Genomic DNA, 57671 nt, shown 5'->3' on the forward strand with positions numbered 1-57671 from the left:
TTTCGCAGGCCGTCGCCGAACTCGAAACCGCCGGCGCCGACGCGCTGGTGTGCCTGCACCTGGCGTACTCGCCTTCGTTGGAATCGGTGGACGCCCTGGCGGCTTCGCCGCTGCCGCTGATCATGCTCGACACGACGCTGGATGAGTCATTCGGGCAAAGCGTCGATCCGCAGCGGCTGCTCTACAATCACGGTATCCACGGCGTGCAGGACCTGGCGTGCATGCTCCGCCGCCGCGGGCGCTCGTACGAAGTTGTGGCTGGGCACTGGGAGAAGTCTGACGTGCTGGCGCGGACCGCCGAGGCCGTGCGAGCCGCCCGGGCGGCTAGGCGCCTTCGCGGCGCCCGCGTGCTGCGCATCGGGGCGGTCTTCGGCGGCATGGGCGACTTCGCCGTCGAGCCGCAGGTGCTCGCCGCGCAACTGGGCATGAGCGTCACGCAGATGCAGGCGGCGGACCTGACCGAGCCCGCCCGCGCGGTCACCGACTCCCAGATCGCCCAGGAAATGCAGCGCGACCGCGACGCGTTCATCTGCGAAGCCCCCGCCGACGTTCACGCGTATTCGACGCGCGTCGGCCTGGCGATGGCCGCAGTGCTCGATCAGGGGCGCTACGACGCTTTCAGCATGAACTTCGCCGCATTCGACTCGCCCGACGAACCCGTCTGCACCGTGCCCTTTCTGGAAATCTCCAAAGCCATGGCGCGGGGCATCGGCTATGCGGGCGAGGGCGACGTGCTGACAGCCGCCATGGTCGGCGCACTGCTGGCCGCCTGGCCGAAAACTACCTTCACCGAAATATTCTGCCCAGACTGGCAGGGCGGGTCCATCTTTCTCTCGCACATGGGGGAGATCAATCCCGCTGTGGCCGCCGGCAAGGCGCTGCTGTGCGAGAAGGACTTCCCCTTCACCCCCGCGCGCAATCCGGCGATGCTGGCGGCCGCCCCCGCGCCGGGCCCGGCGACGTTTGTGAACCTGGCGCCTGGACCCAACGACACGTTCCGCCTGATCGTCGCGCCGGTGGAGGTGCTGGGCGGCGGTACGCACCCGGACATGCGCAAGACCGTGCGTGGATGGATCAAACCCCGCCGCCCACTGGAGCGGTTCCTCGAAGATTTCTCCCGCGCCGGCGGCACGCACCACAGCGCCCTGATCCTGGGCGACCATACGCCGGGGATCAAGATGATGGCGAACTTCGCAAATATCGAGTGTATCGTGATCGAATAAAGAGGGGACGACACAGAGAGACAGAGACGCAGAGACAGGGACCAAGAGGGGACGACACAGAGTGACCGAGACGCAGAGATTGAGCAAAGGGTTTGGCAACAATGAAACATCCAGACAAGACCCCTCTTAATCTTCTTTGCCACCAATGTTTTTCTCTTCTCTCTGTTCCTCTGCGTCTCTGTGTCGAATTTCCCCTCCCCAGGAACCAGGAATGATCGAGATCAAACCAGTTGACCGCAGTTTTTATCAAGACCGCCTGGCCGGGTTTCTCCCGCCCAAGGTGATCGACATCCACACGCACGTCTGGCCGGCGCAGCACGCTCAGGGGGACACCACCGGCCGCACGGCGTCGTGGCCGATGCGCGTCGCGGCGGTCTGCCCCGTCGAGGACCTGCTGGAGATGTACCGGCTGATGTTCCCCGACAAGCAGGTCACGCCGTTGATCTTCGGCAACCCGCTGGTGCAGGGCGCCATCGACGAGATGAATGCGTACGTCGCCGCGGCGGCGGCAGCCCATTCGCTGCCGGCGCTGCTGCTGACGAGGCCCGAGTGGACCGCCGAGGTGGTCGAAGAGAAGATCGCCTGCGGACGGTTTCTCGGGGCCAAGGTCTATCTCAGCTATGCGCCGGCGTCGATCGCGCCGGGGCAGATCCGCATTTTCGACTTCCTGCCGCATCACCAGCTCGAGCTGTTCGACCGCCACGGGTGGATCGTCATGCTGCATATCCCGCGGGTCGACCGCCTGCGCGACCCGCTGAACCTGGCCGACCTGATCGAGATCGAGCGGCGCTACCCGCGCGTGCGGTTGATCGTCGCCCACGTCGGTCGGGCGTACTGCCCCGAAGACGTCGGCAACGCCTTTGACGTGCTCTCGGATACGCAGCACATGTGCTTCGACATCTCGGCCAACACCAACGCCGAGGTGTTCGAGCGGCTGCTGGCGGCGGTCGGGCCGCGGCGCGTGCTGTTCGGCTCCGACATGCCCATCACGCGCATGCGCATGCGGCGCATCTGCCAGGACGGGCGATACGTCAACATCATCCCGCGCGGGCTCTACGGCGACGTGTCGGCCGACAAGCACATGCGCGAGGCCGACGGCGACGAGGCTGCCCGCCTGACGCTGTTTCTGTACGAAGAGATCAACGCCTTCCGCCGCGCCGCCGAGGCGCAGGGGCTCTCGGCTGGCGACGTGCGGGACGTGTTCTACAACAACGCCCGGCGGATGATCGCCGCCGCCGGAGAGGACAGCCAATGAAAACGCTTCGAGTTGGGTTCGTGGGCTTCGGGTTCATCGGCAAAGTCCACGCATACGGGTACATCAACCTGCCGCTGTTCTACAACCTGCCCGTTAAGGCGCAGATCACGCATGTCTGCACCAGCAGCGACAAGAGCGCCCAAGCCGCCGCCGCCCAGATCGGCGCGCGCTACGGAGTGACGGACTTCCGGACCATCACGGAAAACCCCGACGTGGACGTGGTGCATATTTGCACGCCCAACCACCTCCACCGCGAGGCGCTGCTGTCGGCGATGGCCGCCGGCAAGCACATCTACTGCGACAAGCCCCTCACCGCCACGCTGGCCGAAGCGCGCCAGATCGAAGCGGCGCTGCCGGCCTACACGGGCACCGCCCAGATGACGCTGCAGAACCGGTTCTTTCCTGCGACGATGCGGGCCAAGCAGCTCATCGACGAAGGCTTTGTCGGCCGCGCGATCGAGTTCCGCGCCGCGTACCTGCACTCGGGCAGCGTGGACGAAAAAGCCCCGCTGAAGTGGAAGCTCTCCGCCGCCGCCGGCGGGGGGGTGATCGCCGACCTGGGCTCGCACGTGCTGGACCTGGTTCACTGGCTGCTGGGCGACTACGAGCGGGTGCTGGCGGCGACGACGATCGCCTACCCGACGCGGCCGTCAGCCGACGACCCTTCGCGCCAGGTGACGGTCGACGCCGAAGACAGCGTGATGCTGCTGGCGAAGATGGCCGGCGGCGCGCTGGGCACGATCGAAGCGAGCAAGATCGCCACCGGCGCCGAAGACGAAATCCGCTTCGAAATCCACGGCACCCGAGGCGCCCTGCGGTTCAACGGCATGGACCCTCACCACCTGGAAGCCTACGACCTGGGCGCGCCTGACAAACCCACCGGAGGCCTGCGCGGCTGGACGAAGATCGACACCGGCCAACGCTACCCTGCCCCCGCCAGCGGCCTGCCCGGCGCCAAAATGGCCATCGGCTGGACGCGCGCCCACATGGCCTGCCTGGCGAATTTCGTCAGCGACATCCTCGCCGGCCGCCCCGGCGATCCGGGCCTGCGGCAGGGAGTCTACATCCAGAAGTTGATCGACACCGTTGCCCGATCCGCCACCGCGCAGCAGTGGACAAAAGTCTAGCCCCGGTCCGGGTGCCACGCACAACTCCGTTGTGCGTGCCCATGTGCGCTGTACGAGAGAGAGCCGTTGAATGGGAAAGGGATGGCCCTGGCGTTTGAGGGCCTCTCTTCGAAACGTACGGTCGGGGACACGCACAGCGGAGCTGTGCGTGGCACCCCTGCTGATGCGCGATACCCCCGTCCGGGTGCCACGCACAACTCCGTTGTGCGTGCCCATGTGCGCCATGCTGAAGTAACCGTTAAATGGGAAAGGAACAGCCCTGAGGTTTGAGGGTCTCTCTTCGAAACGTGCGGTTCAGGGACACGCACAGCGGAGCTGTGCGTGGCACCCGGCGGAGGGGGAACTTGTGTGGGATGTTCTGATGTGATAAGGTGCCGGCCATGCAGATACGTGGGGAAAAACATCGAAAACTGTGCCAGCGATGGGATGTGCCGTATGGGGTGCATTATCTGACGTTCTCATGTTATCGGCGGCAGCCGTTCTTCGGCAGCGAGAGAACGTGTCGGTGGTTCTTGGAGTGTCTGGATCAGGCGCGGGCGCGGCAGGGATTTCATCTGTGGGCGTGGGTCATCATGCCTGAGCATGTCCACGCCCTGATTTCTATCCCAAATGAGGCACAGATCAGCGCCATTCTCAGGTCGATCAAGTATCCCTTGGCGCGGCGGGCGATTTTGTGGGCCAAAGAAAACCGCCCGGACCGGATGGGTTCGATGGAAGTGATCGGACCGGACGGGATCGTCTCGTACCGGTTCTGGCAGCGCGGCGGGGGGTACGACCGGAACATGCGATCGACTCGCGATGTGCATGAGAAGATACGGTATATCCACAACAATCCGGTGCGGCGGGAGTTGGTCCGGCGGCCGGAGGATTGGCCCTGGTCAAGCTGGCGCGCCAATCAAACGAGAGAAGACATACCTCTGCGAATCGACCGCGAGACGATTCCAATCCTTGTTGAATAGCCGAGCGTCAGGGACACGCACAGCGGAGCTGTGTGTGGCACCCTGCTGGTGCGCGATACCCCCGATCCGGGTGCCACGCACAACTCCGTTGTGCGTGCCCATGTGCGCTGTGCGCGAGAAGTTGTTGAATGGAAGAGGCGCGGCCCTGATCGGTTGAGGGTCTTTCGTCGAAACGTGCGGTCGGAGACACGCACAGCGGAGCTGTGCGTGGCACCCCTGCGGTGCGTGATGCCCCCGGTCCGGGTGCCACGCACAACTCCGTTGTGCGTGCCCATGTGCGCTGTGCGCGAGAAGTTGTTGAATGGAAAAGACGCGGCCCTGATCGGTCGAGGGTCTTTCGTCGAAACATACGGTCGGGGACACGCACAGCGGAGCTGTGCGTGGCACCCCGGTTGGGCGGAGTGCGATGTGGCGTCAGTTACTTCTTAGCGCCCTTGGCGGCTTTGCTCTTTTTGGGCTTCTTGACGTTCTTGCGCGGGGCGTTGCTGCCTTTTGCCATGGTCGGGTTTCCTTACGGTATCAACTGTTTGGTGAATGACTCGACGGGGAACGCCAGACCGGGGGCGTCGCTGCCGTCAAGTTCGCAGCGGAGGTAGACGTGGCTGTGATTGATGTTCAGCGGCGCACCCTGCAGCAGTTGGGTCAGGGCGACCAGGGCCTTGTACTGCTCGGGACCGGGGGCGACTTTCGAGAAGTCGCCGATCAGGCAGACGCTGATGGTTTCGGCGTTGAACGAGGCAGGCTGACCCGCGACGCCCAATCCGGCGGCCTGGCGTTTCCACAACGCCGAGGCATGGACGGCCGTTCCGTTGGAAGATTCAACGACGACGAAGTGGCATCGGCGGGCGATGTCGCTCTCGACGGAGGGGGAGGAATGGATGACGATGTGGCGCCATCGCGAGGGGAGCATGGGGGCGTCGGTGTCCAGCAGTTTCGCATCGAGCACGGGCGGCTGAGGCGCTACGACGACGGCGGCAATCTCTCCCGGCGGGAGCGGGTCGCCGCTCATCATCCAAAGCAACAACGCGCCGCTTGTCATGGAGATCAGCAGCGCCAGCAGCGTTTTGACTGTACGTGGTTCTACCATGTGCCGTCCGGCCTTCACGTTTTGCCCCAGGCGAGCATCCGGCTGTCTGGGGATTCTATGGCTGCTATCGGTCAGTGGCAATCTTATTCGCGAGAAAAAATTCGGGCAAAAGCGGAGAAATGGGTCCAAAAGAGGCCGCCGGGTAAAGCCGGCCCGCCAACGGCGGATAGGGGAACCCATGAAGGGGCGTTAGTGCGTCATTCCACGCCCAACACGCTGCCGTCGTTGCGGGCGACGAGGCGCCGCCCGGGAGGCACGATGGTAAAATCGTCGTCCCACCGCCCGGCAAAGAGCTTCTCCAGCAGCGTCCAGTCGCCCCGGAGCAGCTCGAAGTCCCACTGGCGCTGGGCCGCCTCGGCGCGGGTCTTGGCGATGGCGGCCGATTCGTCGCACGCGTCCATCTGCAGATAGCAGAAGCGGCTGTAGTTCTTCGTCCAGTCGCCCAGGCTTTCGAGGATGAAGTCGGCGTTTTCCTTGCCGTACTTGGCGACCATGCCCTCGTAGTCGTCGGCCAGCCCGAGCTTGCCCATCACGCCCTGGCGATCGTACGCCGGGCGGTCGTAGCCTTCCCCCGGGGTGACGTTTCGCTCCGACCACCCCGTGGTCATGTAATACGTGCCGGGGTGCTTGTCGAAGTACGCCTGGTACGCCCCGCGCGAACCAAAGAAGAACGTCACGCAGTCGTGGGCGCGGGGGATCACCAGCGGCCGCGTGCGGGCGGTCAGGCCGACCAGCCCGTCGTTGCAGCGGGCGTAGCCCAGCAGGATGGCCTCGTAGCGCCCTTCGGCGTCGGCGGCGTCGACCGCCGCCTGCACGCGGGCGATCATGTCGGCCCGCTCCAGGTCGTGCAGACCCTTGCGCAGGAACTCGACGTCGACCTGGTGAACGCTCCGCGCCGCCAGCAGGCACGCCTCGCGATAAATAATCTCACAGCCGATGAATTTGTACACGCTCATGGCACCACTATACGGCGCAGAATCGCTACAAAGAAATGAATGCTTTGCCAAAAGCGCTCCTCTATCATGCAGGCATGCGAAACCTCCTGATCCTGACAAGCGTCCTGCTTCTTGCAGCCGCGGCGTTATGCACCGCTTCGCCACCGGCGACGACGACGGCGCCGGCGGCCGGCGGCGAGTTCTCGCTGGTCGTGCTGCCCGACACGCAGATCTATGCGATGAAGCATCCGGACATCTTCCACGCCCAGACGAAGTGGATCGCCGACAACGCGGCTGCGCTCAATATCAAGTACGTGCTGCACGTGGGCGACATCACCAACGACAACGTGCCTGCGCAGTGGACGGTCGCGCGGGCGGCGATGGGGCGGCTGGACGCCAAGGTGCCCTACGCCCTGTGCGTGGGCAATCACGACATCGGCGCCGGCGGCACCAGCCGCGACCGCAGCACGCTCATGGGCCGGTACTTCACGCTCGACCAGCTCAAGGCCGCCCCGACCTTCGGCGGCGTGTACGACAAGGAGCCCGCCGGCGTCTCGAACAGTTTTCACACCTTCGAAGCGGCGGGCAAGAAGTGGCTCGTGCTGGCGCTGGAGTTTGCCCCGCGCGACGACGTGCTGCGCTGGGCAGCCGAGGTCGCGGCCGCCCACAAGGACCACCGCGCCATCGTCATCACGCACGGGTACATGTATCCCGACGGGCTGCGCTACGACCAACCCCTGCGCCAACCGTACCACACCAGCCGCTATCGCGTCGGGCGCGACGGCAACGACGGCCAGCAGATATGGGAAAAGCTCGTGTATCCCAGCGAGAATATCCGCCTGGTCGCGTGCGGGCACGTGTGGACGGTTGGCCGCCGCAGCGACGCCAACGCCGCGGGCAAGACCGTTCACCAGATGGTGGTCGACTACCAGACCGCTCCGCGCGGCGGCGAAGGATATCTGCGCGTGATCAAGTTCTCGCGCGACGGCGAGTCGGCCGACGTGTACGACTACTCGCCCGTGCTGGACAAGATCAACCCCGCCCCCGGGGCGAGCTTTCATTTGGACTTCACCGCAGCGCCGCAGTCGAAACCCCAGGCCACGAGCCGACCGGCGATATCTACTACTACCAGGCAAACGACGGGAAAACATTGATGATTCGCCAACCGCTGTCGCGAGATGAAGTGATCAAGGCCATCGAGCACCGCCGCCCCAGCCGCGTGCCCATGATGATTCACCAGTGGAACTGGGCCGGGGCCTTCGGCGAGCGCACGGCCGAGGTCGAGGCCATCCAGGCCGAGTACCCGCAGGACTTCTTCCAGATCATCCCGCGCATGCCCAACCACTGGGACGATCTGGCCAACGGCGGCCACATCCCCGGGTATTCGTGGATGCACACGCCGCCGCCGGCGGCCTCCGGGCCGGCCAAAGGGCACGACGCCAACGTCGCGATCACCGACTGGGCGATGCTGGATGACATGCTGGCGGCCTGGCCGGACCCCAACCTGCCGCAGATGTACGAAGGCGCCGCCGAGCACCTGGCCGCCAACGCCGGCGGGCGGTACACGGGCATTCACTGGTGGTTCTGCCTGTACGAGCGGCTGTGGTCGCTGCGCGGGATGGAGAACATCCTCTGCGATTTCTATCTCAATCCTGAGCCGGTGCATCGGCTGATGGACGCCCTGACGGACTTCTACTGCGGCGTGATCCGCCGCGGGGGTGAGCTGGGCGTCGACTGCGTCTACACCACCGACGACATCGGCATGCAGACCGGGCCGATGTTCGGCATCGACGTCTTCCGCGAGTTCTTCAAGCCGCGCTACCAGCGCATGATCAAGACCGCCCACGACTGCGGGATGCACTTCTGGCTGCACACCTGCGGCGACGTGCGGCTGTTCATGGAAGACTTCATCGAGATCGGCCTGGACGTGATCCACCCGATCCAGAAGTACACGATGAACGAGCGCGAGGTCGCCGAGCGCTTCGGCGGGCGCATCTGTTTCTGGACGGGCATGGACGTGCAGCAGATTCTCCCGCGCGGAACGCCCGAGGACGTGCGCCGCGAGGTGCGGTTCATGATCGACACCTACGACCGCCCCGAAGGCGGCTGCATGGTTACCGCCGGCAACGGCATCACCGCCGACGTGCCGGTGGAGAATCTGCGGGCCTTCTATGATGAAACGTACAACTATGGCCTGACGCACCGGCAAAGGTAGATCTTTCCCCATTCGCGCAATTCGTGACATTCGTGGACGTAACATCCCCGCCCCCGAACTTGCAGAAACTCAAAGCTCTGCGAAATCTTCTTCGAGTTGCTTGAGCGCTTTGCGATGGGCGAGCCTGGCGACCGAGCCCATGCGGTCGATGATCATGCGGCCGTCGATGTGATCGCATTCATGCTGGAAGCAGCGGGCCATGAGGCCCTGGGCGGTCTGCTGGAAGCGGCGGCCTTCCAGGTCGATCGCTTCGAGCACGACCGTGTTGTATCGCTTGATGCGGGTGTAGATCGAGGGGAAGCTCAGGCAGCCTTCTTCGTCATCGGCGGGATCGCTCTGCTCGACGATGCGCGGGTTGATGTAGGCCATGACGCCTTCGCCGGTCTCGTCGGGCACGCCGGCCAGGAATAACCGCACCGTCACGCCGACCTGGCAGCCGGCCAGTCCCACGCCGGAGGCCCTGCTCAGGATGGCGGCCATGCGCTGGGCCAAGGCTCGCACGGCGTCGTCGACGGCGTCAATGGGGGTGGACACTTCGCGCAGGCGCGGGTCGGGATAGTGAATGAGTTTCAGCGCCGGCAGGTCCGCGGAACGAATTTTCTCAGCAGAAGTCACGTCACCCCATCCTATCAGGCGGCGGGCGGTCAAATCAACCCGAAGACCCTCGTTTGCACCACTGGTCCATGACGATGGCGATGTCGGGCAGGGCCTGGATGAACGCCTTGCCGTAGGGCTTGCTGACGATGCGATGGTCCAGGCAGACGACGAAACCGGTGTCGACGCTGGAGCGGATCAGTCGGCCGAAGCCTTGCTTGAAGCGGATGACGGCCTCGGGAAGCTGATAGGAATTGAACGGGTTTCCGCCGCTGAGGCGGATGGTCTCGATGCGGGCCTCGATGATCGGCTCATTGGGCACGGCGAAGGGGAGCTTGGCGATGATGACGTTCTGCAGCGCGTCGCCGGCGACGTCGACGCCCTGCCAGAAGCTCGTGGTTCCCAGCAGCACCGAGCGGGCCTCGCCGCGGAAGCGGCGCAGCATCGCCTGCTGCGACAGCGCGCCGCCCTGGGTCAGGAGCTGGTACTCGTGTTCGTGGCAGAACGGTTCGATCTCGGCCGCGATGGCGTTGAGCATCTGGTAGCTCGTCAGCAGCACGAAGCAGCGGCCCTGCGAGAGGTCGACGTAATGCTCGATGGCTCGGGCGGCGGCGGGCACGAAGGCCGGATCGTTGACATCGCCCAGGCCCGTTTCGATGTAGAGCTTGGCCTGGCGACGGAAGTCGAAGGGGCTGGCCAGAAGCAGCTCGCGCCCCTCTTCGAGACCCAGGCGGCTTCGGATGTAGTCGAACCCGTGCTTGCCCGCGCGGGCGGTGGCCAGGGTGGCGCTGGTGAGGATGGCGGACTTGACCTCGTGGAAGACCAGGTCGCGCACGATCGGCGCGACGTTGACCGGGGCCGAGGCCAGCGTGACGGCGCGGCGGCGCGTGCGGCCTCGCGTTTCGCGCAGCGTCACCCAGTAGACATGATCTCCCTGGGCCTGGTCGATGATATCGGCGATGTCGCCGGCCAGTTCAACGGCCCGGTCGCGGGCGCCGGCGATCTCGAAGGCGGTTTCGTCTTTGCGAGAGCCCGTGGCGCGTTTGAGCGCCTCGGCCAGTTCCTTCAGCGCCGGCGTGAGGGGGTTGGTGATGAACCCGGCGTCCCGGATGCGTCCGCTGGAGGCCACCGCCGGTCCGCGGTAATTGGCCAGGGCGTCGAAGAACTCCGTCGCCGCGGCGTCGGCGGCCACTACGGCGTTGATCGTAGCCTGATCGTTCGCCAGGGCCAGCAGGCCGCGTCCGGTGCGTTCGTCGAAGAGGTCCCGCAGCAGGAACTGGACGGCCCCGGAGGTGACGGACTGTCCGAAGTGGTCGCTGACGACGGTCTCGACGGTATGGGCTTCGTCGAGGATGACCACGTCGTAGTCGCCCAGCAGGGCGCCGCCGGCTTTGCGCAGGGCCAGGTCGGCGAAGAACATCGCGTGATTGACCACGACGATGTCCGCCGCCTGCACGCGGCGGCGCGCGGCGGCCAGGAAGCACTTGCTGTTGTACGAGCACTTGGCGCCGCGGCAGACGCTGCGGTCGGAGCAGACGCGGCTCCACAGCGAGCGGTCGAGATCGAAGTCGATCTCCTGCAGCGTCCCGGTGTCGGTGCCCATCGCCCACTGCGTCAGGGCCTCGAGCTGCTCGTGCTCGTCGGCGGTCAGCAGCTTGTCGCGTCCGTCGACAACCGTCGCCAGGCGGCGGAAGCACAGGTAGTTGCCGCGCCCCTTGGCCAGCTCGGCGGTGAACGTCACCGGCAGCACCTCGCGCAGGAAGGGCAGGTCCTTGGTGATGAGCTGGTCCTGAAGGGCGATGGTGTACGTCGAGACGATGACGCGCAGCTTGTCGTCGCCGTCCTGGCCGGCGCAGGCCGATAGGATCGCCGGGACGAGATAGGCGAAGCTTTTGCCCACGCCCGTGCCGGCCTCGACGATCAGGTGCTGGCGGGCCTCCAGCGCCGCCGCGACGCCCTGGGCCATCTCGAGCTGCTCGCGGCGGTGTTCGTAGCCGCCCAGGCGCTGGGCGATCAGACCCTCAGGACCGAGAACCTGCTCGACGGTCAAAGCCATGCCGCAACGTGGCACAGGCTTTCCAGCCTGTGTCCCAGAGCTGAACCCACAATTGCCCCACAGCCTGGAAAGGCTGTGCCACAGGCGAGCGCGCGAGTCGTTGCCGGGAACGGGTCGGGCCGTGACAGCAGATCGATAAACTGCCCGATGAACACCACCGTCGCCAGAATCACTGCCAGCACGATGATCGTCGCCAGGATGGTGATGAACGTGCGCCCGCGGACGATCGTCGAGTGCATCGCCGAGACGATGCGGTCTTTCGCCAAAGCCAGCATCGCCAGCATCACCATGCCCACTGTGGGCCAGATGCTGATCGAGTGGACGGCCGAGTAGATGAACACGCCTCGCGAGCGTTCGGGCATGATGTCGGCGCCGTCGGGGCCGCCCGAGACGGCGCTCTTGAGGTAGTAGTGGACGCGTCCCTCGGCGTCGCTGCGGACGCGGCCGTTGATCGCCTCGCCGCCGACGATCACGTACCCGATGGTGAACAGCAGGAAGTTGGCCAGGCCCAGAAAGATTACCAGTACGGCGATGCGCGTCTTGCGGTCGGCGCCCTGGGGGAGCTGGTCCTCTTCCGGCAACGTGTCAAACCTTTGCACCGATGACCCCTTCCAGCGGCGAAGACGCCGTCGCGTAAAGTTTCCGCGGGATCCGCCCCGCGCGGGCGGCAAGGTAACCGCTCTCGACGGCCAGCCGCATCGCCCGCGCCATCGCCAGCGGGTCTTTCGCCCCGGCGATGCCGGTGTTGAGCAGCACGCCGTCGGCGCCAAGCTCCATCGCCACCGTCACGTCGCTGGCCGTGCCCACGCCGGCGTCGACGATGATCGGGTAGCTCTCGTCGCCGGCCTTGAGCTGCTCGAGAATGATCCGGATGCTCCAGGGGTTCAGCACGCCCTGCCCCGAGCCGATGGGGCTGCCGGCCGGCATGACCGCCGCGGCCCCGGCGTCTTTGAGGCGCTGCGCCATGATCGGGTCGTCGCTGGTGTAGCAGAGCACGACAAAACCGTCGGCCTTGAGCTCCTTGAGTGCCTCGAGCGTTCCGACGGGGTCGGGCAGCAGCGTCTTCTTGTCGCCCAGGACCTCGAGCTTGACCCACGCCGAGCCGCGATTGCCCAGGCCCTCGAGCAGCTCGCGTCCGAGGCGCGCCGTGCGGACAGCGTCGTCGGCGCTGAAGCACCCTGCCGTGTTGGGCAGCAGCGTGTATTGCACGGGGTCGATGAAGTCCAGGATGTTGCGCCCCTTGGCGTCGCTCATACGCTCGCGGCGCACCGCCACGGTGACGACCTGGCAGCCGCTTTCGGACAGCGCCTCGGCCATCTGTTCGTACGTGGTATACTTGCCCGTGCCGACCAGCAGGCGGCTGGCAAACTCGATGGGGCCGATTTTCAGACTCGGGACTGTGATGCTCATAGTGTTATCCACCGCCGACGAGGGTGACGATTTCGAGCTGGTCGTCGGCCGCCAAAAGGGTTTGTGCAAACTCCGCCCGCCGGACAAGGCGGCGGTTGCGCTCGACCGCCACGCGCAGCGGTTCAAGGTCCAGCCGCTCCAGCAGCGCCGCCATCGTCAGCCCCTCGGGCTGCTCCGTCCATTCGCCGTTGACCATGATCCGCATGGCGTCAATTATAAGACAATCGCGGGAGAGTGAAAGGGTGAATGGATGATTGGATGGATGGATGATTGGATGATTGGATGGATGGATGGATGGATGGGTTGCGTGATTGGCGTGAATCCGATATTTGCGGCGGGGCTCTGGTCACGCAGTAGCCATGGCGAAGGCGGATGCCCCGCGCGGTTGTTGGATTGGGGATTTTCCTCCCGCGAAGATTGGGTTGCCCCGATGATCTGGCGCAGGCCCGCCCGCGCGCCGGTACGGTTCCACTTCCTTGCACTTTGTTGCCTGCCCGCCGTAGCCTTGGCGAAGGCGGGTACTTTTCACAGCGGTTTCGAGGGAACCTGCCCCATCCGCTCCCCTACAGCCAGAAGCCAGGGAATTATGCGACACAGAGGCGCAGAGAAAGACGAGAAAAGCAACTGTGTTAAAGAGGAAGACTTAAGAAGCGTTTCCCGCCACTGTTTTCTCTGCGCCTCTGTGTCGCAAGGTCTTTGCCACCCCTGAAAGCGGTATGGCCTATACCACAATTCCACTTCCTTGCACTTTGTTGCCTGCCCGCCGTAGCCTTGGCGAAGGCGGGTACTTTTCACAGCACTTTCGCTTGCCCTCCATTCCCATTGTGGTATTCGCGGACCCGGGTAGTAGACATTCTGCTCCACGTACGCCGCCAGCGACCCGAGCAACAATCCGGGCTTCGAGGTGATGTCCCGGCCAGACTCCGGACCCCTTTGCAGTCCGATGAAACCGTTACAAAATGTAACGGTGCCCGCTTGGAACTGGAAAGCAAGACGGGCAGGAAAGTCGTCAGCGGCCAGAACTTTCTGCCCCCCGGCCCCCGCCCGGCCAGGCGATTGAAAGGCAGCGGCGATGAGCCCTGACTTTCGCATGCCCCTCCATCCAGTTCCCCCGTCGCCGAAGGCGACCCTGGAGTGCGGCGGCAGCGACGCCGCTTTGGATCGGACAAAGCACGGTCCCCAGCCCCTTCTTTGACAAAAAACACGGAGCCAAAATCACGTGGGCAAAATGCGCCCACAGAAGGTACATTTCCATCGCCGGCCGGTAACCATAACCACCACAGCTAAAGCGCACACCACAAGCCCCAGAGGCCAGTATGTCCCGAGAAGATACAATCCTATCAAAAGCAATATCGTCGTGACAACCATCTGCAAGGTTGTACTTTCGCGCTCCATGCGTGATCCGCAATCAGGGCAAGGCTGAACCGCAGGTCCAGCCGCCACAGGCTTAGGCGACGGATACTTCAAGACGTTTTTGCACCTTGGGCAGGGACCGTTGGTTCCGGCTAAAGACAGAGGGACTTTCAGTTTCTTGCGACAACAGGGGCAATGGCAGAGAATCACTTTCGCTACTCCCGTTAATGGCAGATGTCTGATCACATGGTAGATCGAAAACTGGGACCACCGCAAGGTATTTCCGTTTCGCATTTTGTAACAAAATCTCTGGTGGCTTGAAGAAGGCAGGGCCGGGGGATACAGTATCGGCGCAATTATGCGCCAAGGAATCAAAGGCGGGTGAAACATGATCGAGTTCCATTGTCCTCATTGCCGCACGCACCTCAAGGTCAACGATGAGCACGCTGGCAAGAGCGGAAAGTGCAAAGGGTGCGGAAAGAAAATCGAAGTACCCCAGATTTCTGAGGAATTGTCCGATCTTCCCCCGGAAGCATTCGACACCGCCGTGGGGCAACAAGCCGTGCCTTCTTCAAGCCCTCCCGCTCCGTCAGAACTGGAAGCAGAACTGGAACGAACCGAACCTTTCGCTACTGCGTACCGGCAACCTTTCAGCAATGAGTCTTCCTCGCGGCGAGATTGCAAGGAGAGACACTTTGTTATCTGTCCCAATCCCAATTGTGGGTATCGCGGTCCGGCCCGAAGAGAACCCCGAGGACATATGGCTGTAGGTTGCTTGCTCATTCTCTTCTTCTTGTTGCCAGGGCTTCTCTACTTTATTTTTAAGGGTGGGTACAGGTACATGTGCCCTCGTTGTGGGATGCAAATCGCCAACGACAACTAATGATCGGGAGAATGAACGATGAAAATGAAATGCCCCAGATGCAGCACAAAACTAGAGGTCGATGCTGCGGCAGAGAAGGACAAGTGCCCGATTTGCGGACATGAGTTTTCCATCCCGCAAAAGAAACCCCATCCTGCCCCGGTTGCCACAATGGACTCGCAATCGAAGACTGAGCGAAAACCCCAAATCGTGGCGCAACCACCAGCACCAGCTCGCGAAACGCCCCCAGTGGTTGACACACCCGCTACGAGAAAACCAGTAAAGAAGCTTGTTTTCTTGGTCAGCGGGGCGGCTGTTCTTCTGGTAGGCTTGGTGGTTTTCGGTTTCCTCATCCCTTCATCGAAAACGCCTACAATCGCGTCGCCACTCGTGCCAAAAGGCGTAGATGTATCCGGGGCGGCGTATGTTGTTCGGCGAAACGGCCAGTCGGACATCCTCCGGGGATTCCACGTCACCCTGATTCAGGCTTCCGCACCAGCACAGGTCTTGGAACGGGCATTGACGACGGTGGTGCAGAATTGCAAGAGCGAATCTGTTGACTGGCACAAAGAAGCGGCAGAGGGGCGCCGGAAGTATGGGGAAATGGAATCCTCGACTGACGACAACGATCCAGACAGCTACGAGAAGAAATGTGCGAAGGAGGCTGATAGCAAGGCTGAAAAGTATTCGCAGATTCTGGCGAAAGTCGAAGGACCTGTTGACTCTGCCGCTGCTCTGACCCTGATCGAGTCAACCGGCTACGTGAACGTGATCAGAGATTTTGTGGATAACATCAAAATCGCTGCGACGACCACGGATGTCCAAGGCACTTACAAGTTCACCGATGCCCCTACAAGCGCCTACATCTTCGCGATGTTCGATACAAAGGATGGTTTCTTGATGTGGGCCATACCCGTCCAAGGCAGCGGCTCGAAGGATCTCTTTAACGACACGGCTTTACCATCGAGGTAAATCTTGAACATCGGGACGGCCGGGTAGCGGCCACGCGGACCGGGCGAACGGCGAGCAACCACCTGCCGCGCCGCCGCCCGGCCCGACCCGAGCAATGCAGGTGGAACATGGGAAAGAAGTCCAGCGCTCCAAAGAAAACCCAGCGCCAACCACAGCCCAAGACTGGGGCCCCGGCCGCTGATGTTTTCTTGATAGACTTTCCGCTAGACGAAGTGCCAAAGGGCTTGGAACCGCAATGGATTATTAATGTTTCAGAGTGGCTGGCGCACACCTACGCCGGGGCAGTAGAGCGCTTGACCTATGCTGGGTCCGCTTTGAATCGCCTTCGCGAAGAGTATCGCAGGGAGGAATACGCCAAGGAGACGCGGGCCCAAGACCCGGACGAGGCTGCTCGCAACAGGATTTGGAGAACGCCCGAAATGGACGCAGTCCGGGCAGCCAGTAAGGAGGTGGAGAAATGCCGCATTATGAACCTCGACCTTTCGAAGGCGGTGAGGCGTTGGCTTCCGACAGTCTATCCCGATCTTCAACAGGTTGGCGTAAGCGAAATCACAGATAGGCCTGCCGCCGTGCGAGAGTGGCGGAGAATCAGCGCCGCTGCCACTGGCTTGCAGTTGGAAACTGGGCTGTTGGACTTTGAGGGAGAGGCCCGCCAGGCGGAGGCCGTGCCAGGTACAGGGATATCTGTCACTACGGCAGCAAAGATATCAGGTATCAATAAGGGCACAATTTGGCGGGCTGCTAAAGCCGCAAAGATTGATAGCAACGGGAAGAAAGGGCGTTCCCTCAGACTGGACGACGCCTCGTTTAACCGCTGGCAGCTAGACTACGTCAAACGGGGTGAGAAGCAGGAAACAGATGAGGCCGTTCAACAGAAGTTTGACAAAATCAAAGGTGAATAACCTCGCAACGGGGGCAGAAACATCGTTGCACTGTCGTTGCGCTTAATCTTTTTTCAGGAAGCACCCCCCAATCTCCCAAGGCTTTCTGCCGCATTTTCGTTGCGCCAACGTTAGTCTCCGCTTGGCTCTGGTCTACTCGACGTGTCGGACGCGCAATCGGGCCGCCCGGCAGCGTGATTCCACTATGGAGTAAAGACCATGCAGACCACAGACAACGCAACCGACGGGCGCACCGTCAGCGGGATCAGGGACGCCCGTGAACAGTCCCTACTGCCATTGAAAATGACTGTCATTTTGCCCTTGGGTCGGTATGCTGAAGATCCGTTACGCAGGGAAGCCGCAATGGAATTCGAATTGACCGATCATGCAAAGACTGTGCTGCAGCAGCGAAACATCTCCCTTGATTGGGTTGAGCGGGTACTGAACGCTCCGCAGCAAACCGAGCCTGATTCGGAAGATGCCGCCCTTGAACATTGCTTGGGTAGAATTGAAGAGCACGGCAATCGCGTCCTGCGTGTTATAATCAATGTAGAAGCTCACCCCCAGCGGGTGGTCACGGCCTATTTTGATCGGGCGATGAGGAACAGATTATGAAGCTGATTGTGGACGAGAAGGCCGACGCGTTGTACTTGCGGCTGGACGATTCGGAGATTGTCGATTCGCGGGAAGCGGCGCCCGGGGTGGTGTTGGACTATGACGACAAGGACCAGGTCGTCGGGGTGGAGATTCTGCGAGTTTCAAAGAGGGCGCCCGGCCTGAATCTTCGGGAGTTGAACTTTCAGACGAGTTGAGGGCCCCGGGGACTTCGATTCAAAAATGTTTGGCATCGGGCGTCTGTGGCGGTAAATGCGGTACCGGTTTTGAGCGTTTGCAAAAAGGCGCGGTTGTTTGCCGAAAGTCTCCAAACCCCCCGAAAATGCACCGGAAAAGCACCTCAAAAGCACCCAAACGCTGGCCAGCCCGAAAACTGCATGAACCGCGGAGATCTTGGCGCGGCCTCGCTTCGCTCGGCCGCAACCAAAGGCGTTCCGGCACAGCAACATGGTGGGGGCTCCGCCCCCACGCCCACGGAGTTTGTCGCTTTATGGCTTCCGGCAGGGGTGGGCCTTTGCAGCCTCTGCCGGAAGCCCAATGCGATAACCTCCGGGGTCTGGGGCAGAGCCCCAGAATGCCGGCTGAAGAAAATCTTCGCGGCAAGAGAAGAAACTGACGGTTAGCATTGCAGAGCACGCAGAGAAGCAAATGGCTTAAAACAAGACCATCTAAGAAATGAAATAGGCGCTTTGCCATATGGACAGACGCTGGACTCCGCTGCGCTGCGTCCAGCCGTGAGAGCTCCTTCCCTTTCTTCTTCCCTCAGCGTCCTCTGCGACCTCTGCGGTGAGATCCCGCAATCGCTTCAGCGCCGCACGCGGGCGTTGCCTTGCCAAATGCTCCAGACCTGCTCTTCGTCGGCGGGCTGGGCGTAGTCGGTCAGCAGGGTCGTCGCCAGGGCGCCGGCGGCCCAGCCGAACTGCACCCACTTGGCGGCGTCCCAGCGGCGCAGGATGCCGTAGAGCATTCCGCCGACGAAGGCGTCGCCGCCGCCGATGCGGTCGAGGACGGTGATCTCGCGCGGCTGGGCGATGTGCCAGGCGTCGCCGGCTAGCAGGATCGCCCCCCACAGGTGGCGCTCGGTGCTGACGACTTCGCGCAGCGTCGTGGCAAACGCCGTCGCGGCGGGGAATCGCTGCTTGACGGCCTGGATCATGCCCTTGAAGCTCTCGATCTTGCCGGCCAGGTCTTTGCCGCCGGCGGCGGGGCCTTCGATGCCCAGGGCGAGCTGGAAGTCTTCCTCGTTGCCGACGAGGATGTCGGCCGCCGCTGCGATCTCGGTGAACACGCTGCGGAGCTCCGCCTCGCGGCCCTTCCAGAACGACGCTCGGTAGTTCAGGTCGAAGCACACGCGCGTGCCGTGCTTCCTGGCGGCGCGGGCCAGGGCCAGGCAGAACTCGCTGGTCTGCTCGGACAGGGCGGCGATGAGCCCCGACAGGTGGACGATCTGCACGCCCTCGGCGCCGAAGATGCGCTCGAGGTCGAAGTCCGCGGCGTTGAGCGTGCGGCCGACTTCGCCGGCGCGGTCGTTGTGGACGCGCGGGCCTCGGGCGCCGCTGCCGCAGTCGGCCAGGTTGAACTGGTGGCGATAGCCCCAGGGCCCGCCCTGCTCGACCTGCTTGCCTTCGTAGTCCATGTGGCGGCCGGCGAGATCGTCCTGGATGAACCGGGCGATGGGGCTGCCCTTGACGAACGTGGTGAGCACCTTGACGGGCAGGCCCAGGTACGAGCAGACGCTGGCGACGTTGGTCTCGGCGCTGGTGGCCTGCATGAAGAACGTGCTGCTGGTGTGCATCGGTTGGCCGTTGGGCGGCGTGAGGCGCACGCCCATGCTCGTGGGCACCAGCAGGGCGTATTTGCAGTTCTCGCGAAGTTCGATAGCCACCGGCGGCTCCTTCAGGTTGATCGTGACGTGCCCATCTAAGTACCGCATCGCCGCGTGCGCTTCAAGAGCGCAGCCGAGCGAGGACTATGGAGTGCGGCAGCCCTAGCTGCCGCTTTGGATGTTGCTGGGACGCTGTTGTGCCCGGCTATGCACAGCGGGACTGAACACCATCGAAAGCGGCGGCTGCTGCCGCCGCACTCCACATAGATTCTTCGTGTGGGCAACGCGGGCTCGTCTTACGATAGATGAAACATGAAAACAACGCACTGCATTCTGTTGCTCCTTGCATTGGCTGCCGTGCCGGCTACGGCTGCGCCGGGGCTGGACATTCCGCGGTTGGATGGCATTGCCATCGACGGCAAGGGCGGCGACTGGGGACAGGGCGGGTACCGGCTGGATGTGCTCGAGTCGATGAGCGGCAATGGCGCGGCCGCGGCTGGGCAGCGCGTCTGGGCACGCCTGGGGTGGGACAGCCGCGGCTTGCTGATGCTGGTACACATCTGGGACGACACGTGGATGGAGAACCCGCGCGGCGACCGCCTGTACGAGGGCGACTCGATCGAGGTGTTCCTGGGCGTTGCCGGCGGCCTGTGCCAGTGGGTCATCTCGCCGGGCATGGACGCTGCCCAGCCGGCGGTGCGGCAGCAGTTTTTCGACAAGCGCTCCGAGCCCGCGCGCGGGCGTCCAGCGCAGGCGCAAGTCGTCCGCACGCGCAGCGGCGGAGAATGCACCGTCGAGATCCTGCTGCCCTGGTCGGCAACAGGCGTCGAGCCGGCCGAGAGCAAGACCACGCTGAGCCTGCACTTCTGGGTCAACGATCGCGACGGGCACGTCGAGGACATCAGGCGAGTCTGGATGCCGGCTACGATCTGCCGCCTGGCGCGGCAGCCGTCGCCGGCGCGGGAGTTCATCCACTGGAGCGGGTTCGACGCCAGAACGATGCTCACGACGTTGGAGCTGCGCGGCGGCGCGGCGGCGGTCGGCAAAGAAGCGCAGCTCGTCCAGGGCGGCAAGGTCGTTTCGCGGGCGACTCTGGCGGCCGACGCTTCCGGATACGCCTGCGCCACGCTGCTGATGCCCGAACGCGGCGCCGGCGCCGAAGCAGCCGAGTTGACCGCGCAGGTGGCGGGCAAAGAAGTCGCCCGCGTCGCTCTGCAGGACAACGCCCGCGCCCGGGCCGAGCAGTTTCTCTTCGCCCCGATGGCCGCGACGCCCGCCGCGGAGTTCGACGGCGAGGCTCTGCCGACGCTGGATTTCGCTGACGCGGCGATGGTCGCCCGCGCGATCGGCTCTTACACGCTCAAGACCACGTACTACGACAGCCGCTATGAGATCGTCACGCGAGCGGCCAAGCCGGGGCGATATGGCGCCGTCGTCGAAGTGATGACGCCGCAGGGGCGGCTTTGCCGGCGGTTCGCCTCGCTCGTTCGCCGAGGCGGACCTGCGACCGAAGATCAGCGCCAGTGGTGGGTCGAGTTCAAGCGGCGGTTCTACGGCTGGGACAAGCGCTGGCCCAAGCCCTTCGTCTGCCCGCGGCCGAATCCCGGTCCGCCCGCGCCGGTGGTGGGGGAGGGCAGCGCCGCCGAGGCGGGCATGACCGCCGGCGCGGCGGCCGCCATCGACGCGGTGCTCACGCAGTGGGCCGCGGACAGCGACGAACCCTTCACGGCCGCCGTCGTGCGCCACGGCGTGATCGTCCTGAGCAAAGCCTACGGCGTGCGAGAGGGCAAGGCGATCAGCCGCGACACGCCGAGCTTCATGGCCTCGATGACCAAGTGCCTTTCGGCGACGCTGATGCTGACGGTTGTCGATCAGGGCCTGGTGGACCTCGACGCCCCGGTGGCGGAGTACCTGCCGCCGTTCCAGGCCGCCCGAATGAACAAGCCCCTGACGCTGCGGCACCTGTACACGCACACCAGCGGGATCAGCGGCTGGCACTGGGGCGCGGGGGAGCACGATCTCGAGGAGCGGCTGGCCGCCTATATGCCCCACGTGCGAGTGGGCGAGGCCTTCCTCTATAACGGCACGGGGTTCGACCTGGGCAGCAAGGTTCTCGAAGCCGCCAGCGGCGAGGCGCTGCCCGCGTTAGCGCAGGGGCACCTGCTGGGTCCGCTGGGCTGTCGCAACACGACGATGCCCGACGGCGGCGGGTCGGCCTTCAGCACCGCCGACGACCTGGTGCGCATCGGGCAGATGCTGCTCAACAAGGGCGCGTACGGCCGCATGCGGTTCATGAGCGAGCGGACGTTCGAGCAGTTGCTGCCGGTGCGGCTGACGAAGGTGCTGGGCCCGGACGCGGGGCAGGTCTACGGCCTGGGGACGATGTGGTTCGATTACGAAGGTTGGGGCAAGGGCGCCTTCGCCCACGGGGCCAAGTCTGAAACCGTGCTGCGGGTCGTTCCCGAGCACGACCTGGTGGTGGCTATCGCCCGCAGCCGCCGCGGGACCAACTTCGAGACCTACTATCCCCGATTCATCCAGGCGGTGCTGTCGGGGATCGATCCGCGATCTGCACGATAGACGGGAGAGTTCACCGCAGAGCACGCGGAGTTCGCAGAGACTGAACAATGACGGGGAGAAGCCGCCGTTCAGACATCTTTCCGTTCGACGCTGGCCCAGTAACCCCGGTAGTAGAAGTATCTGCCGGCGCGCAGGTCGTATCGCGGGGGCACCCAGACCCGGGCGGTGCCGGGCGGGAGCATCCATTGGCCGCGGACCCATTGATAGTCGCTGCCGGTCCAGTCCCAGTAGCCCGGGATCCAGACGTAGTCGTCGTCCGGGACGGTCGGGATCGACTCAGCCAGCGGCACCGGCGGGGGCGGCACTTCCATGCCGGCAGGGTCCGCGGGTATGGCCCAGACCTCGCATCGCATGCGGCCACACGCCCACCAGTTCAGGCACGAATGCCCGCACGATCCGGAGCTGCGGTCCTGGCCGCAACAGGCGCACCCGCCAGCGAGCAAGAGCCCAACCAGAACCGCCACGATCATCAGAGTCTTCATATGATTCTCCTCGCCATCGCATCAAACCCATGGCCGCCGACATGGCGTAATTGTAGCGCGGCCCGATGTTCATCATCTCCTTAGCATATCGCCCGCCGACTTTGGAGGGTATACTGTCGCGCATGTCGCTCAATCCCCAGGAATTGGACAGATGGGTCCGCCGCGCCACAACCCATCGGATCGTTCGGGGCGACGCGCGGAACCTTTCATTTATTGCGGATGAATCCGTGCATCTGGTCGTGACATCGCCGCCGTACTGGACACTGAAGGAGTATGAGCCCCATCCTGACCAGTTGGGGCATGTTGCAGATTACGAAGAGTTCCTTGATGCACTGCGGCAAGTCTGGTCGGAGGTTTACCGCGTATTGGCGCCAGGCGGACGTTTGGTTTGCGTGGTGGGGGACGTGTGCCTTTCTCGCAAGAAGAACGGCCGCCACGTCGTGGTGCCGCTGCACGCGGACATCTGCGTGATTTGCCGGCGGCTGGGGTTCGACAATCTCAATCCGATAATCTGGAACAAGATCGCCAACGCCAATTACGAGGTGAACAACGGCGGCGGGTTTCTGGGCAAACCGTACGAGCCCAACGCGATCATCAAGAACGATATCGAGTTCATCTTGATGCAGCGCAAGAGTGGTGGCTACCGAAGTCCCTCGATGGCGCAGAGAGAGCAGAGCAAGCTGTCCAAAGAGGAATTCCGCCAGTGGTTCCAGCAGATCTGGACCGTTCCGGGCGAATCCACCAGCCGACATCCCGCGCCCTTTCCGCTCGAAGTGGCTTATCGTCTGGTGCGGATGTTTTCATTTGTCGGCGACACCGTGCTGGATCCATTTCTGGGAACCGGGACCACGTCGCTTGCGGCAATGAAATCCGGTCGCAACAGCATCGGGATCGATGTTGAAGAGAAGTATCTTCAGATGACGCGCCGCCGTCTGGAGAAAGAAAGCGGCTCACTGTTTGCTGAGACCGAAATCGTGTTCGAACGCCAGGCGCTGGACAAGATTGCCTGATCGCGAAGGCGTCCGCCCAATAAAGCAGCCCCGGCGGTTGGGAGGCCGGGGCTGTGGCAAGGGCTGGAAGACGTCGGGCAGTTGACTTCGTCCAGCAGGAAGCGGTTGTTTCGTTCAAGGGGACGTTAGGATATAATCTTCGCCTGAGCCAACAGCGGGGCGTTTTTTTTGCGCCCTGGCGGAGACTTGCCATGCGGACTTCGATCATCAGCCTTGCGGTGCTGGCGGCGGTTGCGGCGCTGGGGGGGTGCGGCGACAACTACACGCAGCCGCTCTATATTCCTCGCGAGCTGGCGCCGGCGCCGGAGAGTTTCGACAACTGGTGGCTGGCGTCGGAGTTTGTGCTGCGGAAGTACTACTTCGAGGAAGACTACAGCGACCGCCGCACCGGCGTGATGACCACCGTTCCGCTGACGGGAAAGCACGTCTTCGAGTTCTGGCGAAAAGACGCCGTCACCTGGGACGACGCCTACGAGAGCACCGTCCAGACGATCTACCGCATCGCGACGATCTCCATCGTCAAGAACAAGACCGGCGGATACGAGCCCAAGGTCACCGTGACCGTCGGACGCTCCGACCGCACCCAGCAAAGCGTCACCACGCTGGCGGGGGCGTACGGGCTGGCCAACGAAGGGCGAAGCATCTCGATCCACCGTCGCCGCCTGCGCCCCAACGCCGGGGCGGCCCAGGAAGCCATCCGCGAGTCGCAGCGCACCAATCAGCCCATCCAGGCGGCCTTTCCCGACTGGTTCTGCCTGCTGGGCGAGGACGAACTGCTGGCCGACAGCATCCGGATGGATATCGTCGAGGCCGCCGGCAAGCGGTCGTACATCGCGGGCATCGGCAAAGACACCTCGCCGCAAGAATGACCGCTCGATCCGAAGCGGCGTCGTCTATTTCGCTCCACCGGCGCTGAAGCAGACCACGTGCCCGTCGAGGGTGGCGACGAAGATCCTCTCTGCCCCCACGGCCATGCCGTCGAAGACCGGCGGGCTGTGGAGGTCATATTTGCCCAGCGTGCTGCCGTCGGCGGTGGAGATGGCCCACAGCGAAGCGCCGGCCTTGCCTTGCAGCGCCGCGGTGGCCTGGGGGCTCTGGTCCTTGAGCAGGTCCGGCGCGCCGGCGACGAAGAGCGTCTTGTCGGCCAGCACCATCGCCCTCACCAGCAGCGGCAGGGAAACCTGCCACTGGTACTGGACGGCTGACTTCCACCCTCCGGCCTTGGCCCAGGCTTCGTAGTCCTTCTTCTGGGCCGAGGCGGCGAAGAGGCGGTACTTGCTGTCTTTCTCGACGCCGACGTGGCTGGCCTTGGGGTCGGCCTGGCTGCGTCCGAACCCGTAGGCGGTGTCGTTGCCGATGCAGAACATGCGGGCGAAGGGCACCTGGTTGGAGGCGGCGCCCCAGTCGCGGAACCCCGCTTCCATCTTGGGTCCGATGAGCCAGTAGGATCGGTGGAACCACGAGTCGTCGAGGAAGCCCACCGGGCTGAACAGGTGCGGGACGCGCGATTCGAGCTTGGCGCCCTCGGGGCTGAAGACCGTATGCCGCATGAAGACGTGCTCGTCGTCGCCGGACAGCACGTCATTGAGCGCCCCAGCCATGCCGAACCCTTCGATCGCGTTGGCGGGCTGTCCGCCGGTGCGCGGGTCGCGGCTGTCGATATGCGTCAGCGACACCTGCACGCCCGTGGCGGCATTGACGCGGTAGAGATACAGCCCGCCGTCGAGGTAGGACGTGCGTCCGGCGGTGAACCAGGCGTCGCGCCCTCGCACCAGCACGCTGCCGTGGACCGGCCAGACCGACTCGAGCCGCTCGCGCACCATCATGCGCTGGTCGGCCGGGGCAGCGCGGAACCGCCAGGCCAACGCCCCGTCCGAGGCGCGCAGGCAATAGGTGTAGCCGTCGGCGCATCCGAACAGGACTCGCGGACCGTCGATCGTCGGCGGCGAGTCGACGCGCCCGCCGGCGATGTAGCTCCAGGCCACCGACCCGGTCGTGGCGTCCAGGGCGTAGACGGTGTGGGCGTCGATCGAGGAGACGTACGCCTTGCCGCCGGATACCGTCACCGCGCTGAGCCGCCCGCCGATGGGCGTCTTCCAGGCCGGGATCAGCGCCAGACCCACCCGGTCGCTCGTCGAACCGCTGCGCGCCGGGTCGCCGCGGTAGGTCGGCCAGGCGCCGCTGTCGCCCTCGGGGGCTTTCTCGGCGGCCACGGCGTCATACGCCGGGCCTTTTTCGAGATTGGGCGCGGGATTGGCCGGTAGCTTCCGCACGGGGGTGAAGGCGGCAAATCCGCGGATCATCGCCTCGAAGTAGCACGCGCAGGCGTGCGGCGGGGCGTAGATGAGGCCGTTGGCGGGCACCGGTCCGTGCTGGCACGTGCCGCGCACCCAGTGGTTGAGCTCCATCGTTCCGGTTTTCGTGTCGAGCAGTTCGATGCCCGCGCGGCTGAGCACGAGGAACCGGTTGGTCGCGCGGAATCGGTGGCAGCGGTGATGGCTGACGACGAAGTGGTCGGGGTTGTCCGGTTCGCGGCGGCGGATAATCTTTCCGGTCTTGACCTCGCGGGCGTTGGTCACGCCGGGGTTCACGACGCTCCAGAGCTGCCCCATCCACAGCACCCCGTCGGCCACGATCACGTCCACCGGGGCCATGAAGTTCGGATAGCACCGCGCCTTCCAGAGGAACTTGCCGTCCTCCGCCGACAGGGCGACCAGCTCGCCGGCGTTCTCGGCGACCTGGTTGCGCGGCGAGGGCTTGACGGCGTCGGGGTCTTCCGGCGGGGCCGGGGCGGTCGGGTCGGCCGAGAGCACCACGCCGTCATAGACCACCAGCGTCGCCGATGACTGCGAAAGGATCCCGCGCGACGCCCGCGGCGCGCGCCACAGGGCTTTGCCCGTGGCCGCGTCGAGGGCGACGACGGCAGCGGCGTTCTGGAAGAACACCTTGCCGCCGCTGACGGCCATCGTGGTGGGGCGGATGTCGTCGGTGTCGGTGTCCTGCAGCGACCAGATGACCTTGCCGGTTTCGGCGTCGATGGCCCGCAGGCGGTGCGAGGCCGGCGGGGCGGTCACGCCGCGGCGTTTGGCCTGCCCGGCGGCGGTATAGACATCGGTGGGACCCTGGTCGAGGTACAGCACGCCCTTGTCGAGGATGATCTCGCGAGTGGTGTCGGAGTCGTCGTAGGTCTTGAGCACGCCACCGGTCGCGCCGTCGAGCATCTGCAGCGGCTTGCCGTAACCCAGCGTGACATAGACGCGGTCGCCGACGGCTACGAGGCGGCGCCCGATCTCGGCGGGGCCTCCGCGGAACCCGTTCAGATGGCGCTCCCACGGGCTCACGGGCAGGCGCCACAACTCCACGCCGTTAAAGGCGTCGCGGGCGATCAGCACCCACTGGGCCGGCAGGGCCACCGAAAGGACCGGCGCGTCGTCGAGGATCGAGAACAGGCGGCCGTTGGCTGAGACCACCGCACTGACCGAGGCCAGGTGCTCGTGGCTGCGTGCGTGGGGCGGACCGGCCAGCCACTGCAGGTGGCGCGGCGATCCGGCCTCGTCGTCGTTGGCCACAGCGTTGTTGTCCGGGCCGTGCAGGTAGTGGTGCCACTCGTCGATGTCAGCGGGACGCGGCTTGGTGGTTTTGGCCCACTGCCCGTCGCGCAGGGTGTACGCCGTGCCGTTGGGCACCAGCACGCGCTGCACCTCGGCGGCGTCGGCTGAGGCGGTCGCGTCGATCAGCAGGTTCACTGAGTTGTCGACATAGGGCAGCGGCCCGCTTTTCCAGGCATCGGCGCCGACGAGGCCCGAGAGATTCTTTGCTGCCGCGGCCTTGCGAATGCCCTGGACAGCCGCCGCGTCGGCATTGAGGGCATGCACGCGATAGGCCATGCCGGGGTACAGGGCCAGCGCCAGATCGGCGCTGCCGCCGATGGAGACGACCAACCCGCCGGTGTTGCCTGAATCGGACAGGAACCACTGCGCCTCGCCTGGGGCGGCGGCGTGCAAAACGACGGCGGTAGAGAGAATCACGGCGGCGAACGCCAGACGAATCAACCATGAACGCATCGGTGCTCCTTTGGGCCTGCACAGGCGGCCTCAATATGCAGTATTACCCGCAAAATGGGAATGAAAGCAAGGACGATTGAGTCGCGCCAGGTGCCGTGGCGCGCAGGGCCGCAGGCCCGGAGAGCCACGATCCAACGCTCTGAGAAACTTCGAAAGCGGCAGCTGAGGCTGCCGCACTCCATACTACTTCGCCCCAGTGAAGACGCGGACGGTGGTTGAGTCGGCGCCGATGACGGCGTTGTCGACGGCGCCGCCGGAGGGTTGGAACTTGTACCAGCTCGTGTCCCAGTCCGAGACGCCGCCGAGCACCTGGTGGAAGAGCAGCTTGCCGCTGTCGGTCTCGTAGACGTCCAGCCACATCTGGCTGGGCTTGCGGATCTCGCGCCACTTCAGCGAGCGGTGCAGGATCTCGATGCGGATCGACGAGACGATGACGAACGTGTTGCCCTGGCGGCGGAAGTCCAGCACCGTCTGCACGCCCCAGGGTTTGTCGCCGGGCAGATACGTCACGCCGCGGTTGGCCGCGACGATGAAGTGCCGCAGCAGTCCGCGATCGCGGTAGATCGGACCTTCCGCCATGCTGTAAACCTGGTGGGTGTTGGGGTTGGCCCATTGCATGTTGATCTTCTCGCCCCAGTCCGGGCCGGACCCGCCGCGGCGGAGAACGTGTAGAATCGCGCCTTTATCCTGAAAGAAGATCCAGTCTTGTCCCGCCGCGACCAAACTGGGCAAGAACGGTTCGGTGCAAGGCAGCGGCGTGACCTTGGCCACGGCCCCCGAGCGGTTATCGAGCAGCATTTCGCAATACTGCACGTCCTTGTCCTGGGGTTTGGTCAGCAGCATGCCTACCGACGGCGCCCCATCGCCCTGGCGGCGGAAGAAGGGCGAGTGCAGGGCGGTCGTGAAGCCCTCCCTCGTCAGGTCGCGGCTCCACAGCACGCGCCCGCCGGCCGGCTCGATCATGGCCGCCCAGGCCTCGGCGCCGCTGCCGGTGGCGGTGAAGAGGGTCTTGTCGTCGCCGTCGAGCATCTCGGGGCTGAAAGGCAAATCGGTGGACCACGCCGGCTTGCCGTCGGCGCAGCTGAAGGCCGCCACGTTCGAGCCGGTCGTCAGGAGAATGTGCTTGCCGATAATGATGCCCTTGCCCGGCCGCCCCGGCAGCAACCGCTGCCAGACGACCTCGATGGCGGGCTTGGTGCGGATGCACACCAGCAGGCGGTCGGCCAGCACGGCCATGACGTCCGGGGCCGCCGCGTGCGAGGGGGGCACGAAAATTTGCGCCCGGGCCAGGGGCAGGCTCAGCGCCTCTTGCAGCGGCGCCTGGAGCGGCCGCGAGGGCGTCTTGCCCTCCTTGGGCGCCGGCAGCGGCGGCACGTTGACGATCGCCAGGCGCCCGTCGCCCAGAAAGACCGGCTCGGCCATGGCGGCGTCCAAAGGCGTTTCGCCAGCCGGGGCGCCCGTGGCGGCTGCAAACTGCAACAGCTTGTCCTGGCAGAGGACCTGGACGTTGGCGCCGGCGATGCCCGCCTGGCTGGCGATGGCGGCAGGGAGCTTGCGGCACCAGAGCATGCGTCCGGTGGCGGCCTCGATGCCCGCCAGCCAGCGCGTGTTGACCGTCACCAGCACGCCGCCGCAGACGCCGGCGAAGCGGTCGGAAGGCACCATCGGCCGCTCCCAGAGCACGTTTCCGCTGTCGCGGTCGAGGGCGATAACGCCGCTATGGTCGCGCGGGGCCGCCAGCACCGCCTTGCCCACAACGATGGGTCCGGGGCCCTCGCGGCTGTATTGGATCGGCGGTTTGGCCGCCTGGAACGCCTGCGGGTAGGCCTTGATCCACGCGATCATTCCGTCGCGGCAGTCGGCGCGGGCGACGAACCCGGCGTTGGTCGAGCAGTAGATCGCCCCGTCGTAGATGGACAGGCCGCAGCCGCCGCGGATCAACTCGGCTACCGGATCGGTCGCCGAGCCCAGGACGTGCTTGAAGAGGATTCGCCCGTCGGCGGCGTCCAGGCCCACCAGCGCCAGCGGCGAGTCGCCCGCGGCGGCGGCGTTGGCGGGACGTTCATGCACGCGCCAGAAGTGGGGCGGCTCCCGCATCTCGGTAGTCAGGACGAACACGCGGCCGTCAACGGCCAGCGGGCGGCACAGGGGGCGCATCTTCTGCCAGTCGGGTTTATCGCGCGTGGTCCAGAGCACGGCCCCGTCGGCCAGGTCGCAGGCGGTGATGGCTTCGGGGGCCTGCTGGTCTTCGAACTGGCAGAGGACCCAGCGGCTGGCGGAGGTTCCGGCTGCGATCATCGTCACCACCGGCGCGTGGTCGCCCAGGCTGCTGGGGCCCTGACGATCGTAGGCGAGCTGCCAGTCTTGCCGGGGCGGGTCCCAGTCTTTCATCGGCGCCGCCGCCGGGGGCGTTCGCGACCAGAGCGTCTTGGAGCCTTCGCCCAGCAGGGCGATGCTCGAGGCGCATCCGACCAGCAGCCCGCGCGGCGTGTCCTGGACCCAGCCCACCGGCCAGGCCACGTGCAGCGACAACTCGACGCCTTCATCGCTGCGCCGCCCCAGCGAGGTCCATCCTTCCGGCAGCGTGACCGGGACTGGCGGGGTCTTCTGTGAGGGCGCCTGTGCATTCTGCCCCAGCAGCGCCGCCTTGATTTGCGCCGCGCCGGCTGTTCCGCCCCGCCAGGGCAGCGCCGCGCCCTCGGCGGCGCCGGATAGCTCGATCCGCCCCTGGGGGGTCTGGGCCATTGTCAGCCACAGCAGGGTCTGGGCGCGGCCGCGGATTTCGCTGCCGGGTTCGGCGTGGGTGAGCACGTCCTGGCCGGCGGCCGCCGCCCAGTGGAAGCGATGCTGACTAACGGCCAATTCGCCCAGGTCGAGCAGGGCCTCGTGAACGCTGGCGGCCCAGGGATATCGGCGAAAGAGCCTCAGGGCCTGGTCGAACTGTCCGGTCCGGGCCGCCTCGGCGGCGCGGTTCCGGGCCAGGATGTCCTGCTCGGCGCGGATGGCCGCGAGGCGCTGGGCGGGCATGGCGTTGAGCGACTGGTCGCACGCGTACCACGCCGAGGCGTAGTGCGATTCGTTGAGGCGCAGGCAGGAGTGCTTGGTCAGCGTTTGTTCGAGAAGGTCCTGCGCCTCGCGCGGCTTGAGCGCCGACGCCGCCGATTCGGCGCTCAGCGCCCGGATGGCGTCGCAGCGCATCTCCATGTCGGCGTCGCGGGGCACGTCGGTGATCACCCCGCGCCGGCTGGCTGAGTAGTCCAGCGACTTGGCGTCCTTCGCCTTGAGGAACGTTTCGCTGGCGAGGCGGTTGTGGCCGAACCAGGCGTACAATTCGCCCACGGCCGACAGCATCGCGGGCTTGCCCGCGGCGGCTTGCTCGATCTGCTTGATGAACGGCTCGATCTGGTCGTACTGCCCTGCCGCGGCGATCTGCTGCGCCTTGGCGCAAGCCTGTTCCACCGCCGCCTCGCGCGGCGGCGGAGGCGCAACCTCCTGCGCAGCCGCCGCGGCGCAGAAGGATACCAACAACAAAATGCCATGCTTCTTCACGAAGTATCCAACCCTCAAGCCCCTTTGCGGTAGCGGGCTAAAGGACCCCCAGCCATGAAGCGATTTACTCTCCGGAGCGGATGCTAGGGCAGGTCGGCGTTTTCGCGCAGGCCTTCGATGGGTTTGTTGTCGGCGCCGCGGATTCGGGCGCAGGCGGCGAAGTTGCCGTCGGCCTGGGTCACCTTCAGCAGCAGCACGTTCCATCCCTTGTTGAGGGTGACGGTGGCGTGGTCCTGGGCGATGCTGATCCCGCGCCGCGAATTGGCGGCGATTACCTGCTTTCCGTTGATCCAGGCCCGCAGGCCGTCGTCGCTGCCGGTTTCGAGCTTGGCCTGGCGATCATCCGGGCTGTAGATGCTCGTGCGAAGATACGCGGTGCAGTTGTGGAGCCCCTCGACGGCCTTGCTCAGGTCCACCGCCCAGGGGCGCGAGGCGTCGCCGCCGGCGGTGATCGGCCGCCAGACGACGGGGGCGTCGTGGGTCTCGGGCGGGAAGGGGATGTCGAACAGTTCGGTCGGGCCCTTGTCCGGCTGCGTATAGGGGCCGGCGAGCTTCCAGCTCAGGATATGGTCCTGTCCGCCTTCCAGGGCGGTGAGCAGTTCACGCGCGCCGGAGAGCACGAGGCCGTCGCACTTGGTCTTCAGGACCGCCTGCAGGGCCTGCGTGACGTCGTGGCGGTACTGGCGGGCGATGGACCTTGAGATGACCAGGATCGACGCGGCGGCCTGCGACTGCAGGGCCTGGTCGGCAAGGTGATGGCCCGCCAGCATCAGCGTGTCGAGTGAGGGCATGTCGGCGATATCTGACAGGACCAGCCGCTTCTCGTCGTCTCGCTTGGCGAGCATGAGGGCGCGGCGGTACATATCGAGCGCCTGGGCGGGGTTGTCGCGCCGCAGCGCCGCGGCCTGGCGCAGATACGCGCGCAGGGCGGCGGCGTGGTGGTCGAGATTCTCGCTCTTGGTGATGATCTCGATGAGGTCGTCGAGCACCGAAGCGTCGGGCCAATTGATGATGCACTGGGCGGCGGCGTCGCGGATGGCTTCGTTGGGGTCTTTGGCGGCGGCGTGGACGATCTTGAGGGCCTGTCCGCCGCCGATGCCTCCGATGGCCCGCAGCAGGCTGCAGCGGTCGCGGAGGTCTTCGCTGACGCTCAGCGACTTTGCGACGAGGATGACGGCCTTGTCCAGGTCGCCGCTTCGGCGCCCACAGAGGGCGACGGCCGACTCTGCGGCGGGGCGGTCATTGTCGCCGGTGGCGGCGAGCATGCGGCGGACGAGCATGGGCAGGTATCGCACCTCGGCGACGGCGGCGAGGGTTTTGAACGCCTCGCTGCGAACGATCTCGTCGTCATCGGTGCAGGCTTGGAGCAGCTCGGGGACGGCCCAGGCGGTCTTGCGGTCGGCCAGGCAGCGGAAGAGCTCGACTTTGATATTGTTCTTGGCAGGCTTGATCGCCCAGATGATCGCCTGGTCGACGGCGCGGCCTTGCAGGGCCCGCAGCGTCGCTCGGGCGGCGGCGGCAAGGGGTTCCTCTGCGCCGGTCATCTCCGCCAGCATGGGCACGCAGGCGGCGTCGCCAAGTTTGGCCAGGGCCACGACGGCCGCCAGGCGCGCGGAGGCGTGTTCGCCGCCGGCCGCGGTCATGATGGCCGATCGCGCGGCGGGGTCGTTGCGTTCGACCAGCACGCCCAGCAGGGCCACCTGCGCGGCGGCGTCAAGATCCTTCATGTCGCGCCCCATCGCCTCGGTAACCGCCGAGCCGACCATCGAGCGGGCGAGTTCGCGGGCCTTGGCCGCCATCGCCGGATCGGGGTTGATCAACAGCCGCGTCACCACGGGGGCGGCGCGGGTCGGGGCGGTGGCGGCCAGCCCGTGCAGGGCGGACAGTCGCAGCACCACCGGAACATCCTCGCCGGTGAGTTGCTCGCAGATGGTCATCGCCGCGTCGATCTTCCCGGCGGCGACCATCTCGCGCGCCACCCGGAGGCGCGCCTGGGCGATCGACGGGCGGTAGCGCGACGGCGCCTTGCCATAGGCCTTGACCAGCGCCGCGGCGGCGTCCGGCGTGGCGATGCGCGACAGCGCGGCGATAGCCGCGGCCAGGATCGCGTCGTTGTCCGGCGAAACGAACCCCAGCAGCGCGTCGATGGCCTGCTCGTCGCGACGGCGACCGGCCGAGTCGATCAGGCTGATGAGCTGGCGCCCTTTGAACCGCTTCAGGGCGACGCGCAGGGTCTCGCCCGCCTGGGGCAGGGGGATCGCTTCGAGCGACTGGACGGTTGTGGAGAACAGGTCGTCGCTGTTCATCGCCTTGGCGAGGCAGTCGACCGCCTCGGTCGTGCCGATCAGGGCCAGTTGGCGGCAGACGAATATTCTGCAGTCGAGGGTGGATTTGATTTTGTTGTCGAGTACCTTGACGAAGTACTCCACCAGTTGCGTTCGCACTTCGGGCGTGGCGGACTTGACGATCTCAGCGACGGCCTCGATGGCGTCGGCGCTCTTTCCGGACTGGTAGGTCAGCATGTCCTTGAGAGCGGCGGTCATCCCGGGAACTGCTTCGACGGGCGCTGCGGCGGAGGGTTCGGACGCGGCCTGGGTCGAAGGTTGAGCCGGCTGTGAAGCCGCTTCGCCGGCGGTCTGGGCCGCCGCACCGGCCGACAGCGCCGCCAGGACAGCCGTCAGTGCGGCAGAACGCATCCTATCGCGCAAAGACAACACGATACTTCCTTCCTGAGGTTGGGGGTAGTCAGTCTACCCGAAACGCCTCGGATATGACAGAGCCTGGTTGGCCCGCCAGGATGCCTACGCCTGGGCGGGCTTCTTGTAGACGTTCAGGCCGACCTTTTCCTGTCGGTCCGGGATGGTGGCGTTGCCCTCGGTCGAGGCGATGATGACCGTCTTGCCCGATGACGAAGGGCCGAACTCCTTGCTCAGGTCGACCTTGATCGTCAGGATATTGCCTTCAACGCTCATTTCCACGTTCTTCATGGCGCACTCCTTCGGAGGTTATGCACTTAATTGTTATCGTACAAATGGCCGTTGGGGCTGTTGCCTGTCCGCAGGAATTGCGGATTGGGGATTTCGGATTGTGGATTATGGACAGTACGTCGGCGATTGGTTCGCGACGGATATTCACCGCGGAGATCGCAGAGGACGCAGAGAAAAAAGAAGGAGTTTTTAACTTCTTCTTCCTCAGCGTCCTCCGCGACCTCTGCGGTTAAATTGCCCGAGCAAACCTATGAAATCCGAACCTCGCGGCGGGTCTTCTGGGAGTCGTAGACGCCGTTGAGCATTTTCATCAGCGTCACGCCGTGGGCGGCGCAGGGGATCGGCTGGCGGCGGGTCTGGATGCACTGGACGAAGTGCTTGACCTCGTCGGCGAAGGGGTTGTTGGCCGGCGGCTGGGGGGTGATGTCCATCTGCATGCCGTTGCGTTCGACGAAGATGGTCAGCGGGTTGACTTCGGCGCCGCCGAGGGTCCCGGCGATCTGGATGGCGCTGCCGCCACGCTGGTTGAGTGCCCAACTGGCCTCGAGGATCAGCACCGCGTCGTTGGCGAAGCGGATCAGGGCGAACGCCGAGTCGTCGACGTCGTACTTGACCCCGGCGGGCACGGTATGGGCGAAGCGGGTGTAGGCGGCCCCGCAGACGCTGACAGGGCGCGGGCAGCCCATCAGCCACCAGGCGTTATCCAGGGCGTGAACGCCGATGTCGATCAGTGCTCCGCCGCCGGCCCGCGACTTGTCCACGAACCAGCTCTTGGTCCCCAGCGGAATTCCGCGGCGGCGGTGGTAGACCGCCCGGCCGAAGTAGATCTCGCCCAGTTCGCCCGACTCGACATAGCGATGGATGGTGGTCGCGGCGCTGGTGAATCGCTGGCACAGGGCGTACATGAGGACCTTGCGGGCCTTCTTGGCCGCCGCGGCCATCGCCTGCGCCTCGGCGACCTTGCGGGCGGGAGGTTTCTCGCAGATAACGTGCTTTCCCGCCTGCAGGGCGGCGATGGTGATTGGGGCGTGCAGGTCATTGGGGACGGCCACGCTGACGGCGTCGAGATCGGCCTGGGCGAGCATTTTCCTGTAGCTGGCGAAGCCCTGGGGCACGTCGTACTCTTTGCACTTGGCGGCCAGCAGGTCGGTGTTGATGTCGCACAGGGCGACGACTTGTGCAGCCGTGTCGGACTTGTATCCTTTGAGGTGCTCGCAGCCGGGCCAGCCCACGCCGATGACGCCGATCTTGACGACCTTGGACATAATGTGGTTCCTTAATGTCCGGTCATTGTGGCGGGGGGGAAATAAATTGTCAAATTATGGCTGGCATGGCGGGGCGGAACGTGCAAAATAAAGCAGTCGCGTCAGGAGGACGACGCTAGAATTCAGTCAAATTGGTAAAACCCGGCAGATGAGTGCCAAGCCGTCCGGCCGGTAGTCCGGGGCGGTCCATAAAAAAGTTTCAGTACGCGGTCCTGCCTCGCCGAAAGGTGGTTAAGTTCAGCGAGCGAAAGACGGGTGAAGCAATGGACGCCGGAAACATCCGGGGGGAGAAGCCAAGAGCGAGGCTGTGCGAGACGGCCTTGGCGGCGCTTTGCCTATGCGGCAGCCTCTGGGCAGGGGACGGCACGTCGTCCAGCTCCGGCCAGGGCAGCCTCGATTCGCTGATCGCGGAGATTCGCCAGACTCGCGACATCCGCACCGCCGCGGCGCTGTACGCCCAGGCCCGGGCTATCGATCCGCGAAGCGAGGATCTTTACCACGCCTACATGGAGACGGCGCTCAAATGCGGGTTCCCAAGGCTGGCCTACTATGCGGCCGCGGAATTGACCCAACTCGACGCCCAGGATGGTCAGGCCTGGTCAGTGCAGGCATATTACAATGCTGTCCGCCAGGACTACCGCCAGGCGATATCGGCCGGCGCCCAGGCGGCCGAACTGCTACCGGCGAATCCTTCGCTGCTGAACAACATGGGATATCTGCTGGGGTGGTATGAAGGGCTGCCCATCCCGCCCCGGCTCAACAGCAACGTGACGCAGACCCTGGCGGTGCAGAAGCCCAACTGGCTCAAGTCGCCGGTGTTCGCCAAGTGCTATCAGGAGACGGTGACGGCCGCCAAGGCGTACAACGAGCACCTGGCGGTGTGCAAGGAGAAGGCACAGGAGACGCGGCGGCGGCTTGATACGCTGACGGGTCTGGCCAAGAAACTCCAGGCGGCGGTGTCGTCCAACGCGTCTGTGATCGACGCCTGCGACTCGAAGATCGACAGCCTTCAGGTGTCGCTGGACCGGACGCTGAACGATCCGACGATGTCCGAGGCGGCCAGGAATGCCCAGGCGCGCGGCATCGAGAGCCAGATGAACATCCTTCGCGAGCGCCGCAATCGCTGGAACGGCTACATGACCCAGGCCACGCAGCGGATGCAGTCGCTTTCGCAGGAGATCCGGGTGGCCGCCACGGCCAACACCGACGCCGAGAAGCGCCTTAAAGAAGCGGAGGTTCCGACGTTCAAGCCGGTGTGGCGGCCTCCGGATGTTGAGGGCGTGGTCACCGCCGACGCCGAGCCCAGCGGACCGACGGGCGTATCGGCCGCTCCCGCCGTTGCCGCCGCCGCGGCGCCGGCGCAGTCATCGTCGGCCTCGATCGAAACGCTTCTGGACATGGCCAAGCTGCTCATCCGCAACGGGCTGGAAGAGAAGGGCAAGGAATCGCTCAAGGCGATCATTACCAAGCATCCCTCGACGGCCGCGGCCAAGGAGGCCCAGGCCGTTCTGGACAACCCCGTCGCCGCGTACCAGGAGCGTCCTGCCCGCCCCGCCGAACCTGTCGTCGCTCAACCGGCGCCGACTGAGCAGGCCAAACCGCGCTCCCACCGCGCCAAGACTCCGCAAGCGCCGGCTAAGAAAGCCGATGCCGAAGAACTGCTCCAGGCCGCCCGTCTGCTGGTGCGAAACGATCAGTCCCAAGCCGCCCAAAGCCTCCTGCAGACGATCATGAATGACCATGCCGGCACGCCCGCGGCCCGCGAAGCCAAAGTGCTGCTGGCCGGGCTCAAGTAGCCGCTCGACCGGCAGATGCAGGTTCGACGCCGTTGAAAATGGGGCCGCTTTGCCGATAACCTTCTTCAACGCGCCAGGGCGCTAGTTAAGCCGCAGAGGTCGCTGAGGACGCTGAGGATGTTAAAAGATAAAACATCCTCTTCCCTTGTTTTCACCTCAGTGATCTCTGTGACTCTGTGGTGAGTGGTTCTTTTGCAGCAAGGAGAATCGAATGATCCAGCTTTATTGGAAGAACGCTTCCAGCGACGTCGTCACCGATAAGAACGGAATCTCCCGGGGCGACCTGGACACACTGGCCCCGGCCGTCGCGGCTGCGCACCGCGTGGTGCAGGAACAGATTCATGACGGTCACCTGGGATACGCCAAGCTGCCCACGCGGCGCGACTATCGCGACGCGGTGATGGCGCTGGTGAATCGCTACCGGGGCAATACGACGGACCTGGTGGTGCTGGGGATCGGCGGCAGCGCCTTGGGCAACATCGCCCTGCAGGCGGCGCTGAACCCCGCCACGTACAATTTGATGGGCGACAAGGTGCGCCCCGGCCCGCGCCTGTTCGTGCTCGACAACGTCGACCCGGCGATGATCTCCGACACGCTCAAGATCGTCCGCCGCCGCCTCAAGACCACGCTGGTCAACGTGATCTCCAAGAGCGGCGAGACGGCCGAGACCGCCAGCGCGTTCATGATCTTCCGCCAGGAGCTCAAAAAGAAGCTCGGCGACGACTTCGCCCAGCGCATCGTCGCCACCACCGACCTGGCCAAGGGCACGCTGCACGATATCGCCACGGCCGAGGGCTACCCCATGCTGGCGGTGCCCGACGACGTCGGCGGGCGCTTCAGCGTGCTCTCGCCGGTGGGGCTGTTCAGCGCCGCCATGTGCGGGATCGACATCGACGCGCTGTTGGGCGGGGCCGCCGCCATGCGGGCGCGGCTCGAGCAGAGCGACTGGCGGGCGAACATCGGCTGCGTGCTGGCGGCTATCACGTACCTGTCCTTTGCCCGCAAGGGCAAGCCGATGCACGTGATGATGCCTTACTCCAACCGTCTGTACCTTCTGGCCGACTGGTACCGCCAGCTCTGGGCCGAATCGCTGGGCAAGAACGTCGACCGCCAGAACGCCCCGGTCGTCGTCGGGCCCACGCCGATCAAGGCCCTGGGCACCACCGACCAGCACAGCCAGGTGCAGCTCTACCGCGAAGGCCCCAACGACAAGCTGACGATCTTCCTGGAAGTCGAGAAGCATCCGGACAACGTCCGCGTGCCCAAGAGCTTCGACGAGATCGCCGGGCTCTCATACCTGGGCGGCGCCCAGATGGGCAAGCTCCTCAACGCCGAGAAGCTGGCCACCGAGTTCGCCATGGCCAAGTCGCTGCGTCCGACGGTCACGCTGCGACTTCCCGAGATCACCCCCGCCGGCGTCGGCGAGTTCATCTACCTCTTCGAGTACGTCACCAGTTTGATGGGCGAGATGCTCAACATCGACGCCTACAACCAGCCTGCCGTCGAACTGGGCAAAAAAGCCACCTTCGCCCTCATGGGCCGCGGCGGTTATGAAGACGTCGCCAAAGAAATGAAGCCCTTCACGCGATTGGATAAGGACTACCTGCTCTAAGCGCCGGCGGCCGTGCGAAAAAAAGACGGGGACAGCCGCTGGGCTGTCCCCGTCTGATCGTCACAGGCGGTACGGTTACTTCTCGTCCTTGACCTCGTATTCGGCGTCGATGACATCTTCGCCGCCTTTGGGTTCTTTGCCTTCGCCGCCGGCTCCGGGGGGCGGGGTCTGCTCGCCGCCGGGGGCGCCGCCGGCCGCGCCGGCCTTCTTGTACATCTCCTCGGCAACCTTGTGCGAGGCCTGCTCGAGCGCCTCGGTCGCGCGGGTGATGGCGCTCATGTCGTCGCCCTTGAGGGCCTCACGCAGTCGCGAGATGGCCGACTCGATGTCGCCGCGCTCCTGCGCGCCGACCTTGTCGCCCATGTCCTTGAGGGCCTTCTCCGCCGTGTAAGCGAGTTGGTCGCCCTTGTTCTTGGCCTCGATCAGCTCGCGGCGCTTGCGATCGTCCTCGGCGTGGCTCTCGGCGTCCTTGCGCATCTTCTCGATCTCGGCACTGGACAGTCCGCTGGAGCCCTTGATCTCGATCGAGTGCTCCTTGCCCGTGCCCAGGTCCTTGGCGTGAACGTTGAGAATGCCGTTGGCGTCGATCTTGAACGCCACCTCGATCTGCGGCATGCCCCGAGGCGCCGGCGGAAGACCCGTCAGGTTGAAACGCCCCAGCGTGCGGTTGTCTGCGGCGAACTCGCGCTCGCCCTGCAGCACGTGAATAGTCACTTCGGGCTGGTTGTCCGCAGCCGTCGAGAAGGTTTCCTTCTTTTCGGTCGGGATGGTCGTGTTGCGTTCGATGAGCTTGGTCATCACGCCGCCGAGGGTCTCGACGCCCAGCGACAGCGGCGTGACATCCAGCAGCACCATCTGCTCCTCGACCTCGCCGCCCAGGATCGCGCCCTGGATGGCCGCGCCGATGGCCACGACCTCGTCGGGGTTGACCGACTTGTTGGGCTCTTTGGCGAAGAGCTCCTTGACGATCTGCCGCACGCGCGGGATGCGCGTCGAGCCGCCCACCAGCACGGCCTCGTCGACGTCCTTGGGCGAGAGCTTGGCGTCCGACAGCGCCCGCTTGCACGGGCCGACCAGTCGCTGGAACAGCTCCTCGCACAGGCCTTCGAACTTCGCCCGCGTCAGGGTCATCGTCAGGTGCTTGGGTCCCTCGGCCGTGGCGGTGATGAAGGGCAGGTTGATGTTGGCTTCCATCGCCGTCGACAGTTCGCACTTGGCCTTTTCGGCGGCCTCTTTGAGCCGCTGCAGGGCCATCGGGTCGTTGCGCAGGTCGATGCCCTCGTTGCGGCGGAACTCGTCGGCGATGAAGTGGATCAGGACCTCGTCGATGTCGTCGCCGCCGAGGTGCGTGTCGCCGTTGGTGCTGAGCACCTCGAAGACGTTGTCGCCGATATCCAGGATCGAGATGTCGAACGTGCCGCCGCCGAAGTCGAAGACCGCGACCTTCTCGTTCTTCTTCTTGTCCAGCCCGTACGCCAGGGCGGCCGCCGTGGGCTCGTTGATGATGCGCTCGACTTTGAGTCCGGCGATCTCGCCGGCTTCCTTGGTGGCGGTGCGCTGCGAGTCGTTGAAGTACGCCGGCACGGTGATGACGGCGCGTTTGACTTCCTGGCCGAGGTAGTCCTCAGCGGTCTTCTTCAGGTCGCCCAGGATCATCGAGCTGATTTCCTGGGGCGTGTAGAGTTTGCCGGCGACCTTGACCTTGACCAGGTCTTCGGCCCCGCCGACGATCTCGTAGGGCACCATCTTTTCTTCCGACGCCACTTCGTTGTGCCGCCGGCCCATGAAGCGCTTGATCGAGTAGATGGTGTTGGTCGGGTTGGTCACCTGCTGGTGTTTGGCGGGCTGACCTACCAGTCGCTCGCCCTTGTCGGTAAAGGCCACCACCGACGGCGTCAGGCGGCTGCCCTGCTGGTTGATCAGCACCTTGGGCTCTTTGCCCTCGAGGATCGCCACCACGCTGTTGGTCGTGCCCAGGTCGATTCCAATAATCTTGTCAGTCGCTGCCATAATTTTCACCTCATCAGTTATGGGTCCCCGCATCGGCTGCGCAGGCTGTCCCTCAGAAGCTTATGCAATCACGATGCCACAGATTTAAGCTAATCTTGTGCAAGCAGTTACAGAACGACCTCTACCGTCCGGATGTGCCATTTCGACCGCCTCAGCGGTCCGCAGGGCTGGCTTTGGCAGGCTTCTGCAATCCTCGGACATCAGGCCTCAGGCCCGCCCAGTGGAAGCGGCGACAGGGCATCGATCCCGTCGCAGGCGTTCTTGAGAAAGCACGCCAGCAGAATGAAGTAGGCCAGGTGGCACAAGCCCGCCATCAATACGGCTATGCCGCCTGCAGCGGCGGCTTCGGGCGTTTGGTCGGATATCAACGCTACGGCAAGCACCACCAGAAGAAGGCTGGCAGCCCACACGATCACCACACTGTTGCCCAAAGCTCGAGACGCCGGGCGCGACGGGGCTCCGGTCGCCGCCAACCGCCGGTTGTACCACTGGCACCAGCCGCCATGGGTGCGAAAAGCCCAGTACACGTTGAATAGCGGCATCAGCATGAATCCCACAGCCGCTCCGGGCGTGATCTCGGCCGGCTGCACCGCCCGCCACATTCGGTACAGGACGATCAAGTACAGCACCAACGCCGCTGCATATGCAACCGCGAGCAGAATCGTTAACAATCCTGCGGCAAGAAATAGGCCGTCGAACGGCTGCCTGCCGAAGATACTCAACAGCGACGAGATGAAGATTAGTCCAATGATGGCGATGATCAGGCTTCCGCAGAGGAGGTACCCACGATAGCATCCGCGGGCGACCTTGTCGGGCGCGCCGCAAGGGCGCAATGGCTGCCGGACCCCAGGAAGCGGCGGCGGCGATGTGCCGTCCGCCGGCGCTGCCACGATGAAGACCTCGCGACAATCCGGGCATCGGCCCTGCTTGCCTGCAAGCGAATCATCCGAAGTCAACCGCAACCCGCACTTGGGACAGACGATGATCATGTGCTTGCTCCCATGTCTGAAGCTGAACGATCGGAGACACGCACAACGGAGTTGTGCGTGGCACCCTGTTAATGCATGGGCGGGACGCCCATGCCACACAGCAAGAGCATGGGCGGGACGCCCATGCCACAAAGCAAGAGCATGGGCGGGACGCCCATGCCACACAGATTAATGATGCTCGCGGTGGTCGGCCGTGGGCGTGTGGTTGTGGAACTCGCCGTGCTGGTGCATGCGGTTGTGCAGCTTGCGGTGGACGCCCGTCAGCACCAGGCGCATGCGGCGGTGGGCCGTGGCGCTGTGGCGCGGACCCACCGTGTCCAGGTACGCCATCGCGCCTTCGATCTGTTCCAGGATCGTCATGGCGTCGGCCGCGGCGAAGAACTCGCTGCCCTTGACGTCGACAATCACCGGCGAGCTGTGCGCGGCGATCATTTCGGGCTTGTCCTTGTACTTCGCCCGCACCAGCAGCGCCACCCACGAGCTGCGGTCGATCTTGAGCGACCAGTGGCCGATGTCGCCGGAGGGGTCCACGCGGCGGCTGTCGCGAACCTCGCCGTTGACGATCAGCTCGACCTTGGTCATCGGCACGGTCACGCTGGCGACGCGGTATGTCACGTCGACCGTGCCGCCGGTGGCCTTCATGGCGATGCGCGTGCCGCTGGGGCGCCCTTCGACGGCGAAGTCGAGCAGCGGACCGAACGTCACGAACGTGCGGCCGTCGCGGATGGCCTGCTTCCACGCCTCGTACGTGAACGCCTGCCCGCGCCGGATCTGCGCGTACGTGCGCACAGTGCCCACGGCCGTGTTGGCGGACATCTTGTCGGTGCCGCCGACGGCGGCCACGAAGTACCCGCAGTTGAGGTAGCGGTACCAGTCGCACAGCGAGTACGCGTCGATGCCGTAATAGAGGTTGCCCCAGGAGGTCATCTCGACGCCCGAGACGGCGCCGTCGACGATGGCAGCGGCGTGCTCGGCCCGGGGGGCGGGGAAGTGCGGCACGATCACCACGCCGCCCTGGCGTTTGCACATGCGGGCCCACTCGGTCAGCAGGCATTCGACGCCGTCGCCGATGGCGGCCTCGTCGGCCCCGCCGGTGGTCATCGGGGCGATGATCGGCGGGCGGTAGCCCAGCAGCGAGATGTGCCCCAGGATGTGCTGGCGGTTCTCGGTGCCGACGCGCACCAGGTGCTCGCCGTCGCCGCCGGTAGCCTTCTCGCCGAGCGTCTTGCCGTCGAAGTCGCCCACGTTGGTCATCAGCTCGCCCCACTGGCTGGCCAGCAGGTTCACCACGTTGACGCCCTCGCCCGCGCCCTCCAGCAGCGCCGAATGCGGCGAGAGGAAATGCACATGCGTGTCGGCGCTGACCCACCCGGCCTGCCGCCAGGGCAGCACGCGCTCGATGGGGATGACGATCTCCTTCGTCGCGGCCGTCACGGTGACGACCTTGCGCACCGGGCGAATCTCGAAGCCCTTCGACACTTCGACGTACACCTTGCCCAGCGGCAGGTTGAGCGTCGTCTCGCCGGGGATGTACGAGCACAGGTGGCCGCCGTGGACGAAGTCCACGCTCCAGTCCTCGTACCAGCACGCGTTGGGGATGCGGTGGCGGTCCACCGGCGGCAGGTACTCGCCCGCCGCGCCGTGAACGTGCAGCTTGGCCGCGACGGGTTTCTTGCCGCCTTGCTCGACCACGCGCAGCGTCACGCGCTGAGTAGCCGGGGCGATCGCCACAAGTGGCACAGCCTTTCCAGGCTGTGAGGGTAGCACAGCCTTTCCAGGCTGTGAGGACAAAGATAGCTGTGAGGACACAGGCTGGAAAGCCTGTGCCACCGGGATCTTCCTGCCGCCGGCCAGGTGAAACGCCGCGTCAGCGTGGGCGGCGTACTCGACGACGATCTCGCGCGGGTTCACCCCGGGCATCTGATTGTTGTACGTGCGCGTCCAGGCGGCGCCGGATGGATACTCCAGCCGCGGCGCTGCCGAGATCACCTGCCCCATGTCCAGGGCGATCTGCGCGAGCCGCCCGTTGTCGTCCAGCGTGGAATCCCAATTTGCCCCGGCAGGCAAGGTCAGCACGGCCTTCTGCCGCGTGCCCCACACCAGCGGGTTGCTCGCAACGTTGCCGGCCGTCACCGCGCTGATGGCGATCATGCCCGAGACGCTCTCGAATCGCAGGGCGACGATCTTCTTTTCAGGGTGCGGATTCTCCATCGCCCACAGCCAGTTGACCCACCAGCCCATGTCGCCGCTAGCCGCCCGCGTCTGCGTCCAGCCCCAGCCGTGGCTGGGCTTCTCGTGGTTGGCCGGCACCGGGTGGGGCTTGTGCATCGCCACGGCCTGGAAGCAGTTCTCCCCCCAGCCGCGCTGCATGGGCCCGATCTGGTGCCGCCGGCGAATCTCGGCCGAGGCCTCGGTCCCGTCGGCGTACAGCAGCACGTAGTTGGCCACATGCTCGTTGAGATACCCCGGCCCGCGCCGCGGGCTCTCCGGACAGCCGCGCTGGTCGCGCGGCCAATCGCGAATCTCGCTGGTGTGCATAAACACCAGCCACCGAGCCCGCAGCGGTTTGAGCTTCCGCGTCACCGCCCCCTCGCGCAAGACAATTGCCTTCGCCCCGACATTAAACGGCACACCCCACCCGACGCACTTGCCCGAAGGCGCATGCGGGGCCGCATCCACCCAGCACCGAGTAGCCTGCGACTCCTTCAGATCCGTCAAGGCAACATTCCCCGAAAGAGGCAGCGGCGTGAAATGCGAACTGGCCGGACCGTCGATGACTGGTGGCATGGAACTTCTCCGATTGCGGATTTTTGACCTGCCTGCGGCAGGCAGGTTTCGGATTTCGGATTTCGGATTACCGACCCGGGCAAACTCCGCTGGTACGTTACTACAGTCCATGGCAATGTGAAATCAGAAATCGGATCGTGCCGTGAGTGACCGGATTTCCTGGCAGGAAATCCGGTCGCTCACAGAGCGGGAACGAAATGGAGACAGAAAAGGTCCGCGGATATCCGCTGGCCTATTTCGTTTTGTACTGCCTGACGTTCATCGCCTTCCACAGCAACCATGGGTGCGTCGTGATCCGGGTCGCCATGTCAGCGTCGTTCGTCAGCCGCTGCGGTTCGATCTGCCCGTGGTCCAGGATCGCATCCAGGAACGCCATCTCCTCAGCCGTCATCGGCAGTACTGCCCCAAGCCCCTGGCGACATTCGGTGATCATTTGGCGGACCCAGTCGCGCGACATCCCCCCCAGGAACTCGCGGCGAAGTACCGGAGCGAGCTGCTCCTGCAGTTCCTGCTCGTCGTAGCCCACGTCCTCAACCTTCACCGCCCGCCAGTCCTTGCGGTTCATCGCACCATAGAGCACAAAGCCACACCGGAGTTTCTGATGGTCAAGATGGGTCTTTGTGAGCATCTGATGGGCATCGAAGAGATCCCGCCCGGCCTGGCGGGCCAGCAGCGCCGCGAGTTTGCCGGCAGCCAGTTCGTGGATGTCCAGAACCGGGATCTGCCTGGCTGAATAGGAGCCGACCGTTGCATCCCTGATCATGATCGGCCAGAGCGGTACACGGAACATGAAGTTCAAATCGACCTCCAGATTGCCGCCCTCGCCCAGCGCGCTATCGTATCGCAACCGCCACTTCCCCCCGGCATGGTCGTTTGGCGCGCGTGTGATGGCCATGCCTTCGCGGGAACAAACCGCCCGCAGGGCCTCTTCAACCTTGGGACGTTCAGCCATCATCGTCTGGCGATCCATGGCCCCGACGTAGTTGAGGTCGATGTCCACGGATAGCCGAGGCATATCGAACAAGAAGAGGTTCAGGGCCGTGCCGCCCTTGAGCACCCACCGACCCTTGAGGAACGGATGGCTGTTGAACCCCTCCAGCAGGTTCAGCAGGTGGATCACCTTCTCCAGAATCTCGGGCCGGAACCCGGTGGCCTGCGCCTCGCGTGTGAGCTTCTGGCGTGAGATCTTCATGCGATCTCCTCCCACGTCCTCTCGGCCAACGACTTGGGAACTATGAGGCTCCATTCCTTGACCAGCGTCCCACCCTTGCTTCGCTGCAGGTAGTGCGGCTGGCGGGGACGTAGATTCCGCAGCGGGTTCAGATGTCGGTCCTCGACCATCAGTGGCGTGGCATGCTGCTCGAGGTAGAAGCCCACCTTGGCTGCCGTCGTCCGATTGCCCAGAAGCTTGACGTATTCAACCACCAGGTCCAGGTCGAAGTACTCGACTGATTCCAGCGACCGCCAGATATCTTCCCACCCGCCGCCAAGTTCGGGGCGATCCAAAAGGTCCACCAGTGTTCGTTCAAGGCGGGCGACCCGGATCTCGGCGCCGTAGCGTTCGACGCTCTTGGTGGCGAAGTGCTGGCGACCCTTCTCTCGAAGAGCTTTTGGGAAGACGACACATTCGAAGCGGCAGCCTCGAAAGACAAATGGACGAAGCGGCTTGTTGCTCTGGAAGAAATACCGCTCGAACACGGAGTGGGCCTTGCCATGCACCTCCAGTGCGGTGTGGTACGCCACAACGGCATCCTGCGATGACTTGCCGGCTATGAGGTAAGGATCGACAGGATAGTCGGCTGGATCGCTTTCTGGCGGAACCACTCCGTAGAGGCCGCGGCGTATGCGGACAAGATGTCCTTGCCGGAGATGGTAAGACACCAGCGCCTCGCGGGATCGCTTGTTGCGGGAATACTCCTGATCAAGCCATGCCTGAAGTTCCGCCAGCGTGACCACCGGTTCTTCAAAGGCCAGGTTATGGATCTTCATGGCCGACTCCACTTGAACAATCGTGCTGTTACACGGTACTCGATTATGTGTTTCGACACACAGCATCAAGTATCGACGGCCAACTCGTCCAAACTTGATTCTATTTGCCGAAATACGTTAATATATTACGTGTTTCGTCTAGTTAGTTCAAGTCAGATCGATCTGACCCGATCAAGTCAATCGAGTACCCTCCGATTGCGGATTACATCGTGTCGCGGGCGTCTCGCCCGCGCATGCCGAGGGCATCTTGCCCTCGACTGACAGGCTATCTTCCTTTGCATCGAGGCGGGGTGCCCACGGCACCGTTACGTTACTACAACAGTCGGCACTGTGAAATCAGAAATCCCGATAGCAGTCACGGCTCCACTTCCTGCGCCCAGGGTTGGGCCGCGCGGCGGCGCCTTCGGATCAGATATTGCAGGAGCAGCGAAAGCGACCAGATTCCCAACGATACGAGCAGGTAGAGGTGTGCCTTTGATCCTTCCTTAATTTCGAAATTCACCCTGCACAACCAGAACGCGAGCACCACAAACATGGCCCAGGTCGGAATCCATGTCAGACGCATGCTACGGTATCTGGCCACAGGCTCATGGCGTGGCGAAAGATCATCCGTCACCTGTGCCAGAGCGCCTGCGATCAGGGCGAATGTCCAACAGGAGATCAGGACGATCATTCCTTCGTGCCGCCGGTGGGCAAGGGACAGGCCTATGCCCAACACGCTCGCGGCCGGGAGGCTTGAGCAAAGGATGATGAGCAGGCCTCGGATGTTGGTGCCCAGAAATAGCATCGCTGCTGCCTTTGACAGGCACTATAAATGCCGCCGGTCACGCGGTCAACACCTACGGAGCATGAGGGCAAAACGTCTACTATTCGGGGTCCGCGCACACCACAATTGAAGGCGATTCCCGCGAAACCGCTGTGAAAAGTACAACAAAGTGCAAGGAAGTGGAATTGTGGCACGGCCCGTACCACTTTCGGGGGGCGGGCGGTCTTGCACTTCCCGCGAAACCGCTGTGAAAAGTACAACAAAGTGCAAGGAAGTGGAATTGTGGCGCGGCCCGTACTACTTTCGGAAGGGGCGACCTGCGGTACCGGCGCGCTGACGGCGATCAACGGGCGGCTTACAACTTTGCCGCAAAGATCACAAAGACCACGAAGACGCTGTCTCAGAAGTGGCATGGGCGTCCCGCCTGGGCAAAGTGCAGGGACATGGCCGAGTCCTTCGACAGGCTCAGGATGAAGCGGCCATGCGACTCACGGGCGAGACGCCCGTGCTACGAAGATTCTGAGATCGCTGCGAAAACTTTTTCTGTGTCCTTTGTGATCTTTGTGGCCACGCTCTTTACCGATCGCGCAGGCGCACGACGCGGCCATTGCCTAACGCGGGCAAGAGGCTTACTCTGTAGCGGTGCGGACGGACTCACAAAAACATCTGAAGCGCAGGAAGGCACTCGACGGCGGCGCCGTGCTGCTGGAGGAGTCGGCGGCCAAGGGGCCGCTGGACCTGGCGGGGCTGTTTGGCAACGCGCGGCCGGTCGAGGTCGAGATCGGGTGCGGCAAGGGGACGTTCCTGCTGACTCGGGCTAAGGCGCGGCCGGAGGTGAACTTCATCGGCCTGGAGTACGCGCGGGCGTACGCGTTGTACTGCGCCGACCGGTTCCGCCGCGCGGGGCTGGAGAACGTTCGGATGCTGGCTGCAGACGCGGGGGCGTTTTTCAAAACCGCCCTGGGCGAGGCGAGCGTGCAGCGGGTGCATATTTATTTTCCCGACCCGTGGCCCAAGCGCAAGCACCACCGGCGGCGGCTGATTCAGCCGGCCTTTATAGAGCAGGTTCGCCGGGTGCTGACGGCAGGGGGGCTGTTGCAGATCGTGACGGACCACCGCGAGTACTTCGAGCAGATCCGCCGCGTGCTGGCCGAGGCGAGCGGATTTGCGACGATCGACTTCCCGTCGATGACCGACGCGGCCGGCGAGATCACCGGCACGAACTTCGAGCGCAAGTACATCGCCCAGGGTCGGCCGTTCTATTCGATTGCGCGGATGAAGATTTCGTGATCGTGTCGCGGACGTCTCGTCCGCGAGTGCCGCAGGCGTCCCGCCCGCGGAAGAGGAGGATGGACCTGCATCAGGCGAGGGCAAGATGCCCTCGCCACGCGCGGGCGAGACGCCCGCGACACGATGCGGCGATTCGTACTACAGATAGAGCGGATTGGTCCAGGCCATGCGGCCGTTGACGTCGGTCACTCTCGCTCGCACGAAGGGCAGGGGGTTGCCCCACCAGTCTTTCTTGAACTCGGCGGCGAACTCGGTGACGGTCTTGCCCGGTTCGGCTCGCAGCAGCGCGCCGTAGGGGGCGGTGGAGATGAAGTGGATGCTCGCAACGGGGCTGCAGCGGATGACGATCTTGTCGCCGTCGGCGCGGAAGTCGTGGATCTCCGGTCCGCACGTCGAATAGAACGCGCCGGTCTTGACGGCCTCGATCACGCCGGCGGCGGTGAGGCCTTTCATCTTGAGCATGGTCCATCCGCCGAAGGCGTCTTGCAGTTCATGGTGTACGTCGTCGACGGCGGTGGCCGGCAGGTGCATGCCCTGCTCGAGAGCGTAGGCCCATTCGTTCTCGCTGCAGGCGCGCCCCGAGTTGTCGCACGTGCGGTTGTAGACCTCGACGGCCGCGAGACCCTTGAGGTCCTTGAACTGCTCGAACTGATACCCGCACCAGTACGGGTGGGCGAGGACGACCGCGCCGCCGGCGGCGTTGACGCGGCGGATGAACGTGTTGGCCTGGAGGTTCTTGAACTTGAGGGCGGCGTCGACGTTCAGGGCCACCAGGTGATACGTGTTGCGGTGCCCCGGGCACTTGGGGTGAAACTCCATGCCGCTGACGAGGAGCATGCGGCCGTTGGGCAGGGGCTTGAGGTCGTTGACGGCGTTGTGGTCGGTCAGGGCCAGGACGTGGTATCCGGCCTTGCGATACTGCTTGACGCGGTCAGCGGGGGTGAGATGCCCGTCGGACGTCTTGGTGTGCGTGTGGAGATTGGCCTTGAACCATCGGCCGGGGATTTCGAAGGGGTTGACAAAGCGGGCGGGTTTTTTAGCCATCAGCGTGCGGCCTCCAAAGCGCAGTTGCCCCAGTGTATCCCCGGCGTGGGCAAAAGCAAGCGGGCAAGAAAACGGAGTCGCTTGACCGATGATAGCAGAGGCGGTTAGAATATGTTTGCGGAGGCGGGCGATGAGAGGCCGCGCGGCGGCAGTCTCATGTCCCGGCTCATGCAGCGTAACCTTCCGCGGCGGCAGCCTTCCAGGAGTCATTCCAGAACCGGCATTACAGCGACCCACCAGAAGATACCCCTATGGCACGACGACATCGAAAACGGCTCGGCGAGATTCTGACCGAATGGGGCGTCGTCACCGGCGCGGGCATCAACGACGCTCTCGAGCACGCCAAGAACGAAGGGCTTCGCACGGGCGAGGCGCTGATCGCGATGGGCCTGGCCGACGAAGAAGACGTCACCAAGGCCCTGGCCAGCCAGTACGACATGGAGTACATCGACCTCGATAAGAATGTCGTTGTGCCCACCGAGATGCACCTGATCCCCGAGGAGCTCATCCGCAAGCACCAGGTGCTGCCGCTGGCGATGGAAGACGGGAAGCTCAAGGTCATCATCACCGACCCGCTGGACCTGGAAACGCTCGACATGCTGCGTTTCCGCCTCAACTGCGACCTCGACCCCTGCCTGGCCAGCAAGACCCGAACCCGAAACTTCATCGACCAGTACGTCCGCACTGACCTGTCCATCGACAAAGCGGTGGCCGACCTGGGCCTGACCGACGAGCAGTCGGCCGTGGCCAACCAGATGGACGAGGTGTACGACCAGAACTCGGCCCCGATCATCCGCCTGGTGACGATGATCATTACCGAGGCGGTGAAGAACCGCTCGTCGGACATTCACATCGAGCCGATGGCCAACCGCGTGCGGGTGCGCTACCGCCTCGACGGCGTCTGCATCGAGCGCGACAACATTCCCAAGCGCATGCAGGGCTCGGTCATCAACCGATTCAAGATCATGGCGGGGATCGACCTGGCCGAACGCCGCCTGCCCCAGGACGGGCGCATCAAGATGCTGGTGGGCGGGTCGAACATCGACTTCCGCGTCTCGGTGCTTCCGGCGTACCACGGCGAGAGCGTGGTGCTGCGTATTCTGCGCCCCGAGAGCGTCCGGATGGGCGTTCCGGCTCTGGGTTTCGAAGAGGACGACAACACCCGCTTCCGGCGGATCATCAAACGCCCCAACGGCGTGTTCCTGGTCACAGGCCCGACCGGTAGCGGCAAAACCACCACGCTTTATGCCGCTATCAACGAACTGAACCGCCCCGACCGCAAGATCATCACGGCCGAGGATCCGGTCGAGTACAATTTCAGCGGCGTCAACCAGGTTCAGGTCAACGACCAGATCGGTTTGAGCTTTGCCCGGATTTTGCGAGCTATGCTGCGTCAGGCGCCGAACATCATCCTCGTCGGCGAAATCCGCGATATTGAGGTCGCCAACGTGGCAATTCAGGCCGCACTGACTGGACACTTGGTTTTCAGCACACTTCACACCAACGATGCACCCTCGGCAATCACCCGTTTGACCGAGATGGGCGTCAAGCCTTTTCTGGTCGCCAGCAGTATTCAGGCCATTATGGCCCAGCGTCTGGTGCGCGTGATCTGCAAGGAGTGCAAAGAGGAATATCCCAATCCCGATCCGCGAATCATGCGGTTGCTGGGGTTCTCCGACGATGAGATGAAGAACAAAACCTTTTACAGGGGAAGAGGTTGCAACGCGTGCGGCGGCACAGGATACCGCGGCCGCCAGGGCATCTTCGAGTTGATGGAGATGAACAACGCTTTGCGCGAGCTGGCGTTCAACAGCGCGCCGCTAAAGGATTTGCGCATTGCCGCCCGGGCCACCGGAATGCGCAGCCTGCTCGAAGATGGAAAGTTGAAGATATCCTCCGGTATCACCACGCCTGAAGAACTTGTGCGAATTGCACAAATTGAAGAACTCGTCCCAGAATAGTCTGGGGGCGATGTTTTTGGTTTAAGTTACTGCCCGCGAAAAGATTATATCGCCTGAACCGCCCCCTGGGCTCTGAAGAGGTCTTTGCCTTGCCGGGCGGAGCAGCGAATAATCGAATCAGGGAGGGTGAGCACGCCCATGGCAACCGTGAGCATAGACAGGCTGTTGGAGACTTGCATCAAGCGAGGTGCCAGCGACTTGCACCTCCACGTCGGCAGGCCGCCGACGCTGCGTCTCCATGGCCGCCTCAGACCGCTGGAAACGAAAGTCCTCGACCCCGACGATACCGTCAAGCTCATGTCGCAGATCACGCCCGAGCGAGCCCAGCAGGAAGTGCAGGAAAAGGGCGGCACGGACTTCGGTTTCGACTTCGGCGAGGCCGGACGCTTCCGCGTGTCGGTCTTTCACCAGAGGGGCAACATCTCGATGTCGCTGCGTCTGATCCCCTCCAAGCTGTTCAGCTTCGAGGAGATCGGCCTGCCCTCGATCGTCAAGGTGCTCTGCCGGCGGCCTCGAGGGCTGTTCCTGGTGACCGGTCCGACCGGCTCGGGCAAGACGACGACGCTGGCGACGATGGTCAACTACATTAACGAGCATTTCGACAAGCACATCATCACCATCGAAGACCCGATCGAGTATTACCACCCGCACAAGAAGTCGATGGTCAACCAGCGCGAGGTCGGCCAGGACGTTCCGTCGTTCTCCGAGGCCCTTCGCCGCGTGCTGCGCATGGACCCGGACGTGATCCTCGTCGGCGAACTGCGCGACTTGGAGACGATCGAGTCGGCGCTGCGGGCGGCCGAGACCGGCCACCTGGTCTTCGGCACGCTGCACACCACCAGCGCCCAGGGGACGGTGACGCGCATTGTCGACCAGTTTCCCGTCGACCAGCAGGAGCAGATCCGCATCCAGTTGTCCGACGTGCTCATCGGCGTGCTGTGCCAGACGCTCATCCCGCGCAGCGACGTTCGCGGCCGCATCGCGGCGTTCGAGTTCATGGTCGTCTCCAAGGCCATCGCCAACCTGATGCGCGAGAACAAGACTTACCGAATCCCGTCCTCCATCCAGACCGGCGGCAAGCTCGGCATGCGGTTGATGGACGACCACATTTACGAATTGGTCTCGCAGAACAAGGTCTCGCAGGAAGACGCGATGGATTTCTGTCAGAGCCCCGCCGATATGCAGGAAAAGCTCGACGCCCTGCGGGCCGGTCGCCCGTTGCCGCCGCCGCAGGCGGTATCGGACCAGTCCCTCGCCGGGAGCGGAGCCTAGATCATGGCCAAACTGCCTGAACATCCCAAGTACGACGTCAGCCAGCTCCGGGCCCGCCCCATCGGGCGCGTGCTGGTCAAGATGGGCAAGGTCACGCGCGACCAGGTACACGAGGCGCTGGACGTCCAGAAGCAAAAGGGCGGTCCGCTGGGGCAGATCCTGGTGGACCTGGCGTACATCACCGCCGGCGACCTGACGCTGGCGCTGGCGTTCCAGGCGGGCATGGAATACATCGACCTCAAGGACATCACCATTCCCGAGGAGGTCGTCCGCCAGATTCCCGCCCAGATGGCCAACGCCTATAAAGTGGTGCCCCTCGAGCACGACCCGGCCAGCAAACGCCTCGTGGTGGCGATGGCCACCAGCGACAACTTCCGCGCCCAGGACGACCTTCGGACGCTGATGGGTTTCGACGTGGTGGCCAAAATCGCCGACATCGAGCAGCTCAACTCGGCCCTGATGAAGTATTACGAAGTGGCCCCGGAGTCCATCGGCGACCTGATCAACGAGATCGCCGGCGACGAGCAGCTGGCGGTGCTGGAAGACCGCGGCGAGAGCATCGACCTGACGACGCTGAAAGAGATGGCCGAATCCAGCCCGGTCAAGAACCTGGTCAACATGGTGCTCTTCGAGGCCATCCGCAACCGCGCCTCGGACATCCACTTCGAGCCCTTCGAAGACGAGTTCAAGATGCGCTACCGCATCGACGGGGTGCTGTACGAAATGCTCCCGCCGCCCAAGAGCATCGCCATGGCCATCGCCTCGCGCATCAAGGTCATGTCGAACCTCGACATCGCCGAGCGCCGCGTCCCCCAGGACGGGCGCATTGAGCTGGTCGTCCAGGGCGCCCCGGTGGACCTTCGCGTGGCCGTCCTGCCCACCAGCGGCGGCGAGAGCGTCGTCATGCGCGTGCTCGACCGCAGCCAGGTCTCGCTGGACCTGGAGCGCGTGGGCATGCGCGACGACGACCTGCGCATCTTCCGCCAGTTGATCGCCCGCCCCAACGGCATCGTGATCGTCACCGGACCGACCGGCTCGGGCAAGACCACCACGCTGTACTCGGCGTTGAGCGAGCTCAACGAACCGGGGGTGAAGATCCTCACCAGCGAAGACCCGGTGGAATATGATATTGACGGTCTGGTACAGGTGCAGATCAATCCGGATATCGGTCTGACGTTCGCCCGGTGCCTGCGCAGTTTTCTGCGTCAGGACCCCGACGTGATCCTCATCGGCGAGGTGCGCGACCTGGAGACTTCCGAGATCGCCGTGCAGTCGTCGCTGACGGGGCACCTGGTCTTCACGACGCTGCACACCAACGACGCCCCCTCGTCCATCGCCCGACTGCTGGACCTGGGCCTGGAACCCTTCCTGGTCACCGCGACGCTGGAGGGGATCGTGGCCCAGCGCCTCGTGCGGCGCATCTGCCCGCGCTGCAAGGAAGAGTTCGTCCCCACCGAAGAAATGCTCATGGAGCTGGGGCTCAAGCCCGAGAACGTCGCCGGGCGAACGCTCTACCGCGGCGTCGGCTGCGACAGTTGCCGCAACACCGGCTACACCGGCCGCGTGGCGATCTTCGAGATCATGCTCCTCGACGACACCATCCGCGACCTGATCCTGGCCCGTTCGAGCACCAACGTGCTGCGCGAGGCCGCCCGCAAGCGCGGCATGCGAACGCTGCGCGAGAGCGGGCTGCTGGCGATCTATGACGGACTGACGACGATTGAAGAGGTGGTCGCCCAGACCATCAGCGAGGACCGCGAAGTCGAGTAAGGTGCATAGGCTTTCCAGGCTATGACGCCACAGGAAGAGGTTGTGAAGCCACGGGCTGGAAAGCCTGTGCCACCAGAAACGAGGACACCACCATGGCCACCTTCGTGTACGAGGCGATGAACAACGTCGGACAGCCGGAGAAAGGCGAGGTCGATGCCGCCACCAGCGCCGAGGCGATCGGCAAGATCCGGGCCAAGGGCTTTTTCCCCACCACGATCAAGGAAAAGTCCGGCGCCGCCAGGAAGAAAGGCGCCGCCGGCGGCAAGGGCGAGACGAAGGGGCGCGGGCTCAATATCACCATCGGCGGCGGGGCCAACCGCGTCGGGCGCGTCTCGAGCAAGCAGTTGACGCAGATGACCCGCCAGCTCTCGACGCTGATCGAGGCGGGCCTGCCGATCCTGCGGTCGCTGCGCATCCTCGAAGAGCAGCAGAAGCCCGGCTCGCTTCGCGTGGCCCTGCGCATGGTCGGCGACGACGTCGAAAGCGGCACGACCCTCTCGGAATCGATGGCCCGCCACCCCAAGGCCTTCACCGCCCTCTACACCAACATGATCCGCGCCGGCGAACTCGGCGGCGTGCTGGAAGTCGTCCTCAAACGATTGGCCGACTTCATGGAAAAGTCCGAGGCCCTGAAGAAGAAGGTCATCAGCGCGATGATTTATCCCGCTGCCGTCATCACCTTCTCGGTGCTGATCGTCACGATGATCATGATCGTCGTGGTGCCCAAGTTCGAGGACATCTTCACCAAGATGGGCAAGAACCTGCCGATGATCACGCAGATCCTGATCGTCACCAGCAACTTCGTCGTCAAAGGCGGATGGGCGATCATCCTGCTCTCGCCGCTGGCGGTCTGGGGCGCGTTAAAGTTGATCCGCTCCTCGGCCGGCGGCGCGTTTGCACTGGACTCGGCCAAGCTGCGCGTCCCGATCATGGGCACGATCGTCTCCAAGACCAGCGTGGCGCGCTTCGCCCGGACGCTGGGAACGCTGCTGTCGGCGGGCGTTCCGATCCTCGAGGCCCTCAACATCACCCGCAGCACCTGCGGAAACCAGGTCTTTGCCCGCGCTTTGGGCAAGGTGCATGACGGCATCCGCGAGGGCGAAAGCTTCGCCGAACCACTGCGACACACCAAGGTCGTCGAGCCCATGGTCGTCAACATGATCGACGTGGGCGAGGAGACCGGCGAACTGGACAACATGCTCGAGCGCGTGGCCGACAACTACGACGAAGACGTCGACAACATCGTCAGCGGCATGGTCTCGCTGCTCGAACCGATCATGGTCATCACCCTGGGCACGATCGTGGGCTTTATCGTCATCGCCCTGTTCATGCCGATGGTGGCGCTGCTGCAGAACATGGGCAAGTAGCCCTGGAGGGCACGGCAATGCTCGCGAAACGTAATCTTTGTTCGCGGCGGGCGATCCGGCCAAGCGCCGGGGCCTTTACCCTCATCGAATTGCTGGTGGTCATCACCATCATCGTGATTCTGGCCGCCATGATCACCCCGGCCGTCATGTGGGGCATCCGAAAGGCCAGAGATCTCGGCACCCAGACGCGCATCGACCGCCTGGCCAACGGGATCGTCGCTTACAAGCAGGACAAGCTGTTCTTCCCCGGACAGGACATCCTGGCCAAGATCGGAACGGCCGCCAACCCCACGCAGTATACCGGCAGCCAGATTCTCGCCGCCGCCATGCTCGGCTACGACTACAACACCATCACGACCGCGGCCGACGAAGCGGCGCTGTGGCCGACGTCCAACGGCGTTCCGTCCAAGGGGTACATCCTCTATTCCCGCGACGGGACCAATGCCAACGCGCCGGACAATACCTTGATGGCCAGCTACGGCACGGCCGCTGCCGCCCGCCGCTTCGTGCTCTCCGACGGGTTCGGGACCGAGCGGATGCCGATCGCCTATTTCGTCACCAACCCGATCCACGGCGGCGGACCGGCGCAGTTCCAGTTGAGCCAGAACAGCGTCATGACCGACCCGGCCACCACGCCCGCCATTGCCCAGGCGGGTTTTGAAGCCAAGATCACCAACCCCCTGACGCCGGGGCGCCCTTACAAGGATCAGGAGTTTCTCCTGATCGCGCCCGGCATGGATCGGAAGTGGTTCACCGATGATGATCGAAAGAACTGGACAATCAGCGAATAGCCCCCGACGAGGCGGATTCACCATGATCGAGATGATGGCCGTGGTGGCGATCATCATCCTGCTGTTTACCATGCTGATCCCCGCCATTCGCGTCGTTCACAGCCGCGTCCTGGCCACCAATTCCAAGAGCACCGTGGCCATGATCAGCGCCGCCTGCGACAAGTTTTCGCACGACTGGAACCGCCAGTATCCCCCCTCCTCCCCGCCGGCTGGGATGACCTACACCACCACCGGCGGACGCAACTGGTACGGACGCGAACTGCTGGTGCTGTACCTGACCGGCTATGGCGCCGACGCCGGAGTCAAGGGCGCGCCCCTCGACGGCGGGGCCAATTATGCCCTCGACGACGGCAGAGACGGATGGGGCATGCGGCAAGAGCAGGCCGGACGCATCATGGGACCCTATAACGGCACCGAAAACCTCGCCATGCGAAAGGTCACCTCCGGCACGGCCGTGGGGGAACTGTGCTTCGTCGACGCCTTCGGAAACGACATCTACTATTACCGCTACGGCGGAGCCCAGTATAACTCGGACAACGGCGACGGACCCATCGAGCAGTTGGGCCAGGACTACGTCAAGGACCCCGACGACAACGCCCATATTCTGAGCACCCGGTTTATTCTCGCCACGCCCGGTCCCAATGCGACCTGGACGGCGTATTTCGCCGACAAGGCCACCGACGACATCACGAACTTCATTCCGGAGCAGCAATAGCCATGCGGAACTCCGAAGAAAAAACGTTACGTCCACGAATGTCACGAATGATACGAATGGGAAGAAACAAAAACGGAATGTTGGAAGGATGGAAGGATGGGTGCATGCCCCGGGGCACTCCCCAGTCTTCTGATGTTGTTTCTTTCCCCGTCCCTATTCGTGACATTCGTGACATCCGCCTTCGCCAAGGCTACGGCGGACAGGTT

At 64.3% G+C, this 57671-nt stretch carries 45 protein-coding genes (2 of these 45 running past the window's edge); 23 read left to right on the plus strand and 22 right to left on the minus strand.

The window, feature by feature from the left end; genetic code table 11:
* From ABFD92_11465 to ABFD92_11480, 4 genes are all read left to right on the plus strand, one after another.
* Positions 1-1223, plus strand: the 3' portion of a protein-coding gene (locus tag ABFD92_11465; GenBank protein MEN6505152.1) for a hypothetical protein. 166 nt of this gene lie to the left of the window's left edge; the window shows 1223 of its 1389 coding nt (coding positions 167-1389); its start codon lies off the left edge, out of view; the stop codon is at positions 1221-1223.
* Positions 1224-1434: 211 nt separating this feature from the next.
* On the plus strand, positions 1435-2478 hold the full coding sequence (locus tag ABFD92_11470; GenBank protein ID MEN6505153.1) for an amidohydrolase family protein: 1044 nt from the start codon (positions 1435-1437) through the stop codon (positions 2476-2478).
* The gene (locus tag ABFD92_11475) at positions 2475-3605 is read left to right on the plus strand and encodes a Gfo/Idh/MocA family oxidoreductase (protein ID MEN6505154.1); all 1131 of its coding nucleotides are present in this window, start codon (positions 2475-2477) and stop codon (positions 3603-3605) included. The genes ABFD92_11470 and ABFD92_11475 overlap by 4 nt, the downstream gene beginning before the upstream one ends.
* Before the next feature lie 380 nt (positions 3606-3985).
* Positions 3986-4564 carry a transposase gene (locus tag ABFD92_11480; GenBank protein ID MEN6505155.1) on the plus strand — a complete coding sequence of 193 codons (579 nt, stop codon included), beginning with the start codon at positions 3986-3988 and terminating at the stop codon, positions 4562-4564.
* Between the two features lie 511 nt (positions 4565-5075).
* Here the strand turns inward: ABFD92_11480 and ABFD92_11485 are convergent.
* Positions 5076-5651, minus strand: a complete 576-nt coding sequence (locus ABFD92_11485; GenBank protein MEN6505156.1) for a peptidoglycan recognition family protein — start codon at positions 5649-5651, stop codon at positions 5076-5078.
* Positions 5652-5848: 197 nt separating this feature from the next.
* Complete coding sequence (locus tag ABFD92_11490; protein MEN6505157.1) at positions 5849-6607, minus strand: DUF1638 domain-containing protein; 759 nt, start codon at positions 6605-6607, stop codon at positions 5849-5851.
* A 44-nt stretch (positions 6608-6651) separates the two neighbouring features.
* On the opposite strand from ABFD92_11490, the gene ABFD92_11495 reads away from it, so the two are divergent.
* Both ABFD92_11495 and ABFD92_11500 read left to right on the plus strand, forming a co-directional pair.
* Entirely contained in the window at positions 6652-7740 is a 1089-nt protein-coding gene (locus ABFD92_11495) for a metallophosphoesterase (protein MEN6505158.1), read from the plus strand.
* On the plus strand, positions 7740-8801 hold the full coding sequence (locus ABFD92_11500; protein MEN6505159.1) for a uroporphyrinogen decarboxylase family protein: 1062 nt from the start codon (positions 7740-7742) through the stop codon (positions 8799-8801). The genes ABFD92_11495 and ABFD92_11500 overlap by 1 nt, the downstream gene beginning before the upstream one ends.
* A 69-nt stretch (positions 8802-8870) precedes the next feature.
* On the opposite strand, the gene def is transcribed toward ABFD92_11500, so the two are convergent.
* The 6 genes from def to ABFD92_11530 form a co-directional block, all read right to left on the minus strand.
* A complete protein-coding gene (def, locus tag ABFD92_11505; protein MEN6505160.1) occupies positions 8871-9416 on the minus strand; it encodes a peptide deformylase in 546 nt (181 codons plus the stop codon).
* Positions 9417-9450: 34 nt separating this feature from the next.
* Positions 9451-11466: a helicase C-terminal domain-containing protein gene (locus tag ABFD92_11510; GenBank protein MEN6505161.1), complete on the minus strand. Its 2016-nt coding sequence runs from the start codon at positions 11464-11466 to the stop codon at positions 9451-9453.
* Positions 11442-12050: a hypothetical protein gene (locus ABFD92_11515; protein ID MEN6505162.1), complete on the minus strand. Its 609-nt coding sequence runs from the start codon at positions 12048-12050 to the stop codon at positions 11442-11444. Before ABFD92_11515 ends, ABFD92_11510 begins: the two co-directional genes overlap by 25 nt.
* Positions 12037-12861, minus strand: a complete 825-nt coding sequence (locus tag ABFD92_11520) for a thiazole synthase (GenBank protein ID MEN6505163.1) — start codon at positions 12859-12861, stop codon at positions 12037-12039. The genes ABFD92_11515 and ABFD92_11520 overlap by 14 nt, the downstream gene beginning before the upstream one ends.
* A 4-nt stretch (positions 12862-12865) precedes the next feature.
* A complete protein-coding gene (gene thiS, locus ABFD92_11525) occupies positions 12866-13066 on the minus strand; it encodes a sulfur carrier protein ThiS (GenBank protein ID MEN6505164.1) in 201 nt (66 codons plus the stop codon).
* A gap of 1242 nt (positions 13067-14308) precedes the next feature.
* The gene (locus ABFD92_11530; protein ID MEN6505165.1) at positions 14309-14773 is read right to left on the minus strand and encodes a hypothetical protein; all 465 of its coding nucleotides are present in this window, start codon (positions 14771-14773) and stop codon (positions 14309-14311) included.
* Positions 14774-15115: 342 nt separating this feature from the next.
* Between ABFD92_11530 and ABFD92_11535 the strand changes: the two genes are divergently transcribed.
* From ABFD92_11535 to ABFD92_11550, 4 genes are all read left to right on the plus strand, one after another.
* Positions 15116-16048: a hypothetical protein gene (locus tag ABFD92_11535; GenBank protein MEN6505166.1), complete on the plus strand. Its 933-nt coding sequence runs from the start codon at positions 15116-15118 to the stop codon at positions 16046-16048.
* Between the two features lie 107 nt (positions 16049-16155).
* Positions 16156-16950: a hypothetical protein gene (locus tag ABFD92_11540; protein ID MEN6505167.1), complete on the plus strand. Its 795-nt coding sequence runs from the start codon at positions 16156-16158 to the stop codon at positions 16948-16950.
* A 198-nt stretch (positions 16951-17148) separates the two neighbouring features.
* Positions 17149-17544: a DUF4258 domain-containing protein gene (locus tag ABFD92_11545; protein MEN6505168.1), complete on the plus strand. Its 396-nt coding sequence runs from the start codon at positions 17149-17151 to the stop codon at positions 17542-17544.
* Positions 17541-17741 carry a DUF2283 domain-containing protein gene (locus ABFD92_11550; protein MEN6505169.1) on the plus strand — a complete coding sequence of 67 codons (201 nt, stop codon included), beginning with the start codon at positions 17541-17543 and terminating at the stop codon, positions 17739-17741. The genes ABFD92_11545 and ABFD92_11550 overlap by 4 nt, the downstream gene beginning before the upstream one ends.
* A gap of 608 nt (positions 17742-18349) precedes the next feature.
* On the opposite strand, the gene ABFD92_11555 is transcribed toward ABFD92_11550, so the two are convergent.
* Positions 18350-19477 (minus strand): sugar kinase, encoded by a 1128-nt coding sequence (locus ABFD92_11555; protein ID MEN6505170.1) that lies wholly within the window; start codon positions 19475-19477, stop codon positions 18350-18352.
* 204 nt (positions 19478-19681) lie between these two features.
* Between ABFD92_11555 and ABFD92_11560 the strand changes: the two genes are divergently transcribed.
* Positions 19682-21949: a serine hydrolase gene (locus ABFD92_11560; GenBank protein ID MEN6505171.1), complete on the plus strand. Its 2268-nt coding sequence runs from the start codon at positions 19682-19684 to the stop codon at positions 21947-21949.
* A gap of 68 nt (positions 21950-22017) precedes the next feature.
* On the opposite strand, the gene ABFD92_11565 is transcribed toward ABFD92_11560, so the two are convergent.
* Positions 22018-22431, minus strand: coding sequence for a YXWGXW repeat-containing protein (locus ABFD92_11565; protein ID MEN6505172.1), 414 nt, complete (start codon positions 22429-22431; stop codon positions 22018-22020).
* Positions 22432-22496: 65 nt separating this feature from the next.
* Here ABFD92_11565 and ABFD92_11570 point away from each other — a divergent pair, with 65 nt between their 5' ends.
* Both ABFD92_11570 and ABFD92_11575 read left to right on the plus strand, forming a co-directional pair.
* Complete coding sequence (locus ABFD92_11570; protein ID MEN6505173.1) at positions 22497-23441, plus strand: site-specific DNA-methyltransferase; 945 nt, start codon at positions 22497-22499, stop codon at positions 23439-23441.
* A gap of 191 nt (positions 23442-23632) precedes the next feature.
* Positions 23633-24310: a hypothetical protein gene (locus tag ABFD92_11575; protein MEN6505174.1), complete on the plus strand. Its 678-nt coding sequence runs from the start codon at positions 23633-23635 to the stop codon at positions 24308-24310.
* Between the two features lie 24 nt (positions 24311-24334).
* On the opposite strand, the gene ABFD92_11580 is transcribed toward ABFD92_11575, so the two are convergent.
* The 5 genes from ABFD92_11580 to ABFD92_11600 all read right to left on the minus strand — a co-directional run bounded on the left by ABFD92_11580 (position 24335) and on the right by ABFD92_11600 (position 35306).
* The gene (locus tag ABFD92_11580; protein MEN6505175.1) at positions 24335-27505 is read right to left on the minus strand and encodes a PQQ-binding-like beta-propeller repeat protein; all 3171 of its coding nucleotides are present in this window, start codon (positions 27503-27505) and stop codon (positions 24335-24337) included.
* A 183-nt stretch (positions 27506-27688) separates the two neighbouring features.
* Entirely contained in the window at positions 27689-31054 is a 3366-nt protein-coding gene (locus tag ABFD92_11585; GenBank protein ID MEN6505176.1) for a PQQ-binding-like beta-propeller repeat protein, read from the minus strand.
* A gap of 83 nt (positions 31055-31137) precedes the next feature.
* Entirely contained in the window at positions 31138-33750 is a 2613-nt protein-coding gene (locus tag ABFD92_11590; protein MEN6505177.1) for a HEAT repeat domain-containing protein, read from the minus strand.
* Between the two features lie 105 nt (positions 33751-33855).
* Positions 33856-34041 carry a hypothetical protein gene (locus tag ABFD92_11595; protein MEN6505178.1) on the minus strand — a complete coding sequence of 62 codons (186 nt, stop codon included), beginning with the start codon at positions 34039-34041 and terminating at the stop codon, positions 33856-33858.
* A gap of 248 nt (positions 34042-34289) precedes the next feature.
* Positions 34290-35306, minus strand: a complete 1017-nt coding sequence (locus ABFD92_11600) for a Gfo/Idh/MocA family oxidoreductase (protein ID MEN6505179.1) — start codon at positions 35304-35306, stop codon at positions 34290-34292.
* 263 nt (positions 35307-35569) lie between these two features.
* Between ABFD92_11600 and ABFD92_11605 the strand changes: the two genes are divergently transcribed.
* Positions 35570-37102 (plus strand): hypothetical protein, encoded by a 1533-nt coding sequence (locus ABFD92_11605; GenBank protein MEN6505180.1) that lies wholly within the window; start codon positions 35570-35572, stop codon positions 37100-37102.
* Positions 37103-37313: 211 nt separating this feature from the next.
* A complete protein-coding gene (locus tag ABFD92_11610; GenBank protein MEN6505181.1) occupies positions 37314-38714 on the plus strand; it encodes a glucose-6-phosphate isomerase in 1401 nt (466 codons plus the stop codon).
* Between the two features lie 75 nt (positions 38715-38789).
* Here ABFD92_11610 and dnaK read toward each other — a convergent pair whose 3' ends face one another.
* The 6 genes from dnaK to ABFD92_11640 form a co-directional block, all read right to left on the minus strand.
* Positions 38790-40724 (minus strand): molecular chaperone DnaK, encoded by a 1935-nt coding sequence (gene dnaK / locus ABFD92_11615; protein MEN6505182.1) that lies wholly within the window; start codon positions 40722-40724, stop codon positions 38790-38792.
* A gap of 200 nt (positions 40725-40924) precedes the next feature.
* Positions 40925-41713, minus strand: a complete 789-nt coding sequence (locus ABFD92_11620) for a DUF4328 domain-containing protein (GenBank protein MEN6505183.1) — start codon at positions 41711-41713, stop codon at positions 40925-40927.
* 168 nt (positions 41714-41881) lie between these two features.
* The gene (locus ABFD92_11625; protein ID MEN6505184.1) at positions 41882-44500 is read right to left on the minus strand and encodes a CehA/McbA family metallohydrolase; all 2619 of its coding nucleotides are present in this window, start codon (positions 44498-44500) and stop codon (positions 41882-41884) included.
* 232 nt (positions 44501-44732) lie between these two features.
* On the minus strand, positions 44733-45692 hold the full coding sequence (locus tag ABFD92_11630) for a nucleotidyl transferase AbiEii/AbiGii toxin family protein (GenBank protein MEN6505185.1): 960 nt from the start codon (positions 45690-45692) through the stop codon (positions 44733-44735).
* Positions 45689-46489, minus strand: coding sequence for a transcriptional regulator (locus ABFD92_11635; protein ID MEN6505186.1), 801 nt, complete (start codon positions 46487-46489; stop codon positions 45689-45691). The genes ABFD92_11630 and ABFD92_11635 overlap by 4 nt, the downstream gene beginning before the upstream one ends.
* Positions 46490-46844: 355 nt before the next feature.
* Positions 46845-47276 carry a hypothetical protein gene (locus ABFD92_11640; GenBank protein ID MEN6505187.1) on the minus strand — a complete coding sequence of 144 codons (432 nt, stop codon included), beginning with the start codon at positions 47274-47276 and terminating at the stop codon, positions 46845-46847.
* 621 nt (positions 47277-47897) lie between these two features.
* Between ABFD92_11640 and trmB the strand changes: the two genes are divergently transcribed.
* Positions 47898-48545, plus strand: a complete 648-nt coding sequence (gene trmB / locus ABFD92_11645) for a tRNA (guanosine(46)-N7)-methyltransferase TrmB (GenBank protein ID MEN6505188.1) — start codon at positions 47898-47900, stop codon at positions 48543-48545.
* 138 nt (positions 48546-48683) lie between these two features.
* Here trmB and ABFD92_11650 read toward each other — a convergent pair whose 3' ends face one another.
* Positions 48684-49589, minus strand: a complete 906-nt coding sequence (locus tag ABFD92_11650) for a CehA/McbA family metallohydrolase (protein ID MEN6505189.1) — start codon at positions 49587-49589, stop codon at positions 48684-48686.
* A gap of 251 nt (positions 49590-49840) precedes the next feature.
* On the opposite strand from ABFD92_11650, the gene ABFD92_11655 reads away from it, so the two are divergent.
* The 7 genes from ABFD92_11655 to ABFD92_11685 form a co-directional block, all read left to right on the plus strand.
* Positions 49841-51550, plus strand: a complete 1710-nt coding sequence (locus ABFD92_11655; protein ID MEN6505190.1) for an ATPase, T2SS/T4P/T4SS family — start codon at positions 49841-49843, stop codon at positions 51548-51550.
* A gap of 138 nt (positions 51551-51688) precedes the next feature.
* Positions 51689-52822: a type IV pilus twitching motility protein PilT gene (locus tag ABFD92_11660; GenBank protein MEN6505191.1), complete on the plus strand. Its 1134-nt coding sequence runs from the start codon at positions 51689-51691 to the stop codon at positions 52820-52822.
* Positions 52823-52825: 3 nt separating this feature from the next.
* Positions 52826-54592 carry an ATPase, T2SS/T4P/T4SS family gene (locus tag ABFD92_11665; GenBank protein ID MEN6505192.1) on the plus strand — a complete coding sequence of 589 codons (1767 nt, stop codon included), beginning with the start codon at positions 52826-52828 and terminating at the stop codon, positions 54590-54592.
* Positions 54593-54684: 92 nt separating this feature from the next.
* Positions 54685-55959 (plus strand): type II secretion system F family protein, encoded by a 1275-nt coding sequence (locus tag ABFD92_11670; protein ID MEN6505193.1) that lies wholly within the window; start codon positions 54685-54687, stop codon positions 55957-55959.
* Positions 55960-55976: 17 nt separating this feature from the next.
* The gene (locus ABFD92_11675; protein MEN6505194.1) at positions 55977-56750 is read left to right on the plus strand and encodes a prepilin-type N-terminal cleavage/methylation domain-containing protein; all 774 of its coding nucleotides are present in this window, start codon (positions 55977-55979) and stop codon (positions 56748-56750) included.
* Complete coding sequence (locus tag ABFD92_11680) at positions 56719-57465, plus strand: type II secretion system protein (protein ID MEN6505195.1); 747 nt, start codon at positions 56719-56721, stop codon at positions 57463-57465. The genes ABFD92_11675 and ABFD92_11680 overlap by 32 nt, the downstream gene beginning before the upstream one ends.
* 104 nt (positions 57466-57569) lie before the next feature.
* On the plus strand, positions 57570-57671 hold the 5' end (the start) of the coding sequence (locus ABFD92_11685; protein MEN6505196.1) for a type II secretion system protein GspG. 453 nt of this gene lie beyond the right edge of the window; only the first 102 of its 555 coding nucleotides appear in the window; it begins with the start codon at positions 57570-57572; the stop codon falls past the right edge of the window.

The organism is Planctomycetaceae bacterium, assembly GCA_039680605.1.
Taxonomy (GTDB): Bacteria; Planctomycetota; Phycisphaerae; order SM23-33; family SM23-33; genus JAJFUU01.

What these genes read in the sequence shown, in the direction of transcription:
- ABFD92_11470 (MEN6505153.1), top strand. Translation starts at nt 1,435, where the DNA reads ATGATCGAGATCAAACCAGTTGACCGCAGTTTTTATCAAGACCGCCTG.
- ABFD92_11475 (MEN6505154.1), top strand. Translation starts at nt 2,475, where the DNA reads ATGAAAACGCTTCGAGTTGGGTTCGTGGGCTTCGGGTTCATCGGCAAA.
- ABFD92_11480 (MEN6505155.1), top strand. Translation starts at nt 3,986, where the DNA reads ATGCAGATACGTGGGGAAAAACATCGAAAACTGTGCCAGCGATGGGAT.
- ABFD92_11485 (MEN6505156.1), bottom strand. Translation starts at nt 5,651, where the DNA reads ATGGTAGAACCACGTACAGTCAAAACGCTGCTGGCGCTGCTGATCTCC.
- ABFD92_11490 (MEN6505157.1), bottom strand. Translation starts at nt 6,607, where the DNA reads ATGAGCGTGTACAAATTCATCGGCTGTGAGATTATTTATCGCGAGGCG.
- ABFD92_11500 (MEN6505159.1), top strand. Translation starts at nt 7,740, where the DNA reads ATGATTCGCCAACCGCTGTCGCGAGATGAAGTGATCAAGGCCATCGAG.
- ABFD92_11520 (MEN6505163.1), bottom strand. Translation starts at nt 12,861, where the DNA reads ATGAGCATCACAGTCCCGAGTCTGAAAATCGGCCCCATCGAGTTTGCC.
- thiS (MEN6505164.1), bottom strand. Translation starts at nt 13,066, where the DNA reads ATGCGGATCATGGTCAACGGCGAATGGACGGAGCAGCCCGAGGGGCTG.
- ABFD92_11535 (MEN6505166.1), top strand. Translation starts at nt 15,116, where the DNA reads ATGAAAATGAAATGCCCCAGATGCAGCACAAAACTAGAGGTCGATGCT.
- ABFD92_11540 (MEN6505167.1), top strand. Translation starts at nt 16,156, where the DNA reads ATGGGAAAGAAGTCCAGCGCTCCAAAGAAAACCCAGCGCCAACCACAG.
- ABFD92_11545 (MEN6505168.1), top strand. Translation starts at nt 17,149, where the DNA reads ATGCAGACCACAGACAACGCAACCGACGGGCGCACCGTCAGCGGGATC.
- ABFD92_11550 (MEN6505169.1), top strand. Translation starts at nt 17,541, where the DNA reads ATGAAGCTGATTGTGGACGAGAAGGCCGACGCGTTGTACTTGCGGCTG.
- ABFD92_11555 (MEN6505170.1), bottom strand. Translation starts at nt 19,477, where the DNA reads ATGCGGTACTTAGATGGGCACGTCACGATCAACCTGAAGGAGCCGCCG.
- ABFD92_11560 (MEN6505171.1), top strand. Translation starts at nt 19,682, where the DNA reads ATGAAAACAACGCACTGCATTCTGTTGCTCCTTGCATTGGCTGCCGTG.
- ABFD92_11565 (MEN6505172.1), bottom strand. Translation starts at nt 22,431, where the DNA reads ATGAAGACTCTGATGATCGTGGCGGTTCTGGTTGGGCTCTTGCTCGCT.
- ABFD92_11570 (MEN6505173.1), top strand. Translation starts at nt 22,497, where the DNA reads ATGTTCATCATCTCCTTAGCATATCGCCCGCCGACTTTGGAGGGTATA.
- ABFD92_11575 (MEN6505174.1), top strand. Translation starts at nt 23,633, where the DNA reads ATGCGGACTTCGATCATCAGCCTTGCGGTGCTGGCGGCGGTTGCGGCG.
- ABFD92_11580 (MEN6505175.1), bottom strand. Translation starts at nt 27,505, where the DNA reads ATGCGTTCATGGTTGATTCGTCTGGCGTTCGCCGCCGTGATTCTCTCT.
- ABFD92_11590 (MEN6505177.1), bottom strand. Translation starts at nt 33,750, where the DNA reads ATGCGTTCTGCCGCACTGACGGCTGTCCTGGCGGCGCTGTCGGCCGGT.
- ABFD92_11595 (MEN6505178.1), bottom strand. Translation starts at nt 34,041, where the DNA reads ATGAAGAACGTGGAAATGAGCGTTGAAGGCAATATCCTGACGATCAAG.
- ABFD92_11600 (MEN6505179.1), bottom strand. Translation starts at nt 35,306, where the DNA reads ATGTCCAAGGTCGTCAAGATCGGCGTCATCGGCGTGGGCTGGCCCGGC.
- ABFD92_11605 (MEN6505180.1), top strand. Translation starts at nt 35,570, where the DNA reads ATGGACGCCGGAAACATCCGGGGGGAGAAGCCAAGAGCGAGGCTGTGC.
- ABFD92_11610 (MEN6505181.1), top strand. Translation starts at nt 37,314, where the DNA reads ATGATCCAGCTTTATTGGAAGAACGCTTCCAGCGACGTCGTCACCGAT.
- dnaK (MEN6505182.1), bottom strand. Translation starts at nt 40,724, where the DNA reads ATGGCAGCGACTGACAAGATTATTGGAATCGACCTGGGCACGACCAAC.
- ABFD92_11620 (MEN6505183.1), bottom strand. Translation starts at nt 41,713, where the DNA reads ATGATCATCGTCTGTCCCAAGTGCGGGTTGCGGTTGACTTCGGATGAT.
- ABFD92_11625 (MEN6505184.1), bottom strand. Translation starts at nt 44,500, where the DNA reads ATGCCACCAGTCATCGACGGTCCGGCCAGTTCGCATTTCACGCCGCTG.
- ABFD92_11630 (MEN6505185.1), bottom strand. Translation starts at nt 45,692, where the DNA reads ATGAAGATCTCACGCCAGAAGCTCACACGCGAGGCGCAGGCCACCGGG.
- ABFD92_11635 (MEN6505186.1), bottom strand. Translation starts at nt 46,489, where the DNA reads ATGAAGATCCATAACCTGGCCTTTGAAGAACCGGTGGTCACGCTGGCG.
- ABFD92_11640 (MEN6505187.1), bottom strand. Translation starts at nt 47,276, where the DNA reads ATGCTATTTCTGGGCACCAACATCCGAGGCCTGCTCATCATCCTTTGC.
- ABFD92_11650 (MEN6505189.1), bottom strand. Translation starts at nt 49,589, where the DNA reads ATGGCTAAAAAACCCGCCCGCTTTGTCAACCCCTTCGAAATCCCCGGC.
- ABFD92_11655 (MEN6505190.1), top strand. Translation starts at nt 49,841, where the DNA reads ATGGCACGACGACATCGAAAACGGCTCGGCGAGATTCTGACCGAATGG.
- ABFD92_11660 (MEN6505191.1), top strand. Translation starts at nt 51,689, where the DNA reads ATGGCAACCGTGAGCATAGACAGGCTGTTGGAGACTTGCATCAAGCGA.
- ABFD92_11665 (MEN6505192.1), top strand. Translation starts at nt 52,826, where the DNA reads ATGGCCAAACTGCCTGAACATCCCAAGTACGACGTCAGCCAGCTCCGG.
- ABFD92_11670 (MEN6505193.1), top strand. Translation starts at nt 54,685, where the DNA reads ATGGCCACCTTCGTGTACGAGGCGATGAACAACGTCGGACAGCCGGAG.
- ABFD92_11675 (MEN6505194.1), top strand. Translation starts at nt 55,977, where the DNA reads ATGCTCGCGAAACGTAATCTTTGTTCGCGGCGGGCGATCCGGCCAAGC.
- ABFD92_11680 (MEN6505195.1), top strand. Translation starts at nt 56,719, where the DNA reads ATGATCGAAAGAACTGGACAATCAGCGAATAGCCCCCGACGAGGCGGA.